Annotated in this window: 46 protein-coding genes and 2 tRNA genes (1 of these 48 running past the window's edge); 27 read left to right on the forward strand and 21 right to left on the reverse strand. The window is 40.2% G+C overall.

Going from position 1 to position 57,671, the window contains the following annotated elements; all coding sequences use genetic code 11:
- From bamA to MS6x_RS05785, 5 genes are all read right to left on the reverse strand, one after another.
- Positions 1 to 2,356 carry the 5' portion of an outer membrane protein assembly factor BamA gene (gene bamA, locus MS6x_RS05765; RefSeq protein ID WP_482605988.1) on the reverse strand. Its footprint begins 296 nt before the window's first position, so 2,356 of the gene's 2,652 nt are visible here — the first part of the coding sequence; it begins with the start codon at positions 2,354 to 2,356; its stop codon lies off the left edge, out of view.
- Entirely contained in the window at positions 2,328 to 3,068 is a 741-nt protein-coding gene (locus MS6x_RS05770; RefSeq protein WP_482605989.1) for an isoprenyl transferase, read from the reverse strand. Before MS6x_RS05770 ends, bamA begins: the two co-directional genes overlap by 29 nt.
- A gap of 8 nt (positions 3,069 to 3,076) precedes the next feature.
- Entirely contained in the window at positions 3,077 to 3,763 is a 687-nt protein-coding gene (gene porG / locus MS6x_RS05775) for a type IX secretion system protein PorG (protein ID WP_482605991.1), read from the reverse strand.
- 115 nt (positions 3,764 to 3,878) lie between these two features.
- Positions 3,879 to 4,760 (reverse strand): NAD kinase, encoded by an 882-nt coding sequence (locus MS6x_RS05780; protein WP_482605993.1) that lies wholly within the window; start codon positions 4,758 to 4,760, stop codon positions 3,879 to 3,881.
- Between the two features lies 1 nt (position 4,761).
- Positions 4,762 to 5,418, reverse strand: a complete 657-nt coding sequence (locus tag MS6x_RS05785; RefSeq protein WP_482605995.1) for a CBS domain-containing protein — start codon at positions 5,416 to 5,418, stop codon at positions 4,762 to 4,764.
- 92 nt (positions 5,419 to 5,510) lie between these two features.
- Between MS6x_RS05785 and MS6x_RS05790 the strand changes: the two genes are divergently transcribed.
- From MS6x_RS05790 to clpX, 6 genes are all read left to right on the forward strand, one after another.
- Entirely contained in the window at positions 5,511 to 6,224 is a 714-nt protein-coding gene (locus MS6x_RS05790) for a pyridoxine 5'-phosphate synthase (protein ID WP_482605997.1), read from the forward strand.
- Positions 6,221 to 6,991 (forward strand): alpha/beta fold hydrolase, encoded by a 771-nt coding sequence (locus MS6x_RS05795; RefSeq protein ID WP_482605998.1) that lies wholly within the window; start codon positions 6,221 to 6,223, stop codon positions 6,989 to 6,991. Before MS6x_RS05790 ends, MS6x_RS05795 begins: the two co-directional genes overlap by 4 nt.
- Positions 6,992 to 7,121: 130 nt before the next feature.
- Positions 7,122 to 7,469 (forward strand): phage holin family protein, encoded by a 348-nt coding sequence (locus tag MS6x_RS05800; RefSeq protein WP_482605999.1) that lies wholly within the window; start codon positions 7,122 to 7,124, stop codon positions 7,467 to 7,469.
- Between the two features lie 100 nt (positions 7,470 to 7,569).
- A complete protein-coding gene (tig, locus tag MS6x_RS05805) occupies positions 7,570 to 8,892 on the forward strand; it encodes a trigger factor (protein ID WP_482606000.1) in 1,323 nt (440 codons plus the stop codon).
- Between the two features lie 167 nt (positions 8,893 to 9,059).
- The gene (gene clpP / locus MS6x_RS05810; protein WP_482606001.1) at positions 9,060 to 9,740 is read left to right on the forward strand and encodes an ATP-dependent Clp endopeptidase proteolytic subunit ClpP; all 681 of its coding nucleotides are present in this window, start codon (positions 9,060 to 9,062) and stop codon (positions 9,738 to 9,740) included.
- Positions 9,741 to 9,826: 86 nt separating this feature from the next.
- Positions 9,827 to 11,062, forward strand: a complete 1,236-nt coding sequence (gene clpX, locus MS6x_RS05815) for an ATP-dependent Clp protease ATP-binding subunit ClpX (protein WP_482606002.1) — start codon at positions 9,827 to 9,829, stop codon at positions 11,060 to 11,062.
- A 151-nt stretch (positions 11,063 to 11,213) separates the two neighbouring features.
- On the opposite strand, the gene MS6x_RS05820 is transcribed toward clpX, so the two are convergent.
- Positions 11,214 to 11,771 carry an alpha/beta fold hydrolase gene (locus MS6x_RS05820; RefSeq protein WP_482606003.1) on the reverse strand — a complete coding sequence of 186 codons (558 nt, stop codon included), beginning with the start codon at positions 11,769 to 11,771 and terminating at the stop codon, positions 11,214 to 11,216.
- A gap of 325 nt (positions 11,772 to 12,096) precedes the next feature.
- Complete coding sequence (locus MS6x_RS05825) at positions 12,097 to 13,611, reverse strand: GH3 auxin-responsive promoter family protein (RefSeq protein WP_482606004.1); 1,515 nt, start codon at positions 13,609 to 13,611, stop codon at positions 12,097 to 12,099.
- A gap of 77 nt (positions 13,612 to 13,688) precedes the next feature.
- Between MS6x_RS05825 and MS6x_RS05830 the strand changes: the two genes are divergently transcribed.
- Positions 13,689 to 14,483 carry a DUF2797 domain-containing protein gene (locus tag MS6x_RS05830; RefSeq protein WP_482606005.1) on the forward strand — a complete coding sequence of 265 codons (795 nt, stop codon included), beginning with the start codon at positions 13,689 to 13,691 and terminating at the stop codon, positions 14,481 to 14,483.
- Positions 14,484 to 14,765: 282 nt separating this feature from the next.
- Here the strand turns inward: MS6x_RS05830 and MS6x_RS05835 are convergent, their stop codons facing one another.
- Genes MS6x_RS05835 through sppA form a run of 3 tightly spaced genes read right to left on the reverse strand, consistent with a single transcriptional unit; the run spans position 14,766 to position 20,024 of the window.
- On the reverse strand, positions 14,766 to 17,510 hold the full coding sequence (locus MS6x_RS05835) for an AsmA family protein (RefSeq protein ID WP_482606006.1): 2,745 nt from the start codon (positions 17,508 to 17,510) through the stop codon (positions 14,766 to 14,768).
- 24 nt (positions 17,511 to 17,534) lie between these two features.
- Entirely contained in the window at positions 17,535 to 18,260 is a 726-nt protein-coding gene (locus MS6x_RS05840) for a queuosine precursor transporter (protein WP_482606008.1), read from the reverse strand.
- Positions 18,261 to 18,263: 3 nt separating this feature from the next.
- Positions 18,264 to 20,024, reverse strand: coding sequence for a signal peptide peptidase SppA (gene sppA, locus MS6x_RS05845; protein ID WP_482606010.1), 1,761 nt, complete (start codon positions 20,022 to 20,024; stop codon positions 18,264 to 18,266).
- 71 nt (positions 20,025 to 20,095) lie between these two features.
- Here sppA and folK point away from each other — a divergent pair, with 71 nt between their 5' ends.
- Positions 20,096 to 21,232, forward strand: coding sequence for a 2-amino-4-hydroxy-6-hydroxymethyldihydropteridine diphosphokinase (gene folK / locus MS6x_RS05850; protein ID WP_482606012.1), 1,137 nt, complete (start codon positions 20,096 to 20,098; stop codon positions 21,230 to 21,232).
- Positions 21,233 to 21,357: 125 nt separating this feature from the next.
- Here folK and MS6x_RS05855 read toward each other — a convergent pair whose 3' ends face one another.
- Positions 21,358 to 21,888 carry an RNA methyltransferase gene (locus MS6x_RS05855; RefSeq protein WP_482606014.1) on the reverse strand — a complete coding sequence of 177 codons (531 nt, stop codon included), beginning with the start codon at positions 21,886 to 21,888 and terminating at the stop codon, positions 21,358 to 21,360.
- 146 nt (positions 21,889 to 22,034) lie between these two features.
- Here MS6x_RS05855 and mutS point away from each other — a divergent pair, with 146 nt between their 5' ends.
- The 6 genes from mutS (at position 22,035) to MS6x_RS05885 (ending at position 27,087) form a co-directional block, all read left to right on the forward strand.
- The gene (gene mutS / locus MS6x_RS05860; RefSeq protein WP_482606015.1) at positions 22,035 to 24,617 is read left to right on the forward strand and encodes a DNA mismatch repair protein MutS; all 2,583 of its coding nucleotides are present in this window, start codon (positions 22,035 to 22,037) and stop codon (positions 24,615 to 24,617) included.
- Between the two features lie 139 nt (positions 24,618 to 24,756).
- Positions 24,757 to 24,831: transfer RNA gene (locus tag MS6x_RS05865), tRNA-Gly, on the forward strand.
- 56 nt (positions 24,832 to 24,887) lie between these two features.
- A tRNA-Leu gene (locus MS6x_RS05870) sits at positions 24,888 to 24,971 on the forward strand.
- A gap of 192 nt (positions 24,972 to 25,163) precedes the next feature.
- A complete protein-coding gene (locus MS6x_RS05875; protein WP_482606017.1) occupies positions 25,164 to 25,523 on the forward strand; it encodes a cytochrome-c peroxidase in 360 nt (119 codons plus the stop codon).
- A gap of 41 nt (positions 25,524 to 25,564) precedes the next feature.
- The gene (locus MS6x_RS05880) at positions 25,565 to 26,344 is read left to right on the forward strand and encodes a cytochrome-c peroxidase (protein WP_482607148.1); all 780 of its coding nucleotides are present in this window, start codon (positions 25,565 to 25,567) and stop codon (positions 26,342 to 26,344) included.
- Positions 26,345 to 26,499: 155 nt separating this feature from the next.
- Positions 26,500 to 27,087 (forward strand): Crp/Fnr family transcriptional regulator, encoded by a 588-nt coding sequence (locus MS6x_RS05885; RefSeq protein WP_482606019.1) that lies wholly within the window; start codon positions 26,500 to 26,502, stop codon positions 27,085 to 27,087.
- A gap of 147 nt (positions 27,088 to 27,234) precedes the next feature.
- Here MS6x_RS05885 and MS6x_RS05890 read toward each other — a convergent pair whose 3' ends face one another.
- Entirely contained in the window at positions 27,235 to 28,104 is an 870-nt protein-coding gene (locus MS6x_RS05890) for a bile acid:sodium symporter family protein (RefSeq protein WP_482606021.1), read from the reverse strand.
- 218 nt (positions 28,105 to 28,322) lie between these two features.
- Between MS6x_RS05890 and MS6x_RS05895 the strand changes: the two genes are divergently transcribed.
- The 11 genes from MS6x_RS05895 (at position 28,323) to MS6x_RS05945 (ending at position 40,403) form a co-directional block, all read left to right on the forward strand.
- The gene (locus MS6x_RS05895; protein ID WP_482606022.1) at positions 28,323 to 30,134 is read left to right on the forward strand and encodes an acyl-CoA dehydrogenase family protein; all 1,812 of its coding nucleotides are present in this window, start codon (positions 28,323 to 28,325) and stop codon (positions 30,132 to 30,134) included.
- An 82-nt stretch (positions 30,135 to 30,216) separates the two neighbouring features.
- On the forward strand, positions 30,217 to 30,987 hold the full coding sequence (locus MS6x_RS05900; protein ID WP_482606024.1) for a glucose 1-dehydrogenase: 771 nt from the start codon (positions 30,217 to 30,219) through the stop codon (positions 30,985 to 30,987).
- A gap of 9 nt (positions 30,988 to 30,996) precedes the next feature.
- Positions 30,997 to 32,214: an acyl-CoA dehydrogenase family protein gene (locus MS6x_RS05905; RefSeq protein WP_482606025.1), complete on the forward strand. Its 1,218-nt coding sequence runs from the start codon at positions 30,997 to 30,999 to the stop codon at positions 32,212 to 32,214.
- Positions 32,215 to 32,216: 2 nt separating this feature from the next.
- The gene (locus tag MS6x_RS05910; protein ID WP_482606027.1) at positions 32,217 to 33,296 is read left to right on the forward strand and encodes a phosphotransferase family protein; all 1,080 of its coding nucleotides are present in this window, start codon (positions 32,217 to 32,219) and stop codon (positions 33,294 to 33,296) included.
- Positions 33,297 to 33,425: 129 nt separating this feature from the next.
- Complete coding sequence (locus tag MS6x_RS05915; RefSeq protein WP_482606028.1) at positions 33,426 to 34,181, forward strand: SDR family NAD(P)-dependent oxidoreductase; 756 nt, start codon at positions 33,426 to 33,428, stop codon at positions 34,179 to 34,181.
- Between the two features lie 7 nt (positions 34,182 to 34,188).
- The gene (locus MS6x_RS05920; protein ID WP_482606029.1) at positions 34,189 to 34,959 is read left to right on the forward strand and encodes an enoyl-CoA hydratase/isomerase family protein; all 771 of its coding nucleotides are present in this window, start codon (positions 34,189 to 34,191) and stop codon (positions 34,957 to 34,959) included.
- A 46-nt stretch (positions 34,960 to 35,005) separates the two neighbouring features.
- Complete coding sequence (locus MS6x_RS05925) at positions 35,006 to 36,004, forward strand: NADP-dependent oxidoreductase (protein WP_482606030.1); 999 nt, start codon at positions 35,006 to 35,008, stop codon at positions 36,002 to 36,004.
- Positions 36,005 to 36,068: 64 nt separating this feature from the next.
- Positions 36,069 to 37,049 carry an NADPH:quinone oxidoreductase family protein gene (locus MS6x_RS05930; protein ID WP_482606032.1) on the forward strand — a complete coding sequence of 327 codons (981 nt, stop codon included), beginning with the start codon at positions 36,069 to 36,071 and terminating at the stop codon, positions 37,047 to 37,049.
- A 43-nt stretch (positions 37,050 to 37,092) separates the two neighbouring features.
- Positions 37,093 to 37,830 (forward strand): SDR family NAD(P)-dependent oxidoreductase, encoded by a 738-nt coding sequence (locus MS6x_RS05935; RefSeq protein WP_482606034.1) that lies wholly within the window; start codon positions 37,093 to 37,095, stop codon positions 37,828 to 37,830.
- A 170-nt stretch (positions 37,831 to 38,000) separates the two neighbouring features.
- Positions 38,001 to 38,465, forward strand: coding sequence for a MaoC family dehydratase (locus MS6x_RS05940; RefSeq protein WP_482606036.1), 465 nt, complete (start codon positions 38,001 to 38,003; stop codon positions 38,463 to 38,465).
- 120 nt (positions 38,466 to 38,585) lie between these two features.
- Positions 38,586 to 40,403 carry an AMP-dependent synthetase/ligase gene (locus tag MS6x_RS05945; RefSeq protein ID WP_482606038.1) on the forward strand — a complete coding sequence of 606 codons (1,818 nt, stop codon included), beginning with the start codon at positions 38,586 to 38,588 and terminating at the stop codon, positions 40,401 to 40,403.
- 81 nt (positions 40,404 to 40,484) lie between these two features.
- Here MS6x_RS05945 and MS6x_RS05950 read toward each other — a convergent pair whose 3' ends face one another.
- The 7 genes from MS6x_RS05950 to MS6x_RS05980 are packed head-to-tail and all read right to left on the reverse strand — an operon-like array spanning position 40,485 to position 51,632.
- Complete coding sequence (locus MS6x_RS05950; RefSeq protein ID WP_482606039.1) at positions 40,485 to 42,272, reverse strand: Ig-like domain-containing protein; 1,788 nt, start codon at positions 42,270 to 42,272, stop codon at positions 40,485 to 40,487.
- Between the two features lie 10 nt (positions 42,273 to 42,282).
- Positions 42,283 to 43,494: a DUF4249 domain-containing protein gene (locus tag MS6x_RS05955; protein WP_482606041.1), complete on the reverse strand. Its 1,212-nt coding sequence runs from the start codon at positions 43,492 to 43,494 to the stop codon at positions 42,283 to 42,285.
- The gene (locus MS6x_RS05960) at positions 43,491 to 44,849 is read right to left on the reverse strand and encodes a DUF4249 domain-containing protein (protein WP_482606043.1); all 1,359 of its coding nucleotides are present in this window, start codon (positions 44,847 to 44,849) and stop codon (positions 43,491 to 43,493) included. Before MS6x_RS05960 ends, MS6x_RS05955 begins: the two co-directional genes overlap by 4 nt.
- Positions 44,846 to 46,162 (reverse strand): DUF4249 family protein, encoded by a 1,317-nt coding sequence (locus MS6x_RS05965; RefSeq protein WP_482606044.1) that lies wholly within the window; start codon positions 46,160 to 46,162, stop codon positions 44,846 to 44,848. Before MS6x_RS05965 ends, MS6x_RS05960 begins: the two co-directional genes overlap by 4 nt.
- Complete coding sequence (locus MS6x_RS05970; RefSeq protein ID WP_482606046.1) at positions 46,159 to 47,466, reverse strand: DUF4249 family protein; 1,308 nt, start codon at positions 47,464 to 47,466, stop codon at positions 46,159 to 46,161. The genes MS6x_RS05965 and MS6x_RS05970 overlap by 4 nt, the downstream gene beginning before the upstream one ends.
- On the reverse strand, positions 47,463 to 48,773 hold the full coding sequence (locus MS6x_RS05975) for a DUF4249 domain-containing protein (protein WP_482606048.1): 1,311 nt from the start codon (positions 48,771 to 48,773) through the stop codon (positions 47,463 to 47,465). The genes MS6x_RS05970 and MS6x_RS05975 overlap by 4 nt, the downstream gene beginning before the upstream one ends.
- Before the next feature lie 3 nt (positions 48,774 to 48,776).
- Positions 48,777 to 51,632 (reverse strand): TonB-dependent receptor, encoded by a 2,856-nt coding sequence (locus MS6x_RS05980; RefSeq protein ID WP_482606049.1) that lies wholly within the window; start codon positions 51,630 to 51,632, stop codon positions 48,777 to 48,779.
- Positions 51,633 to 51,953: 321 nt separating this feature from the next.
- Between MS6x_RS05980 and MS6x_RS05985 the strand changes: the two genes are divergently transcribed.
- Both MS6x_RS05985 and MS6x_RS05990 read left to right on the forward strand, forming a co-directional pair.
- A complete protein-coding gene (locus tag MS6x_RS05985) occupies positions 51,954 to 53,420 on the forward strand; it encodes a tagaturonate reductase (protein WP_482606051.1) in 1,467 nt (488 codons plus the stop codon).
- Entirely contained in the window at positions 53,410 to 55,026 is a 1,617-nt protein-coding gene (locus MS6x_RS05990; RefSeq protein WP_482606053.1) for a UxaA family hydrolase, read from the forward strand. The genes MS6x_RS05985 and MS6x_RS05990 overlap by 11 nt, the downstream gene beginning before the upstream one ends.
- Positions 55,027 to 55,058: 32 nt before the next feature.
- On the opposite strand, the gene MS6x_RS05995 is transcribed toward MS6x_RS05990, so the two are convergent.
- Together MS6x_RS05995 and MS6x_RS06000 are read right to left on the reverse strand one after the other, a co-directional pair.
- On the reverse strand, positions 55,059 to 56,630 hold the full coding sequence (locus MS6x_RS05995; protein ID WP_482606054.1) for a solute:sodium symporter family transporter: 1,572 nt from the start codon (positions 56,628 to 56,630) through the stop codon (positions 55,059 to 55,061).
- Between the two features lie 15 nt (positions 56,631 to 56,645).
- The gene (locus tag MS6x_RS06000; RefSeq protein WP_482606056.1) at positions 56,646 to 57,524 is read right to left on the reverse strand and encodes an inositol oxygenase family protein; all 879 of its coding nucleotides are present in this window, start codon (positions 57,522 to 57,524) and stop codon (positions 56,646 to 56,648) included.
- Positions 57,525 to 57,671: the final 147 nt, after the last annotated feature.

A 57,671-nucleotide genomic window follows, 5' to 3' on the forward strand; every position in this document is an offset into this window, starting at 1 on the left:
CGCCTTCCTGCTGCCCGGTCAATGGATCTATTGCGGTTACGGACTGATTCTCATAACCTCTTAGCTGCACAATATCCCTACCGTCCAACGTAAAATTATTTAGACCATCACCTCCTACAAAAAATCGTTCAAAAGGTACGCTACCGACAGCACTGTTGTAACTCCCTAAAAAGCCGAATTCGGCATTTGTTCTAAGTACTAACGACTTATCTGCGCTACCAACTAAGGTGGTATACCAGTCTCCTTTAAATTTCACCTTGTAATATTCCAATAAGCGAAAACGTTCTTGGTCTATTTGTTCCAATTCCTTACTTTCTGGGGTTATCGCCCCACCTTGCTGCTGAACAATAGGGGCTAGCTCTTCGCTCCTATTCTTCAGTGCCCTAAAATCCTTGTTGCTGAAAAGAGAATAGGGTGGTGTAAATTTAGCCGTAATCTCAAAATTTGAGCCACCTCTTGGAAAAATACGCCCGCCTAATATGGCATTCCGGGACATACCGAAAGTGTAGGCGATGGAATTCGACTGACCATTACCAAAGTTGAACAATCCGGTATTATAATTTCTAAAATCATATAGTTGATAGCTTAAGGAATGAGAAATAGTAAAATAATCATCTGGCCATTGCACCCTTTTGGCCATACCTACCGTAACACCTGTAATGGAAAACTGACGGTCCTTATCTATATCTATTCGCCCATTACCCCCAAACGAAGCCAAAAACTGTTGGGTCCTAGAAAAGCTCATGTTAAACTGAACCGGCTTTTTACCGCCCAACCAAGGCTCTACAAAATTTAAACTGTATACCCTAAATGTTCTACTGGCCTGCATACGTAAGGCAAACGTTTGCCCATCACCCATAGGAACCGGTTTGTACTCCTCGCCCTTGAATAAATTCTTTATTGAAAAGTTACTAAAGGATAGTCCTAAGGTTCCAATGAAACCACCACCGCCATAACCACCTTGCAATTCTATCTGACTGGAACCGGATTCTACCAAACTCCAATCCAGATCTACCGTGCCTTCGTTGGGATTGGCATTCAAAACGTCCGGTGTAATCTGCTCTGCATCAAAAAAGCCAAGCTGTCCCAGTTCTCGAATACTTCTAATGATATCGGATTTATTATATCTTTGACCTGGTCTTGTTCTTAGTTCCCTAAAAATAACATGATCGTTGGTTCTGTCATTACCATTTACCGTTACATGATCCAAAAAGGTCTCCTTCCCTTCTATGATACGTATTTCGAAATTAATGGTATCGTTTGCCGCTGATACCTCCACCGGGTTTATACTAGAGAACAAATACCCATTGTTTTGATAAAGACTAGTTAAATCTGCAGGGTCTGGCTTTGTATTGTCCGCTATACGCTCCCTTAGTAATACGCCATTATATGTTGCGCCTTTTCTTATGCCCAACACTTGAGATAGTGCCCTGTCCGAATAGACCGTATTCCCTACAAAATCTATATCTCCAAAATAATATTTATTACCTTCTTCGACCTTGATATTTAATTGAATATTATTTTCGTCGATTTTGGTCAAGGTATCCGATATGACACGAGCATCCCTAAATCCATTCTCTGCATATGTATCAACCAACAGCACGAGGTCTTTTTCATAGTCTTTTTTGATATACTTGGATTTTTTCCAAAAACGACCCAATCTTTTCTTCTTTGTACTCTTTAAGGCTTTTCTCAATTTTTTATCCGATAATTGTTCATTACCCTCAAAAATGATATCACTGATCTTTACCTTATCTCCCTTATCTATGCTTACGAGCATACTACGGGCATTCACTTGAGATGTATCCACTTTAGTCGCTATAGCTACCTTAGTGTTTAAATATCCCTGTTTCTTATACTTGTTCGCTAGATAATTTTTGGTATTGGAAAGAAGACTTTCAGTAATTTTTTTACCTTTTTTTAAATCGGTATCCTTTATTAATTCAGCTACCTTGCGCTCCTTAACACCAGTAAATTTTACAGAAGTTAGGGTTGGACGCTCGATAATATTGAGTTCTAAAAAAACTTTGTTACCCTCGATATTCGTAATAAAAAAGTCTATGGCGCTAAAAAGCTCCAAACCCCATAATTTATTAATTACGGCACTGATTTCTTCTCCCGGCACTACAATGGGCTGGCCTACACGTAAACCCGTATATGTTTTAACCGTTTGCTCATTGTAACTTTGTAATCCCGTAACCTCTATTCCGCCGAGAATATAGCGTTTACCATCATCATAGGATATCTCCTGAGCTGTGACAAGTATCGAGGTAAAAAATAAAAGGCTGGTAATTAAGTGGTTTAAAGATATGAACCTTGTGATATCCTTAAGTGAGTTGTTCGCTAGTTTTTCCAAATCTTCGTTCTCTATTCTGGTAATTTTTTATAGCTTCAACTAAATGATGCTCATCAAAATCGGGCCAAAATACATTGATAAAATATAACTCGGCATAAGCAATTTGCCATAATAAAAAATTGCTGATCCGGTGTTCTCCACTAGTACGGATAAGCAAGTCTACATCTGGCAAATTGTGCGTGTAAAGATGGTTATTTATAATGGTTTCATCAATATTTTCAGGTGAAATTATATTATTTTTAACTTTGATAGCAATTGACTTTACGGCAGATTGCAGCTCTTCTCTAGATCCATAGCTCAATGCCAAAGTTAGGGTCATCCCTGTATTGCCCTTAGTTTTATCCATCACCTCTTTCAACTCCCTATTCGCCTTGGACGGGAGAGCCGATATGTTTCCAATAGTATTTAAGCGTATATTGTTCTTGTTAAAATTTTTAAGTTCTTTCCGTAACGAAGAAACCAACAAGCGCATCAAAGTTTCAATTTCAAGCTTTGGTCGGTTCCAATTTTCGGTAGAAAACGTGTAGAGCGTTAGGAATTTTATTCCAACTTTCGCACAATTCTCAACTGTGGATTTTACGGTTTTAACTCCATTTTCGTGCCCAAAAACCCTGTGCATACCCTGCTCTTTTGCCCACCTACCGTTACCGTCCATGATTATGGCCAAATGTCCGGGCAAATTATTCTCTTCAATATCTTCTATTTTGCTCATGTATTGTTTTACTCAAAACAATCGGTACAAAGTTTTCTACCAAAGGTATAGGTTAATGTAATCCCTGAAAAAACATACCAATCGTCGCTAAAAATATTTCCAAAACGGAACTCCTCAAAATTAGAACCTTCTGGATTACTGGCATCCAAATTATCCGTGAACGTATATCTGGCTCCAATTTCTGCCCCAAAAATAAGAAACTGATTGATACGATACTTCATACCTAGGGTCATTGGTATGGCAAAGGCTCCATCTTTTTGTGAAATATCCTGTAGCACGCCCCCATTAAAATAATTATAATCATACCTAAAATAAGTAAGACCTGTGTATAAATAAGGTGTGAAAGCAGGCCCCAACTTATGTAGATTATATTCTACAAAATTAACTTCCAAACCAACGCTGGCTTCCAGAACAGAATTATCCACCACATAACCTCTTTGCTGTCTAGCCGAAGTATTTGATTTACTATCATCTGCCGTAAACTCACCATACAGCAATGTTCCTCGCCAAGCGTATCGTTTACTTTTGTTCCACTTAAAAATACCCCCAAATGCAGGGCCGGAAGGCAAAATATAATTTGTCCTACCTACATCACCAATAGTATTGGCACCACCAGCAAAAACACCAACCTCATAGGTCTGGGCACTAAGCATAATGGATAAAGGAAGAAACAATACTAGTAGTACCTGTCTCATGCGATTTTATAATTTGTTATTCGGCATGGTCTACCACTAACACTGTAGTTTATGCCTACTATTACTCTCAGAAGATAAACAGTTTTTGATTGTTTTTATTGTTCAACAAAAAGGATCAATTACGTTTATCCTCCCCCCAGAGTAGTTTATTTCTAAGGGTTTTTAAAAAACTTTCGGAAGTGTATTCTATCATCTTTATCGTAAACGGTGCTTTACGTATGGTAATTTCCTGGCCATTCTCCAACGATGCAATTCTTGAATCTAACGAAACTAAGTGGTTTTCTTCCCTACCGGACACCTTTAACCGTATAACCGTATCATCAGAAATAACTAAAGGCCTCGCGTTTAGGTTATGCGGTGCAATAGGTGTTAACACCAAAGATTTTGCAGTAGGTACGATTACCGGCCCACCGCAACTAAGGGAGTAACCCGTTGAGCCTGTTGGGGTAGAAATAATAAGGCCATCTGCCCAGTAGGACGTTAGATACTCGTTATTCAAATGGGTTTCCACTGTAATCATAGAAGTGGTATCTTTTCTACTTACCGTAATTTCGTTCAAGGCAAAATTCAAATCCCCAAATTCGGCATCCAAGGCCTCGGTGTTTAGCTGCACCAGACTGCGCTCTACAATGACATAATCACCACTAACGAACTCTTTTACCACCTTTCTTACATCCTCTTTTTTAAAGGTAGACAAAAACCCTAGTCGTCCTGTATTAACGCCGACGATAGGTATTCCCAAATCTTTTACAAATGTTGTAGCCCGTAGGATTGTGCCATCACCTCCAAAACTAACGAACATGTCAAAACTAGTGTCCAATCCACCATTTGTGGTGAATGTATTATATTCCCATTGCCCTCCTGAATCCAAATAAAGCTTGTAAAATTCAGCTTCAATAGCCACCATGGCATCTTCCCTTTGAAGTTCTTCCAAGAGCTCCACCAAAAATTCAATTGCATTATCTTGGTAGGTTTGTCCGTAAATAGCAACCTTCATGTTATACGTTTAGGTAAGTATCCAAATAATCCGACCGCTGCCTTAAACCCTCTAAAAACTGATCGTCGCTTGTGCCAAAAAGGATATGATAATTATAGCGCCTAAAGGTTTGCACTACCTCATTAAAGTTTACGGTGCTAATTTTTATGGTGACCTGAACCACATCATTCTGGATATCCGTTATAAAAGCACCGATCATCTTTGCATTATTACTTTCAACAATCTGGGCAATCTCACTAAATGAATAGTCCTTTACACCGGTAGCCACTACCAAAATGTTACCCGGATCTGTAAAAAACGGCGTATCTATAAAAACCGCTACGATATCGGTTAGATCGTAATAACCTAACACCTCTTCCTCTGCTCCAAGCACTGGCAACAAATTAGCTTCGTTCCGTGCAAAGGCCTCTAAAACATCCAACCAATTGGTTTCTTTGCGAGCAAAAAAAGATTCCAAATCATATCTGGCCACGTCAATTTTTGAAGTAGCCTCGATTGTTTCGATATCATTCTCAGAAAAAACCCCTAAAAACCTTCCCTGCTCTGTAATTGCAATATGGGAATAGGTACTTTCCTTGAAAAATTCCAAAACTTTTTCAAAAGTTTCTTCTACCGTAAATACCGGAAGATGAGTTATGATATGTTCTTGTATATGCATAAGCTTGATTATAACGCAAAATAGTAATTAATAATATCAAAAGGCATGCCTAATTTGTATTTTTACGCTCACTTAAAAAGATATCCGACATTATGACAAAACTTAGTGTAAACGTAAATAAAATAGCTACGCTACGAAATTCACGTGGTGGAAATGTACCCAACGTGACAAAGGTAGCAGAAGATATAGAGCGTTTTGGAGCACAAGGAATTACGGTGCACCCCAGGCCAGATGAACGCCATATTAGATACCAAGACACCAGAGACCTGTCAAAAAGAGTAACAACTGAGTTCAATGTAGAAGGAAACCCGAACCCTATATTTGTTGCATTGGTGCTTGAAACCAAGCCAACTCAAGTTACCCTGGTACCAGATGCCGTAGATGCCCTAACCTCAAATGCCGGGTGGGACACTATTAAGCATGCTAATTTTTTAACTGATATAATCGCCACCTTTAAAGCACAAGGTATTCGGACCTCCATCTTTGTTGACCCAGTCATTGCCATGATAGATGGCGCAAAAGCAACCGGAGCGGACCGCATAGAATTGTATACAGAAAGCTATGCACAAGGATTTACAAAAAATAAGGAGAAGGCAATTGCACCTTTTATTTCCGCAGCACATCGTGCAAACGAACTCGGCATCGGTATAAATGCAGGCCATGATCTTAGCCTAGACAACATTCAATACTTTAAAAGGAACATACCTGGTCTTTTAGAAGTCTCCATTGGCCACGCATTGATATGCGAATCACTTTATTTGGGCTTGGAAAATGTTGTTCAAATGTATTTAAACAAGTTAAAATGAATCTATCCCTACATTCTAAAATCCTTGGCAAAGGCATGCCATTATGCATATTACATGGCTTCTTGGGTATGTCGGACAACTGGAAAACCCTAGGAGCAGCCTATGCCGAAAAAGGGTTTAACGTACATCTGATAGACCAGCGAAACCACGGCAAGAGTTTTCATAGCACTGATTTTAATTATGACCTTTTGGCAAACGACCTAAAAGCATACCTAACAACTCACAATATTACCCAAACAATGCTTATTGGACACTCCATGGGGGGTAAAGCTGCTATGCAGTTTGCCTGTAGTTTTCCTGAAATGACCCAAAAATTAGTTGTTGCGGATATAGCACCGAAATTCTACCCACCCCACCATCATCAGATTATTGATGCTTTGCAATCGTTAGACTTCAACACAATCAGCTCAAGATCGCAAGCGGACGCAGCACTTCAAAAAAAACTGACCGATGTTGGCGTTAGACAGTTTCTACTTAAAAATCTGTATTGGACCAAAGAAAAAAAACTTGCGTTCCGGTTCAACCTTGCAGTATTGAGCGAGAAAATGACAGAAGTAGGAGAAAACATCAATAGTACAGATCGTTTTGCAGGTGCCACCTTATTTTTAAGAGGAAGCAAATCGGATTACGTTTTAGATAGTGATATCGATGCGATCAAAATGCATTTTCCTAAAGCTATATTAGATACCGTTTCTAATGCTGGTCATTGGCTACACGCAGAAAATCCCTCAGAATTTTTGAAAAAATCATTAGCTTTTCTATCCTAAGCACCAAATTTTCAGTAGTATAACTCATTTTCGAAATAAATACGGGTCTTTTCTTTGGTTTGATAAATGATTATCTTTAATGACATTTCCGTTTTAACAAAAACAATACGAACCTAAACCAGTACACCTCATGAAACTTATCCTTAGAACACTTTTAAGCGCACTTGCCGTTATACTTTTGGCCAACATTTTACCAAATGTTTATGTAGACTCCTATATAACGGCCATTATCGTGGCGGTAGTACTAAGTTTGCTCAATTTTTTGGTAAAGCCGATACTTGTTATCCTAACACTGCCGGTTACCGTGCTCACTTTGGGACTTTTTCTTCTCATTATCAACGCGATAATTATACTTTTAGCAGACAGCTTGATTGCTGGATTTAGTGTAGGGAATATATGGTGGGCCTTACTTTTTAGCCTTTTACTTTCCTTTTTACAATCCATTTTATTTTCCTTCCTTAAAGAGGACAAGAAATAATGAAGCTAGCATCTGAAATTCAACTGATTGAAAACTTGGCAAATATTCTAAAAAAGAGTAATTTTGCACCCCATTTTATTTAAGATAAAGATACTAAGGAATGAATATTACAAAAGAGCAGATAGACGATTTAAACGCTGTTGTTAAGGTAGCTGTTACAAAAGAGGACTACCAAGACAAAGTGGATACTATCCTTAAGGATTACAAAAAACAAGCAAATATTCCCGGTTTTAGAAAAGGACAGGTTCCTATGGGACTAATCAAAAAACAGTACGGTAAAGCGGTATTGGTAGACGAGGTGAACAAGTTGCTCCAGGACAATCTTAACAAGTACCTTACCGAGGAGAAATTAGATGTACTTGGAAATCCATTACCAAAACAACAAGATAATTTTGACTGGGACAAAGAAGAGTTAGCGTTTGAATTTGAACTAGGACTTGCCCCGGACTTTGAGGTTTCATTAAAAACAAAAAAAGCAATTACCCACTATAAAATCGTTGCCGACAAAAAAATGATCTCCGAGCAGGTAGAGCGCATTCAAAAGCAATATGGGAAATTGACCAACAAGGATGTTGTTGGGAAAAACGATGAAGTTTCTGGCACCTTCGTGAACGAAACTGAAGAAATTAACAACGACACATTGTTGGAGCTCGATAAGCTTAAAAGCAAAAAGGCTATAGAAAGCCTTGTAGGAAAAAAAGTTGGAGATGTCGTTACTTTAAAAACAAAAGGACTTTTAAAAGAGGACAACCTTCTTGCCGGCATGTTAGGGATTAGCCCTGACACATCGGAAAAATTAAACATAGAAGTAAGCTTCACCATTAGTGAAATAAACCAGCGCGAGCCAGCTGCTTTAGATGAAGAACTTTTTGATAAGCTTTTTGGCAAAGACACTGTAAAAACTGAAAAAGAACTTAGAGCGCGTATTGCAGAAGATTCCGAAAAGCAATTTGAGCAACAGGCCGATCAAAAATTATTGAACGACGTAACCGAGTATTTTATCGAAAACACCAAATTTGAACTTCCTGCCGGCTTCTTAACCAAATGGATTCAGGTTACGGGAGAAAAGGAACTTTCCGAAGAAGAGGCTACAGAAGAATATAAAAAATCGGAAAAAGGGTTACGGTACCAACTTATCGAAGGAAAAATAATTAGCGAAAATAACCTTCAAGTCCAGTTTGACGAGCTAAAAGAATTCGCCAAAGGATTCATTAAATCGCAAATGGCCCAATTTGGACAACTAAATCCACAAGAGGAAGAATTGGATAACATAGCCGCGCGAGTTTTAGGTAATCAGGATGAGGTCAAAAGGCTTTCCGAACAGTTGATGAGCCAAAAATTATTGAACGTTTATAAAGAAAAAGCGAACCTTAAAACTAAGGAAGTTACCTATGAAAACTTCGTCAAAGAAGTATACGGATAGCATTCGAATAATAAATTAAGTATCTTTACGGTGCCGGAAATTATTTTTTCGGCACCTTTTTTTGCCTCTTACACTATCAGGAAATAACAGTCCTTAGCCCAATAGAGTGCAAAATGTGACCTATGGAAACCAGTAGTGGTTAGTATTTAGAAAAATCGAATAAAAAAATGGATTACGGAAAAGAGTTCAAAGATTACGCAATAAAACACCAAGGCATCAGCAGTACGTATTATGATAATATCATGAGCAGCATGTACCCTGTTAATATGACGCCCAATATTATTGAAGAAAGGCAAATGAACGTTATTGCAATGGACGTATATTCTAGGCTTATGATGGATCGTATTATCTTTTTAGGTACGGGTATCAATGACCAAGTTGCGAACATTGTTCAAGCCCAACTGCTGTTTTTGGCCAGTGTTGATGCTTCAAAAGACATCCAAATATATATCAATTCCCCGGGCGGAAGCGTATATGCGGGCCTAGGTATCTATGACACGATGCAATTTATAAATCCAGATGTAGCGACTATCTGCACAGGTATGGCAGCCTCTATGGGTGCAGTACTTCTTTGTGCAGGAGAAAAGGGCAAACGCAGTGGGCTACAACATTCGAGAGTAATGATACACCAACCTATGGGCGGGGCACAAGGACAAGCTAGTGATATTGAGATTACAGCAAAAGAAATCCTAACCTTGAAAGACGAGCTTTACGAGATTATCGCAAACCACTCCGGACAATCCGTCAAAAAAGTGCATGACGATAGTGACAGGGATTATTGGATGAAAGCGGACGCCGCACTAAAGTATGGCATGATAGACGAGATATTAGTAAGGGAAAAGAAATAATTTCGACCAACTACCAAATTATAGGGAGATAGTATAAACCAAAAAGGAAGAATATCCGTTATGGTTTTGGTCTGATTACAAACTGTATGGCAAAAGAAAATTTAGAATGTTCGTTTTGTGGAAGAAAAAAACCCGAAACCAATTTATTAATCGCCGGACTTGATGCGCATATTTGCGATAGATGTATTGAGCAGGCACATGGCATTGTGGCCGAAGAGTCAAAACAAACAAAGACCAATGACCTATCTTCGGAACTCGTGCTTAAGAAACCTCTGGAAATCAAGGACTTCCTAGATACTTTTATTATTGGCCAAGAACGCACCAAGAAAGTAATGTCGGTTGCTGTTTACAATCATTACAAAAGATTATTGCAACCTTCTGCCAAGGAAGACGATATAGAAATTCAAAAAAGTAATATTATCATGGTAGGCCAAACCGGAACGGGAAAAACCCTAATGGCCAAAACCATTGCAAAAATGCTTAATGTTCCGTTGGCAATCGTTGATGCAACCGTTTTAACGGAGGCAGGTTATGTAGGCGAGGATGTAGAGAGTATATTAACAAGGTTGTTACAGGCAGCTGACTACAACTTAGAAAAGGCAGAGCGTGGCATCGTCTTCATTGATGAGATAGATAAAATAGCCCGCAAAAGCGACAACCCATCTATTACAAGGGACGTATCCGGTGAAGGTGTACAACAAGGCTTGCTTAAACTACTAGAAGGTACAGTGGTAAACGTACCCCCAAAAGGAGGCCGCAAACACCCCGATCAAAAATTTATAGAAGTAAATACCGAGAATATTCTTTTTATCGCTGGAGGTGCATTTGACGGAATTGAACGCGCCATAGCCAAAAGGCTAAATATGCAAGCCGTTGGTTATAATGCTTCAAAGGTAGACGATAAGTTAGACGATGATAACATGTTACAATACATCATACCCAAAGACTTAAAAGAATTTGGCTTGATTCCTGAAATTATTGGTCGCTTACCTGTGTTGACCCATATGAATCCATTGGATAAGAAAACCTTACGCGCCATTCTTACGGAGCCAAAAAATGCTATCATAAAACAATATGAAAAGCTGTTTACAATGGACGATATTACCTTCACCATTACCGAGCAAGCTTTGGATTATATTGTAGACAAAGCCATAGAATATAAACTTGGAGCAAGAGGGTTACGATCTTTGTGCGAAGCAATTTTTACGGATGCTATGTTCGAAATGCCCAGTAATGATGAAACGGAATTCAAGGTTACCAAACAGTATGCCGAGCAAAAACTTTCGTACGAAACGGTTAAAAAACTAAAAGCAGTTTCTTAACCGAATCCTTAATTTGATTTACCGAGGTTTAAGAGAAAAGGGTCAAATATACAATCTCAACGAGGATTTTATATTTGACCCTTTCTGTATCTGTGCCCTTATTTTTTAGACCTTCAGTTTAAAACTGCCCGAAGAACTATGACAATGAGCGCTAGACAGCCTTTTTGGTTTCGGGAGCTATCTTAGTTACCTTGTTTAACAAATCCAAACAAACCTTTTTAATCACCTTTTCATCGGAATATAAGGTATGACCGTAATTTGGAATCACTTCCATTTCCAATCCTAGCATATCTGCCCAACTATCCTCAGGTTTAAAAGAATCGTTTCCCCCGTACAATAAGGTTACCGGAACCGAAGGTCTATTATTTTCCGTTCGTATCCTTGTTGAGGAAACATTATACAAAGATTTTACGGGAAGTCCCTTTTTGGCTGCGTTCCACACAATAGTACCGCCCGTGCTGAAAGCAAGGTAATGACAAGGTTCTTTCTCTTTTTTTAACAAATGAGCTACTGCCGTCTCTATACCCCCATGTATAAAAGCATTATGTATATTTTCTTCAGAATTAACGGCTAAATCCAAATTAGCCAATTGCTGACTATCATAAAATGTAATATCAAAATACTGTTGCAGATACCCTAGATAAGAAGTTATCCAAAGCCCCTTTCTTGACCCCCACATGTCTGAAACAATTACTAATTTCTCTGCCATAATGAATGTTGTGTTTAGTTTTATCGGTTAAGTATCGTTTGTCTAAAGTCATTCATAAACGGCAAAAACTCATATTTATTTGTTCAGTAGGACAAAAACATCGGTATAAAACTTGATTCATATAAATAACATGCTAAAATAACGCTTATCACTAATTGAATAACGCTTATAAATCGACCAGCAACGTATTAAAAGGTATTAACTACAATAGCGCTAAAATTGAAGATAATTTTGAATAGAAGTAACCTTAAGAAAGTAGTTCTAGCAATAAGAAACGCATATCCCTATTTTTAAATGACATATTGAGTAGAAAAAACCCTCTATACTAACCGTTCATCCTAAGTAGCTCTTCTATATAGTCCCTTTTGTTGGAAAGTCGTGGTATTTTGTGTTGGCCGCCCAACTTATCATTGACCTTAAGCCAATCGTAGAAAAGATTTTCTCGCGCCACATGTACTTTAGGCATTTTTAAGGTAGTATTATTATATCGTTTGGCCTCATAATCGGAATTCAATGATTTCAGGGCGTTATCCAGAAACTCGGTAAAATAAGCTAGGTCTTTGGGAGCCTTCCTGAATTCAATTACCCATTCATGTGCTCCTTTTTCCTTTCCCATCATAAAGATAGGGCCTGCCGTATAATCTTTGATTTCCGCCTCCGCCTTTATACAAACGGTCTTTAGGGCTTCCTCTGCATTTTCTATAATCAGTTCCTCCCCAAAAACATTAATATGATGTTTGGTACGCCCCGTTACCCGTATGCGATATGGACTTTTAGAAGTAAAACGTACCGTATCGCCAATCTTGTAGCGCCATAAGCCAGAATTCGTAGTTATGATGATAGCGTAATTCTTTCCAATTTCCACTTCCCACAAGGGAATCGCTTTTAGGTCCAATGCATCATACTCCTCCATAGGAACAAATTCATAAAAAATACCATAATCCAACATCAACAAAAGGTCATCTGCATTGTTCCTATCTTGGATGGCGAAAAACCCTTCGGAGGCATTGTAGATTTCGTAGTATCTGAAACTTTTTCTAGGAAACAATGCTTTGTATTGTTCTTTATACGGACTAAAACTTACCCCTCCATGAAAGTAGACCTCCAAATTTTCCCAAACCTGAAACAAGTGCTCTTTCCCCGTCTCTTCCAACATATTGTTCAAAAGTACCAACATCCAAGAGGGCACACCTGCCAGACTAGTTACATTCTCCTGTACGCTTTCCTTAATTATAGCGTTTAGCTTTGTTTCCCATTCGCTCATCAAAGACACCTTGTTGCTAGGTGTACTGCTATACTCCGCCCAAAGTGGCATATTATCTATAAGAATTGCAGATAGGTCTCCAAAAAAAGAACCATTATCCTCATACAATTCCTTGCTCCCTCCCAGTCGTAAACTTTTTCCTGTAAATAATTGGGAGTTTTCGTTGTTGTTCAAATAAAGACATAACAAATCTTTTCCAGATTTAAAATGACAATCCTCCAAAGCCTCGGTGCTTACCGGTATGAACTTACTTTTTGCATTGGTCGTACCACTGCTTTTAGCAAACAACTTTACCGATGTTGGCCAGAAAAGATTCTGCTCGCCCTTGCGGGTGCGTTCTATCATTGGTTCCATTTCCTCATAGGATACAATGGGTACCCGACTCCTAAACGTCTCGTAATTATGTATACTCTCAAAATCGTATGTGCGTCCAATTTCGGTATCATCTGCCAGCTCCAAAAGCTGCAAAAGCACTTCTTCTTGTACCTCTTCAGGATATTTAAGGAAAAGTTCTATTTGATGATAGCGCTTTTTAAGCAACCAAGATGCTATGGAATTAAACAGCGGAATGGGCATTTTTAGGTATCTTTATCGGCCTAAAATAGGGTATATATCCATCATTTTCAAATTGAAATAGCAATAAGATTTTACATATGCAGTACGAAGGTGTTTTAAAAAAAATGCAGACAGAAATAGGAAGTCCCATCCAGTACTACCTTATTTTTGAATCCGATTTCCTTAATATCAATCAAATACTGAATAAAGAGCTTTCGATAAGCTTCCTAAAACACCAATGCCTCAATTGCGGTAACGACCGACCTATATTTAGGCAAGGCTTTTGCAAATCCTGTTTTTTTGAGATTCCGTCCGCAGGCGATTGGATCATGCGACCGGAACTAAGCACCGCCCACTTAGACCAGGAAGATCGCGATTTGGATTACGAAAAAAAAGTACAACTACAGCCGCATATCGTTTACTTGGCAAACTCTAGCAATGTAAAAGTAGGTGTTACCAGAAAGACCCAGGTCCCTACAAGATGGATAGACCAAGGTGCACATGAAGCGATAGAAATCGTAGAAGTACCCAACAGGTATCTTGCGGGCATTACCGAGGTGGCCCTAAAAGACTATGTGGGCGACAAAACCAATTGGCGAAAAATGCTCACAAACAATGTAGATGATGAAAACCTGGTAGACTGGCGTACTAAGTTAAAACAGTATATTCCTGACGAAGCAAAACAATATTTTATAGAAAATAATGAGGAAACCCATATGCAGTTTCCAGTACTACAATACCCAGAAAAAGTAAAAAGCCTCAATTTGGACAAGACACCCAACTATCAAGGCATTTTAAAAGGTATTAAAGGGCAGTACCTCATCTTTGAGGATAATACCGTTTTTAATGTTCGAAGTAATGAGGGGTATTATGTAGGGCTTAGTATTAGTTAAAACCCACTCTCTATTTCAAATTCATCTTTATAGATGTACCGATATACTTTTCAGAGAAACTTAGTGTTGTATCTTCGTTGCTGGTACAAGTTTAAACCATAAATTTTGCGAAATGGTTACCGATATCAGTCACACAAAAACCTTTCATGAAAACAAAGCTGTCCTAATTAGCTTTAATCAATTCGCAAATCGTATTCCTACCTACACGGCATAATTCAGATGAGTCAGTATAGTTTAACAATAGGAAAATTATTAAAAAGCCGTTCTAAAATTTTGCTTCAACTAGTTAACAGAATCCTTTTTAGCCGCTGGTTTTTTCTTTTTACCCAACAAACCACCTAGAATATCCTTGGCAGCGTCTTTAACGGCATCTTCCTTTTTAGGAGGGACGGTATCTGCCTTTGCATTTATGCTATCCGTTCTATTAGTACCGCCCAACAGACCACCTAATACGTCTTTAGCTCCCTTTTTTAAGGGGTCTTCTACTTTGGTCGAATCTTGTGAATCTTCTTTAGCGCCGCCCAAAAGACCGCCGATTAGGGATTTTGCTTTATCTGTTCCTTTGGCAATTAGTTTTTGTTTTTCAATTTCTATTAACTGGGAGGTGAGGGTTTTTACTCCAGAAGTTAGGTCGGTACTTACTTGCGGACTGTTATACATTCCTGTAATATTTGCGGTAACGGGTATGGTGAGGGTTTGCAAAGAGGGGTCATCTATTTTGGCCAGCAAAGCATTTATTTCCTTACCTAGGTATTTTGAAGGCACGTTGATAGATGCCTTATAGTTCATTTTTTGGTCAAAGGTGTGATTTCCTGCAACGTTAATAGCAATATCCTTATAGTTAAACGTAAATGGCTTTACGGAAACCAGACCATCCTTAAACGAAAGGCTCGTCTTCAGCTCCTTTAAATCCAAATCGTTTAGGTTTATAAAATCCAACTTACTATCCAAGGCAGAGAGAACGGGTGCGTTTTCTGCATTGACTTTCTGCGTCATTAAATTGGCTAAAACATCACCACTTAAGGATAATAGATCAGGTGTAAAATCATCGGTCAAATTACCGGACAATGAAATATTTGAGTTCAATTTTCCTTGAATAACCTTGGCCACCGGGGCAAGCACCTTAAAAAGCTCCAAGGCCTTAAAGGTTTCGCTTATCTGCAACTGGTCCATTCCCAATTTCATACTAAATGTGGGTATGTCGCTTTTTGTGGAAACCTCTCCATCAAAAGCTATTTTCCCATCGAACAAGGAAGAAGTCATATTACTCAATATTGCCTTTTCGTCCTTTATTCTAAGATTTCCCTTTACATCTTTAAGAACAATATTATCATATATTACATTGTTTGCGCTAGCACTAAATGTAGCATCCAAAAAGGAAGGTATCTTAATTTTTTCTACAGGAGTTATAGGCGCACTTTCTGTACTACTATCCTGTACGGTTTCCGTTTCGGCTACCATAAAATCACGCAAGTCAAAGGTATTGGAGTTTAAGATAAAATTCCCTTCTACCTTTTCATCATTGAACAGATAGCCCAAAAAGTTGTTAATGGTCCCGGTAACGTTGAAGTCTGTCTTACCGGTTGACCCATTAAGTTCGTTCAAACTTACCGTCTTTGGATTAAAGGTAACCGCTGTGGATTTTAATACTACAGGATTTGGAATTTCGTCCGATTTGTATTCAAAATTGGCCAAGACCATTTTCCCTTCGGTCCTGGTTCTTTCGTATTGCTTTTTTTCTAGCATACCCATATCAAAAGCTGTTGTAACATCGGCTTCCAACATTCCCTTTAAACTGAGTCCTGCAGGCACAGGATAGGCTTTTTCTAGATTAGCCAGATTCATTTTACCATCTATATGAGCACTTACCTTTGTATTGCCCATTAATTCTGTTATGTTAGAAGTCAAGTTAAAACGGTCCTGATCAATCATAAAGGAGACCTTTTTAATTGCTACAGATGTATCCTCCGTAATTCCGGTAGTATTATTGATTGCCACATCTAAATTAATGTTGGTAACCGCTTTTGGTAAATCTGGATACTTAAAAGAGGCATTATCCGAGTTGATATTAATATTGAATTTAGGAATATGCACATCATCAACAGTACCTGTAAAATTTCCTCCCAGCACAAAGTTTCCGGTCGTGGTTACACTTTCGATATTTTTGGAATATTCCTCTGGAATAACGGCCAAAAAGTTTTTAAAATCCGAAGAGGGTGTTTTGAAATTGATATCCACCTCCATATCATCGTCATTCAACTTTACAAAACCATCAAAGACCAAGGGTAATTGATTTATGAGCGCCTCGTTCTTTAAAAAGGAGTATTTACTTTCTTTTAAATCGATACCGATAAGCGCATCCAAACGTACTTTATTATTATTCAGGTAATTGGTGCTGTCCATTTCAAAAGATACTAGCGCATCCGTATGCGTATCCAGTTCAGATGTATCTAAAGAAAGATCACCGGTTCCCTTGTGGTTCACATCTGTCAATACCAGACCAATACCTGTTGCCCTATCGTTGTAATAGATACGAGAGTTGGTTATCTCATAGTATTCCATGTTCAGATTAAACCCGGTAGAACCTGTCTCTGAAGCTACTGTTGTTTCTGGAGCATCGCTTTCCAGGGTAATATCGTAATTTGCATTTTCATTGGCATCTATCGTAATGTTTACCAAGGCATTATCTACATTTAAACTGGTTATGGCAATGGGCTCATCTTGCCCCTTGAACAACTGCATAATACCCATAGTCAAGGAGACGTCCTTGGCCGAGAACAAGGTATCCCCTTCGAAAGGCGCCTTGTTCAACAAGCTCACATTTTCCAAACGAACCGCTGCATTGGGAAAACTACGGACCAAACTCAAATCCGCATCAGAAAAATCCAATGTTGCATTTACAGTGTTGTTCACATTATTTTTGATGATATCACCAATTTTGGCCTCCAAGAAAAAGGGGGCTGCCACTACTATTCCAATAATCAACAAAAAAAGTATCCCAACTATTCTAATAATATTTTTCTTCATTTCTTTCTGATAAAATACACATTCTTAATCTGCCACGTTACTAACATCCAAATCTATTTCTTCTCCCAGCTCCAAACCAAATCGCCTTCGCATCATATATACGCACAAATAAAGCAAAGGGGTGTCCAAAAACGCTATAATTATCTTAAAAATAAAGCCACTGATCACCAAGCCCTTAAATTTATCCCAAGGAATCTCCCCAAAAGAACACAAAAGTCCAACAACGGTAAACGTGTCTATCAATTGAGAAGAAAAGGTGGAAAAGTTGTTCCGTAGCCACAGGTATTTTCCCTTGGTCAAGCGTTTCCAGAAATGATATATCTGTATATCAACGAACTGAGCCAACAAATAAGCCATCATAGAGGCAAAGACCGCAACAATAGTGTTACCAAAAACAGAAGTAAACAACTTGTCCTGAACCGGTGACCACGACGTTGCAGGCACCGCATTTGCCGTATACACAATTAACAAAGAAAAGAAAGATGCAAAGATACCTGCCACAACTATTTGGTTGGCTTTTTTCTTTCCAAAAATTTCAGAGATTAAATCCGTTATCAAAAAGGTAACGGGATAGGGCAATATCCCTACGGATATCTCAAAAAGTGAAGCGCCAAAAATAGTAATCTCCCCAAACGGCTGCCAATAAAAAAACTTTTGAAAGATTAGGTTGGAAACTACTAAAGACGTAATGAAAAGCGCACCAAGATATAGATATATCCTACGTGCCACCAAGGTATCCTTGTGCGTCATCCCTTATTTTATATTCAAGATAAAAGGCATTCTGGCCTGCACGCCTTTTCTGTCCAGACCAGCTTTTATGTCCTTTAAAATTAGATAGTTGTCCTCACCGATTTCATCGCTGATTATTTTATACTTCAGTTGCGTACTAGCACCCTCCAAGTCTTCCATAAAACGCTCAAAACCTGATTTATACTTTGGGTATTTTCGAATACCATAGGTATCGATTTCGGCTAATTCGGCGGCAGCGTTGATAGCATCTTCCAACGTTCCCAATTCATCAACGAGACCAATGCGCTTTGCATCTATTCCGCTCCAAACCCTTCCTTGCGCCAAACTATCAGCTTGGGCCATTGAAATACCACGGCCGTGGGAAACTCTATTCAAAAATGTGGTGTAGGTGTCTTCAATGCTTTCTTGAACCTGATTTCGAAATGCAGTACTCATAGGTTCAAATAACGAGTAATCTACTGAATTTGCGTTGGTACCCACCTGCTCGGCATTTATTCCTATATCCGCGGCAAGTTCACTAATATTGGGAACCGTACCAAACACACCTATAGAACCTGTAATGGTGGTAGGTTCCGCAAAAATTTTGTTTGCACCAGCTGCGATATAATAGCCACCGGAAGCCGCAACATTGCCCATAGAAACTACTACTGGTTTTACCTTTTTTGCCAGTTCTACCTCACGCCATATAATATCCGAAGTAAGGGCGCTTCCCCCGGGAGAGTTTACGCGTAGTACAATCGCCTTTACATTTTTATCTTCCCTGGCCTTTATCAATGCCTTGTTGATAATCCCTTGACCAATAATATCTGGACCTCCTTCGCCATATAAAATTTCGCCTTGTGCGAAAATAACCGCAATCTTATCCGTTCCAGAGTTTAATATCTTTTTATTGGAATACCTGGCATAATCGTCTAAATCAATGTAGTTGATATCGGCACCTTCCGAAAGCGAGAGTGCATCTGACAATTTTTTTTCATACTGGTCATAAAAAATAATATCATCCAACAATCCAGATTTCTTGGCATAACTAGAAGATCTGCCTCCCAAGGTATCTGCTATGATATTCAAATCGCTCTCGGAAATCCCCCTACCCACGGCTATATCCGAGACCATGGAACTCCACAAAGACTGTATCAACTCCTGTATTTGGGTTCTGTTGGCATCGCTCATTTCATTTTCCAGGTAGGGCTCTACCGCGCTTTTGTATTTACCATGGCGAATAACCTCCATCCTTACCCCTGTTTTTTCCTGTAAATCTTTATAAAATAAAACTTCTGAAGATAAACCCTTAAAATCCAAAACACCAACAGGATTCATAAAGATAGAGTCTGCTATAGAGGCCAAATAATAATCCTTTTGGGTGTAAAAATCCCCATAGGTATAGATGAACTTCCCCGAAGTCTTAAATTCTTCCAACACCTTTCTTATGGCTTGGGTCTGTGCCAGTCCGGCCAATAAAAAATTATTGTTTAGGCTTATACCCTTAATACGTTCATCATCCTTGGCCACTATAATGGCGTGCACAATTTCATCCAGACCTTGGGGACTTTCAAAAATCCCGGCAAACGGGTTTAAGTCATCACTACCCGTATAGTCGGCTATAGGGCGCTGTAACTGTAGCTCCAGCACCGAATTATCCTTCACCGTTACCGCATCTTCATCGCTACCCAATAAACTTATCAGCACAAAAAACATGACAAAGACCACACCAAAGGCCACTAGGCAACCAATAATGGCCGCAATAAGGTTTCTCAAAAAATTCATTAAATAGCAATTTTTATTACCCCGCAAAGATAACCAAAGTGAATTTGTTTTGTTTATTTTGCCATTATATTATGGTGGTAAAACAAACAGTATACATCTCTATTGGGAGTAATTTAGGCAACAGAAAACTTAATCTGCAAAAAGCAATTTTTTGTATGAACGAATCGCTTGGTGAGATTACCGGCATTTCTCCTATTTATAATTCGCCATCGTGGGGTTTTGAATCTGACGATTTTCTGAATGCGTGCATATGCCTAGAAACAGACAAAACACCAGAAACCTGTCTTGACCTTCTCATGCAGCTAGAGAAAAGCATGGGCAGGGAAGGAAGTATCGGAAAAGGATATAAGAGTAGAATCATTGATTTGGATATACTATACTACGGAAGCCAAATTGTAAAGCAAGACAATCTAACTATACCGCACCCCAGCATGGCAGATCGCAGATTTGTACTAAGACCTTTGGCGGATATTGCACCGCAGTTTTATCATCCTATCCTAAAAAAGGATAGTAGAAACCTGTTGCAGGAATGTCGAGATAAAGGAAAGCTCGAAAAAATAGTTGGTCCACTCCATAAGAGCAGAACAGCACTTTTTACAAGTCTGGAATTTATAACCATCGAGGGAAACATTGGCGCAGGTAAAACTAGTCTGGCAACAAAGATTTCAGAAGATTTTAACGCAAAATTGATACTGGAACGTTTTGCGGAAAATCCTTTTTTGCCAAGTTTTTATGAAGACCAGGCGCGCTATGCTTTTCCTTTAGAAATGTCGTTTCTAGCAGACCGCTACCAGCAATTCTCGGACGATACTAACCAATATGACCTATTCAAAAACTTTATGATCAGTGATTATGATATTTTTAAATCACTTATTTTCGCCAAGGTAACCTTGCAAAAACAGGAATATGAATTGTATCGTAAAATCTTTAATTTTATGTACAAAGAGGTCAGAAAGCCCAAAATATACGTTTATCTGTACCAAACAACGGAACGGTTATTGGAACAAATAAAAAAAAGAGGACGGGAATATGAGCAAGGCATACAGGCAGAATATTTAACGAATATCAACAAAGGTTATATAGACTTTTTAAAGACCTATCCTAAAGATAGCCAGCTGATTATAGATGTTTCTCAGTTGGATTTTGTTGACCAAGAAAAAGACTATGAACACATTTTAACATTGATAGAAAACTTTGCCATTTCATAGTCAGATTAGCATAATTTTAAAAATATTCTTGCATAGTAAAATTGTAATCACGTAATTGTACCTTCCTTAAGTGGAAAACTAACTAACTCAAACTATACCAAAAACCCAACACGTGTTGGGTTTTTTTATGCATTTAACTTAGCCCAAAAGTCCCATACTACTACCCCAACACTAACTGAAATATTTAAAGAATGCTTGGTTCCAAATTGTGGGATTTCCAGTACCGTATCACAGGCAGCAACAACCTTTTGGTCTACACCTTTCACTTCATTACCAAAAATAAGCACGTAAGAATTGTTCATTGTTGGCATAAAATGTTGTAATTGTATGGATCCTTCCGCTTGCTCCACCGCGATTGCGATATTTCCCTCTTTTTTCAGCTCTTCCACAAGCGCTAATGTATCGGATGCATACATCCAAGAAACACTATCCGTTGCGCCCAAGGCAGTTTTATGAATATCCTTATGTGGTGGCTTTGCGGTAATTCCACAGAGGTAAATTTTTTCTATAAGAAAAGCATCGGCCGTTCTAAATACGGAACCTATGTTATTTAGGCTTCTAATATTATCAAGAACAATACTTACTTTGGTTTTTCTTGCCGTCTTGAATTGGGAAACATCCAATCTGTCCAATTCCTCGTTTTTTAGCTTTCTCATTGCAATACTTTTCAACTATAACCCTTAAATATCAACAAAAATAAGAATCCCAAGGAGAATGCTATATATTCGTTAGTATCGAACAAAAATAGGTAGATCTTAAAAAAGTGGCAGGTAAAAACAAGATAAAAAAGGTAACCCCATTAATGAAGCAATACAACACCATCAAGACCAAGTATCCTGATGCCATGTTGTTGTTTCGTGTCGGGGATTTTTACGAAACATTTGGGGCAGACGCGGTAAAAGCTGCGAAAATCCTAGGTATTATTCTTACCAATAGAAACAATGGCGGCGAACGGACAGAACTTGCAGGCTTTCCCCACCATTCCTTGAACACGTATTTACCCAAACTGGTCAAAGCTGGGCAGCGCGTAGCTATTTGCGATCAATTAGAAGATCCAAAACTAACAAAAACTATCGTAAAACGAGGGGTAACGGAATTGGTAACCCCAGGTGTTTCCTTAAATGACGATATTCTTAGCGCAAAGAGTAATAACTTTTTATGTGCTGTACACTTTGGCAGAAAGAAACTAGGCGTATCCTTTGTAGACATCTCCACAGGTGAGTTCTTGACCGCAGAGGGTAATGAAGAGCAAATAGATAAACTACTGCAAAACTTCGCCCCGAACGAGGTACTGATTTCGAAAGCGCATAAAAAAGAGTTCAATGAAGTTTTTGGGGCCCAGTTCCACACCTTCTATTTGGAGGATTGGGTTTTTCAAGAAGACTATGCCTCGGAGAACCTTACCAACCACTTCAAAACCAAAACCTTAAAAGGTTTTGGTGTGGATCATTTGGCCCATGGTATTGTAGCTGCCGGAGTAGTGTTGCACTATCTTTCTGAAACACAACACAGGCAGCTGCAGCACATCAACACCTTGCAACGTATTACAGAGGACGAATATATTTGGATGGATCGCTTCACCATCAGAAATTTAGAGTTGTATCAGTCTACAAATGTTAATGCGGTAACACTTATTGACGTTATAGACAAGACAATTTCGCCAATGGGCGGTAGAATGATCAAGCGATGGTTGGCACTTCCGTTAAAGAGTATTCAAAAAATAAAAGGGAGACATCAAGTGGTAAGCCATTTGATGGAGAATGAACCATTACTTGAAAAATTTCAATCGAACATTTCCCAAATGGGAGATTTGGAACGGCTTATTTCCAAAATATCCACTGGCAAAGTCAACCCTAAAGAGGTTGTTCAGCTCAAAAACTCCATGGAAGCGATCGTTCCAATAAAACAATTGGCCGTCACTTCGGACAATGATGCCCTCGCGCTTATAGGAGACCAATTGCAATCTTGCGATCTTCTGAGAGGAAAAATAAAGGAGATGCTAAACGAAGAAGCTCCGGTAAATATCCTAAAAGGAAGTGTAATCGCAGCCGGATATTCTGAAGAACTAGATGAGTTACGCGGTCTTGCTTCTCAAGGTAAGGGCTACTTGGACAATATGTTGCGCAGGGAAACGGAGGCCACAGGAATTACCTCACTCAAAATAGCATCTAACAACGTTTTTGGTTATTATATTGAAGTACGAAACACACACAGGGACAAAGTACCGGAAGAATGGATTCGCAAACAGACCCTAGTAAATGCAGAACGTTATATCACAGAAGAACTTAAAGAATATGAAGCTAAGATACTAGGTGCAGAAGAACGGATTACCAGCCTAGAACAACAGCTGTTTTCCCAACTGATATTGTGGATGCAGGAGTATATTGCACCCGTACAAAATAACGCTCAACTCATTGCCCATCTCGATTGTCTTTGTGGTTTTACTCAATTAGCAAAAGAAAGCAATTATGTTGCGCCAGAACTCAATGACTCTACGGATATCAACATTGTCAATGGAAGACATCCGGTGATAGAAAAACAATTACCCTTAGGCGAAGTCTATATAGCCAACGATGTGGTTCTAAATAGAAACAACCAACAGATTATAATGATTACCGGACCCAATATGAGTGGTAAATCTGCCATACTAAGGCAAACCGCGCTTATCGTACTGCTGGCACAAATGGGAAGTTTTGTTCCTGCCGAGTCAGCTACCATAGGATATGTAGACAAAATCTTTACACGCGTTGGTGCGAGTGACAATATATCTATGGGAGAATCTACCTTTATGGTAGAAATGAATGAAACCGCCTCTATTTTGAATAACCTATCCGAAAGGAGCTTGGTACTACTGGACGAAATTGGTCGAGGCACGAGTACTTACGATGGCATTTCTATTGCTTGGTCGATATCAGAGTTTTTGCACGAACATCCTGCTAGGGCCAAAACACTTTTCGCCACCCACTACCACGAGCTCAACGAGATGTCATCTACCTTTGACCGTATTAAAAATTACAACGTTTCTGTAAAAGAGCTCAAAGACAATGTGTTGTTTTTAAGAAAGTTAACACCTGGAGGTAGTGAACACAGCTTTGGTATTCATGTTGCCAAAATGGCCGGAATGCCGCAACAAGTAATCCAAAAGGCTAATAAAATCCTAAAAAAATTAGAAAAATCACACTCTAACGAAGAACTTACAGAAAAACTACATTCAGCGCAAGATGAGATGCAATTGAGCTTTTTTAATCTTGACGACCCACTTTTAGAGGAAATAAAAGAAGAAATTCTCCATTTGGACATCAATACGCTTACGCCAGTTGAAGCCCTAATGAAATTAAACGAGATAAAACGACTGCTCACAAAGAACAAGAAGGCAACGAGTTAGGATTTATTATGGATGGCTACCTTTTTAAAAGAGGATTTAGCATCAATTTTTAGAAGAAAATACTTTGGAATTTATAGAAATGTATTAAATTTGCTCCCGCATTCATAGCGAATGATGTTCTTTTAAATAGCTTATACATGCGAAAGTAGCTCAGGGGTAGAGCATCACCTTGCCAAGGTGGAGGTCGAGGGTTCGAATCCCTTTTTTCGCTCCAAAAAACGCTGCTGGTCAGCGTTTTTTTTGTCCATATCTTTTTATAGGATATTAGGAGCTCGAGTGGTGGAATTGGTAGACACGTTGGACTTAAAATCCAATGGACATTAGTCCGTATGGGTTCAAGTCCCATCTCGAGTACGAAGACCCTTGTTAATCGTTTGATTTTCAAGGGTTTTTTTGGTTTCTATGCTTACCTCGTCAATCTTACTTTTACGAATCCAGAGCACCTAAAAATTAGGCAAAGCATTTTGAAGGCAACTAGTTTCAATTCAAGTTGAATACTTGGCTCTATAAATTAAGTATCTTTAAGTATCTAAGACGTACACCTTTATGCGTGCAGCACAAACCATCTTTCTCTATGTCATTTTAGGCTTAGGCCTTATACGCTGCGGCGAAAACATACAAGAAGAAAAAAAGACGCTTGTAAAAGCTAGTAATCCTAAAAAAATAACCGCCCTACCAAAAACCATAAAAGAACCCTTTGACAATCCTTCTTCCAAAGTAAAGGAAACCTTGGGAAAACTACTTTTCTTTGACCCTATTCTGTCAGGGAGCAGAGATGTGGCGTGTGCTACTTGTCATCATCCAAAAAATGGCTATACTGAATTTTTAGACCTCAGCATAGGACCCAATGCTATGGGCTTGGGCAGTAAACGTAAATTCAATGCCCCAACGATATTCCTTTTGTAAAACGCAATGCCCAAACCATAATAAACGCCGCCTTTAACGGAATAGATCAGAACAACCGATACGAACCGGAAACTGCGCCCATGTTCTGGGACGATCGAGTAAAAAGTTTGGAAAAACAAGCCTTGGAACCTATTAAGGCATTTGAGGAAATGCGCGGGCACGGGGTCCCAGAAATCGAAATACTACAAAACGTAATAGACCGATTAAACACTATACCGGAATACCAACGACTCTTTGAGCAGGCCTTTGGCGAAAAAGATGCTATAACAGCGGAAAACCTTGCAAAAGCTATCGCCACATTTGAACGGACCATCATTAGCAACAATTCGCGTTTCGACCAATATATGAGGGGGAAACGGGATGCCATTACTGTGTCAGAAAAAGAGGGTATGGAGTTATTTAAAACCGTGGGTTGTATCAATTGCCATAACGGCCCTATGTTTTCGGACTATAAACTACATGTTCTGGGAACACCAGAAAATAGCAAGTTACCCATTCCTGATGCTGGCGTAGCGGATACTTTTGCCTTCCGTACCCCAACCTTGAGAAACCTACGGTTTACAGCACCATATATGCATAACGGCAATTTACAAAGTCTACGGCGTGTATTAGAATTTTATGAGGATATCTCAAATGCAAAAGTTCGGAATAAAAATGTTCTTGCCGAGCGTTACGACCCTTTTGTTCTAGAGCTTGAACTCAGTGTAAAGGAAATGTCACTGATCATCTCTTTTTTAAACACCTTAAACGATGATAACTTCGACAAGGAGATTCCCAAAGCCGTTCCTAGTGGACTTCCCGTTGGTGGGAATATTCAATGATTGGTATAAGCACATTTTAGTGTTCAAATTACAATAGGTATTAACTCGTAAAACTTGTCTCATTATCCGGAACGAAAACATAACTAGCCCAGAAAAACAGGATATTATCTATCTTTGAAATGATATCATCATAGAAGTTAATTAGCAAGAACACAATGAATCCGGATGTTTTTAAAAACATAAGAAAAAAGGTGTTGTCCTATACCCATGTAGACCATCTACAATTGAAGGATGCCTTGCGTTTTTATGAGGTAATAGTCTTAGGAAAGGGAGAACGATTGATTTCCGAAGGTGATTCCGTAGCCTATTTCTATTATCTAGACAGCGGTTGCATCTCCTATTATAAGATGGAAGAAGGCGAACCTCAAGTGTTGGAGTTTTATACACAAGATGTTTTTTTTACAGACTTAATAGCTTATGTAAAAGGTGTTCCCTCCCAGTGCTACTTGGAAGCTTTGGAGCCTAGTGTTATATTGGCCGTGCGGAAAGATAGGGCAGAAAAATCATTTGAATCATCGCACCAATTGGAGCGCTTTGGCAGATTATCCATGCAAGAAGCCTTCCTTAAAATGTTTCATCGGGTAGACCGAACCAACAATAAAAGTAACGAAGAACGCTATCTAAGAATCCTACACAAACGACCAGATTTATTACAACGTGTACCACAATACCTCATCGCCTCTTATTTAGGCATTACGCCAGTTGGGCTTTCTAAGCTTAGAAAACGTTTAGGGAAAGGGTGATGGAAATTCAAGTTCAAAAACAAATACAAATTTCAAGACTACCACCTAAGTAGGCTATTAGCCATACGTCTTGAGAACTGAACCTTCCAAAACTGTATCCTTGAAACATGAAACCTTTTATTACCTCTAAAAACTACGCTCTAGCCCCTAAAAATCCACCCTCTTTTTTGATTGTTGCGTACTCCAAAATATAAACAGTCCCGCAGTCAAAAACATGATGACCCCGTAAACCGCAGGAGCAATGGCATAGGCGGTATTGTTCAGGAGAATAGTGGCAATAGAAATCCCCAACGTACCGTTTTGGATACCTCCTTCTATAGTAATCGAAATACGTTGTTTTAGGGATAACCTAAAAAGATAGGCCAGACCATAGCCTAGTGCCATGGTAATCAAGTTTAAACTTAGGGAAGCCAACCCCGCTTCTTCAAGGTTCGAAAATAAGGTTGCTCTTTCCTTAATGATAATTGCCAAAAGAACAATAACAAAAAAGATACCCGAAGCACGTTTCACAGGTTTTTGCATCCGCAACGAAAACTTGGGACGTCTGGCGTTTAAAAGCATTCCAAAGGCGACCGGAACAATCACAACTACAAACACTTGTAATATGGTCTGTAGCACATTCAATTGAATCAAGGTCCCCGCTCCTAATACTTTTTGTAAGCCTAAGTTGATAATAAAAGGGATGGTCAGTAACGTAATAAAACTACAGGCCGCTGTCATTGAAACCGAAAGTGCAGTATCTCCGTTTGCCAAGTGGGTAATCAGATTAGACGTGGGACCTCCCGGACAAGCGGCCAAAATTATGATTCCAATAGCAATATCCGCTTTTAAGGTAAATATCCCGATTAAGGTAAAACCCACTATAGGCAATAAAATCAATTGACAAACTAGGCCAATAATAATCGCTTTTGGCTTTAAGAAAACAGCCGCAAAGTCTCTGAGGCTCAACGAAAGCCCCATACCGAACATGATAATGATCAACGAAAAGGCTAAAATAGCATTGGAGATAGTATCCATCGGCAAGTAAGTTTAGTTCTACAGTTATAGGCTAAATATAAGAGATTTTACAGCGTATCGGGGCTAAGTTCTAGCATCTATCGGATATACCTCATCCAAGAACGAATAATACCGTAAAAGCATCTAAGCACAACCCATTCTTGTTTATTATACCAGTTTAATGGATTTCGCCAGAAATTGAATTACCTTGAGGAGGAATATTTTAAACGGACTCCATCATGGCAAATGAATATATAGATTTAGAAACGCTTAAATTTTTACTCTACCGCGTAAACCAACTTCAAGACGTCTTGGAAATGCCTAATTACGAGGAATATGACAAAGATTCTATTGATATGTTACTTAATTCGGCAAAAGAGTTTTCTGATAAGGAATTATTTCCTTTTTACAGAGAGATGGACGAAAACCCCGCCCACTTCAAGGACGGGGAAATCGTTGTGCATCCGCAAGTAAACAAATACATGAAAGCAGCTGGGGAGATGGGCTTTATTGCCGGAGCTTTTCCCTATAAAAATGGCGGACTTCAACTACCATCCATGGTAATGAATGCTTTGGGATATGTACAAGAAGCCGCAAACAATCACCTTCCGGGCTATATAGGACTTACTATAGGTGCCGCCGAACTGATTACCCATTTTGGGAACGAGCACCTAAACGATACGTATGTCCCCAAAATGCTCGAAGGCGCGTGGGGCGGTACCATGTGCTTAACGGAACCACAGGCAGGAAGTTCCTTGTCTGACATCATTACCACGGCTACGCCGGACGGGGATTCCTATAAAATCCACGGACAGAAAATATTTATTTCTGGAGGGGATTACCAAGGGGCCGAAAATATAGTCCACCTCGTTTTAGCGCGAATCAAAGGGGCACCTGCCGGAACCAAAGGAATTTCACTTTTTGTAGTTCCCAAAAATAGACCAAATACCGATGGTAGTTTAAGACCCAATGATGTCCAGACTGTTGCTGATTTCGAAAAAATGGGACAAAAAGGCTATTGCACGACACATCTATTTTTTGGCGATAAAGAAGATTGCCAAGGTTGGTTGGTGGGGGAACCCCACAAAGGGCTTAAGTACATGTTCTTGATGATGAACGGCGCTCGTATTGCAGTTGGCCGTGGTGCAGCTGCCATAGCAACGGCTGCCTACCATACCTCCTTAAATTATACCCATGAACGCGCACAAGGACGCAAATTGGCAAGTACAGGTAAAAAAGATGTCAACCAAGAACAGACCTTAATCATAAATCATCCAGATGTTCGTCGTATGCTGCTATTGCAAAAAGCTGTTTCGGAAGGATCCTTGAGCTTAGTGTTTCTAACCGCCAAATATCATGATTATTCTGTTTCACATACTGATTTGGAACAACGAGAAAAATATAAACTGCTGTTAGAGATTTTAACTCCCGTTGTAAAAACCTACCCCTCTGAAATGGGCAAGATTGCAGTCGATAACGGCGTTCAAGTTTTGGGTGGCTATGGCTTCTGTTCCGATTATATTTTGCAACAATACCTGCGTGACATTCGCATTTTTTCTATTTATGAAGGTACTACCGGGATACAGTCACAAGATTTATTAGGCCGAAAAGTAACCATGGAAAATGGCAAGGCACTGCAACTCTTATCAGAAGAAATCACCAAAAGCATAAAGGCGAGCATGGCGCATGAAACCCTATCGCCATATGCTAAAAAATTGGGCGAAAAACTCGAATTGACCCAAAAGGTTTTACAATCATTAATGGGCTATGCTATGAAAGGGGATTATGAACGCTTTTTGGCCGATGCCACGCCTTTCATGGAATTTTTCTCCAATATACTCGTTGGATGGCTTTGGTTGGATATGGGTCGTGAGGCACAACAGGCTATAGCCAGCGATTCTTTTGAACACAGCAAAGATTTTTATGAAAGTAAAATACATACTATGGAATTTTACTTTACGTATGAATTACCCAAAACAACCGGACTAGCAGAAATTATAATGAACGGAAAAAGCTTGACTATCGGGGCAGATAAAAAAGTCTTTATTTAATATAGATAAGAACTACCTCTCCAAAAAATGGGAGATAAGATAAGCCTTTAGCGTAAAGCGAATAGCACAAAAGCATAAATAAATGAGCATAAAAGAAAGATTTGACCTTATCGGAAAAGTAGCAATCATCACAGGGTCTAGTAAGGGGATAGGAAAATCTATCGCCCAAGGTTTAGCAGAGCATGGTGCAAAAGTGGTTGTCAGTAGCAGAAAACAGGATGCCGTAGATGCAGTTGCCAATGATTTCAAAGAAAAAGGATGGGAAGCCATTGGTATCGCTTGTCATATTGGGGATACATCGCAATGTGAAAATTTGATTTCGCAAACCATGGATACCTATGGCCGTATTGATATTGTGGTCAATAACGCCGCTATCAACCCGTATTATGGTCCTTTGGAAGGCTCTGATGAAGCCGTATTTGACAAAATCATGAACGTGAACGTAAAGGCACCGTGGCTACTTTCCAATTTAGCACAGGCACACATGAAAGAAAAAGGGGGTAGCATCATCAATATTGCCTCCGTAGAAGGCATCCATCCAGGTTTCCGATTGGGGTTGTATAGCATGACCAAAGCTGCCCTAATTATGATGACCAAAAACCAAGCAAAGGAATGGGGCCGTTATGGCATCCGATCCAATGCAGTTTGTCCTGGACTCATCAAAACGAAGTTTAGCGAAAGCCTATGGTCCAATGAAAAACTGGTCGCTGGGTATAACCAAATGGTACCCCTACAGCGTATGGCGGAACCCGATGAAATGGCGGGATTAGTAATGTTGCTGGCATCTGATGCTGGATCTTATATGACCGGAGGCGTTTACGCTGCCGATGGAGGCTATTTAATTTCAGGATAAAACAAGCAAATGGATTTTGAGTATACCCAGAAGTCTTTGGAACTTCAAGAAAAATTAAAAACATTTATAACTGAACAGCTGCTTCCGGTAGAGCATGAGGTCGATGCCTTTAACCTTGACCCAAAAAACGCATGGACTAAATGGCCTGGATTGGAAAATTTAAAGGAGAAGGCCAAAGCGGAAGGCTTATGGAATCTTTTTCTTCCCAACAATTATGGAGATTATAGTGCTGGGCTTACCAATTTGGAATACGCACCCTTAGCAGAAATTATGGGCCGCACCCTGTGGGCCTCGGAAGTTTTTAATTGTAGTCCGCCGGATACTGGAAATATGGAAGTCTTAGCGAAGTACGGAACTCCAGAACAACAAAAAAAATGGCTACAGCCCTTACTAGATGGGAACATCCGTTCGGCTTTTTTAATGACCGAGCCAGATGTAGCCTCCTCCGATGCCACCAACATTGAAACAGGTATCGTTGCCGATGGGAACGATTATGTGATTAACGGAAAAAAATGGTGGTCATCAGGAGCAATGGACCCAGAATGCAAAATCGCCATCGTTATGGGTAAGACGGATTTTGATGCCCCAAGGCATGTACAACAAAGTATGATCCTGGTTCCCATGGACACACCCGGATTAACCATTGTTAGACATCTTCCGGTATTTGGTTATAGCGATTCTCCTGAAGGTCATGCCGAAATTCTATTGGACAATGTACGGGTTCCAAAATCGAATATATTGGTTGGGGAAGGAAAAGGATTTGAAATTGCCCAAGGCCGATTAGGACCTGGCCGGATACACCACTGCATGCGACTTATTGGTATGGCGCAACGGGCCTTGGAATTAATGTCTGAAAGAACGGTAGCCCGCAAACCCTTTGGACGTACACTGGATACCTATAGCAGCATAAGGCAGGACATTGCGAAATCGGTCTGTGAAATTCAGCAAGCACGCCTATTGACGCTCTCCGCAGCGGATAAAATGGATAAGCAAGGTAATAAAGAGGCAAAGGACCTCATCGCCATGATTAAAATTGTGGCACCTAATATGGCCTTGGCCGTCATTGACCGTGCCATTCAGATAATGGGCGGTAAAGGGGTGAGCGATGACGCACCCTTGGCACATTTTTATGCGGCGGCACGGACCCTACGTTTGGCCGATGGTCCAGATGAGGTGCATATGAGTCAACTGGGCAAGAACACCATTAAAAAATACGCGAAGGGGTAATCATGGCAGTAATCCAAACCACAAAACCAGTTAGAAAAGGGGAAGAACTTCCTGAAGAAAAAATAAAACAGTTTCTTTTGGAACAGCATCTGTTGAATTCCATAGATAATGAGTTGAATGTGAGTCAATTTTCAAATGGCTATTCCAATCTAACCTATTTGTTACAGATTGAAGATAAAGAGCTTGTACTCCGCAGACCTCCTTTTTCAGCACCAAAACGGGGTCATGATATGGGTCGCGAATACAAAGTACTAAAGCACTTGAATCCTGTTTTCGAAAAAGCACCAAAGGCAGAGGTTTTTTGCGAGGACACAGCGATTATTGGCGCTCCATTCTATATTATGGAAAAGGTAGATGGCATTATCCTGACCGCCAAAACTGCGTATCAAAAACAGGTTACGCCACAGGCGTTTAAAACGATTGCCAATACTTGGTTAGATACCTTTGTAGCTTTCCATCAAATTGATTACAAGGAGGCAGGCCTTGGCGATTTAGGAAGACCGGAAGGCTATGTGGAACGTCAAGTCCAGAATTGGGGCAAGCAATATCTGGCAGCTGCTACCGATGATGTACCCGTAGCGACAAAAGTGATGACCTGGATGCAAGAACAGCAACCAAAACACTATGACCGCTCCCTTATTCACAACGACTTTAAGTACGACAATGTGATTTTTAAAGATGATAGCTGGTCCGAAATTACCGCCATCTTGGATTGGGAGATGTGTACTTTAGGAGACCCCTTAATGGACTTGGGCACTTCATTAGGCTATTGGATCACCGCGACCGATCCTGATTTAATGAAACAAGGTTTACCCTCCCCTACCGTAATGGAAGGCAATCCCAGCAGGACGGACATTGTACAGGAATATGCGCTGAAAAGTGGAAGAAAAATTGACAACCTCGTTTTTTATTATGTGTACGGACTTTTTAAAATTGCCGTCATCGCCCAACAGATATATTATCGGTACAAACATGGCCATACACAAGACCCTAAATTTGCCCATTTGAACAAAGCATCGGAACTATGTTGTAATACGGCTTGGCAAGCCATTCAAAAAAATAAGATTGACGATTTATATTGAACTAACGAATCCTAAGAAAGACAAAAAGATTTGCGCATTAGAAATACAACCAGAACTTTAAACGGTCGATACTAAATTTACTAAATCAAAGATTACCGTAGGAACGATAATGAATAACACATACGATTCATGAATTTAAAAAATAAAATAGTTATTATCACAGGTGCTGGCAGCGGAATAGGAGCAGCTACGGCAAAACTCTTCGGAACACATGGTGCTATCGTTATCGTTTCGGACATCAATCTGGAAAAAGCTAAAAACACGGTAGGCGAAATAATAGCAGCGGGCGGAAAAGCAGAACCGATTGAAACAGATGTTACCCATTTTGATGCGGTGGAAGCTTTAATTACCGAAACTGTAGCAACCCATGGGCACTTGGATATTATGGTAAATAATGCGGGAATTGGCGGCAAGAAACAACTCAAAACCGCTGAGCATACGCATGACGATTGGCACAATGTAATTGCGGTAAATCAGACCGGTGTTTTTTACTGTATGCAAGTAGCGCTAAAACAGATGACCCTTCAAGGTCATGGTAATATCGTAAATGTAGCATCTCTGGCGGGATTAAAGGCATCCGGGAACAACCTATCTTACAGCGCAAGTAAATACGCAGTGGTGGGAATGACGAAATCAGCGGCCTTAGAGTACGGTAGGAAAAAGATTCGCATCAATGCGGTCTGTCCCGGTTTTACACACTCCGCTTTATTGGACCAATTATTAGCCTCAAGTCCTACTATAGAGGACAAACTAAAACATATGATTCCTATGGGACGTTTTGGCGAAGCACAAGAAATTGCTGAAGCCATTTGTTGGCTAGCTTCCGATAATTCTAAATTCGTTACAGGGCAAACTATCACCTTGGACGGGGGAACATCCTTATAAAAAAAATATGAAAAACCTTATACTAACTAAAAAAGAAGGCTACACCCTAGTTCAAATGAACCGGGGAAAAGTAAATGCAATCAACCAAGAAATGGTAGATGAACTGCGCGAAGTATTTGCCAACTTAGAAAAAGATCCTGAAGTCAAAGGTGCAATACTAACTGGACAGCCACATTTTTTTTCCGCTGGGCTGGACTTAATTGAACTTATACGGTATGATAAAGCACAGATAACGTCATTTTTCAATGATTTTGGCGCTTTGTACTTAGAGCTGGTACAGTTCCCAAAACCCTTTATTTCTGCTATTACAGGGCATTCCCCTGCAGGTGGCTGCGTATTGGCCGTCACGAGTGATAATCGATATATGGCCAAGGGCGACAATTATGTTATCGGGCTAAACGAGGTGGCTGTCAATATTCAAATCAGTCAGAACCTAACTGAAATATATGCCTTTTGGATGGGTGACGGACTTGCTAGTCGCTATATTTTAGAAGGGAAATTACTATCAGGAAAAGAGGCGGTAACAGCAGGCCTAGTAGATGAATTGACACCCTTAGATCATGTAGTTGAACGCGCTGAAAAACAAATGCAAGGCTACTTAAAAGCAGATCAAGAAATTCTAAAAAACACCAAATACAAAATTAGAAAACACCTCTTGGAAAAATTGGATCTACAGGCAGGAAACGCTTTAAAAGAAGCGTCGGAGCTGTGGTGGAAACCAGAGATTAGGGCAAAAATGGAGGCGTATGTCGCTAGCTTTTCCAATAAAAAAAAGTAAAACAACAGATTCTGGTCAGAGCCGGAATTAGAAAAATAACGTAGTCATGAACAAACAACTATTATTCGTCAAAAGGCCTACCGGAGCCGCAGATGCTTCCACATGGGAGTTGGTAAGTAATCCAATCCCCGAAATCGAGGAAGGGCAAATCTTAATCAAACAACATTATGTATCCTTAGATCCGGCCATGCGTGGCTGGATGAACAATTCCAAATCCTATATTGCCCCAATGGAAATTGGCTCCGTGATGCGCGCGGGTTCTGTGGGTGAAATCATTGAATCGAAAAATCCAAAATTCAAAGTCGGTCAGTATGTAGCTGGTACAGGTGGTGTGCAGCAATATGTGGTTTCGGATGGTGAAGGTTATTATCCCGTAGATCCAAAAATGGCACCTTTGCCTACCTACATCGGCACCTTGGGAATGACTGGGATGACGGCCTATTTTGGTATCACCGAAGTAGGAAAAATCAAACCTGGTGATATTGTCCTAGTTTCCGGTGCCGCTGGTGCGGTAGGAAGCGTCGTGGGACAAGTAGCAAAAATAAAAGGCTGTACCGTAGTGGGTATTGCTGGCGGAGCTGATAAGTGTACCTATGTAGTTGATGAATTGGGCTTTGACGCGTGTATTGATTATAAAAATGAAAATGTAGCTACAAAACTAAAAGAACATTGCCCCAAAGGCATCGATGTCTATTTTGACAATGTAGGTGGTGAGATTTTAGACATTGCCTTAACCCGCTTGCGTCGTCACGCCCGTATTGTTATCTGTGGAGCAATTTCGCAGTACAATAACAAAACGGCAATAAAAGGCCCCAGTAATTACCTTTCACTTTTGGTCAACCGAGCCAGTATGCAAGGTATGGTAGTCTTTGATTATGCAGATCGATACCGAGAAGGAGCCATGCAATTGGGCCAATGGATGGCGGAAGGCAAGCTTAAAAGTAGAGAAGCCATTTATGAAGGCATCGAAAATTTTCCAGAGACGTACAATAGATTATTTAGTGGTGATAAAAAAGGGAAATTGGTATTGAAGGTAATCGACTAAAATCTAGACGCTAGCATAAGCAACCAGAGGAAATCACAAAGAAACTGAACTAAATTCAGCATAAATGAAAGCAATTCGATGTAACACTTACGGTCCGCCTTCCACGTTGGTGCTAGAGGAGATAGAAAATTTAAACCCGGGAAAAGGAGAAGTCCTGGTTAGCGTAAAAGCCTGTGGGATAAATTTCCCTGATACCTTGATTATTCAAGGACTATATCAGATTAAGCCACAGTTGCCGTTTACACCTGGTAGTGATGTGGCAGGGGTGGTAAAAGCTGTAGGTGAAGACATAAAACATCTCAATGTAGGGGATGAAGTTTTTGGCTTTGTGGCCCATGGTGCAATGGCCGAGGAAGTTTTGATTCCTGGCAATGCTTGTTTCCCAAAACCAACACAAATGGACTTCCCTATAGCAGCATCTTTTATGATGGGGTATGGCACTTCTTTCCATGCACTTAAGAATCGGGCAAAACTTCAAAAAGGAGAAACCCTTTTGGTCTTAGGTGCTTCAGGTGGCGTTGGATTAGCCGCAGTGGAATTAGGTAAACTTATGGGTGCCCATGTGATTGCCGCTGCTGCTTCAGATGAAAAATTAGAACTATGCAGACAGTATGGTGCAGATGAAACCATCAATTATAACACAGAAGATTTAAAGGCGTCAATAAAAGCATTGACCAAAAACAAAGGGGTCGATGTTATTTATGATCCCGTAGGTGGCGATTATACCGAAAACGCCTTTAGAGGTATGGCTTGGAATGGAAGGTATTTGGTCATTGGATTTGCATCAGGGCATATTCCCAAACTTCCGTTGAACCTACCATTATTGAAAGGCGCTTCGGTTGTAGGTGTTTTTTGGGGTGGTTTTGCCATGGGACAACCCAAGGAAAATATGCAGAATACGATGACTTTAATGCAATGGTATGCAGAGGGGAAATTAAATCCTCATATCGATAAAATATACGAATTAAAAGACGCTCCAAAAGCCCTTGAAGCTATGATGCAAAGAAAGGCAAAGGGTAAATTGGTCATACAAGTGGAAGCTTAAATCAAGAATCAAAAGCAACGAAAGAGCATCTAAAAATTAAACTATGAGATTAAAAGATAAAGTAGCTATCGTAACTGGCGGTGCCAGAGGTATCGGAGAGGCCATTGCAGCACTGTTTGCAAAAGAAGGGGCTAAAGTAATTATTGTTGACCTGTTAGCTCAAGGGCAACAAGTTGCAGAACGCATCATCGCCAATGGAGGTGTCGCTGAATATCATTCCGTTTCTGTAACAGATAAAAGCGCAATTGATGCACTATTAGAAAATGTCAACAAAACCTATGGAAAAATTGATATCCTCATCAATAATGCGGGCATTACCCGTGATCGTACGCTAGAAAAAATGAGTATGGAAGAGTGGGATGCTGTTATTGATGTGAACCTTAAAGGGGTTTTTATCTGCACACAGGCAGTTGCACCCTTTATGAAAGCAAATAACTATGGCCGTATTGTTAGTGCTGCTTCCAACGTTGGCCTCCGCGGTAATTTTGGCCAGACAAATTATGCAGCTACAAAAGCAGGCGTCATTGCCATGTCAAAGACATGGACTATGGAACTAGGTAAATATGGGATTACAGCAAACGCAGTTGCACCTGGCTTTACGTTGACCGACATGGTCGCTGACATTCCAACAGCGCATTTAGATGCAATCAAGGCAAGTATTCCTCTGAAAACCGCGGCAGAACCCATCGATATCGCCTATGGCTATTTATACCTTGCTTCCGATGAAGCGCGATTCGTATCCGGTATCTGTTTAACTATTGATGGTGGAACGGCGAGGTAAATCATTAAACTGAACTTATCTATAAGCGTTGGGTAAAGTTTACTTTTTTATAGCGAATCTTAGTTAGCAGTAACAGTTGGCAGTTGCAGTTGGCAAAAAACACACTTTAACATGTTAAACTGCTTACTCCTATCACAGCATTAAACTCATTCTAAGACTAATAATAAACTATGGCACAAGTACATATTACGGATTTTACCGAATTCAAAACTTTTGTAGGAACGGAACTTCCAGCCGGGGCATGGTTGACCATTACTCAGGAGATGATCAACGATTTCGCCAAAGCCACACAGGATTTTCAATGGGTACATGTCGATTTAGAAAAAATTAAAAAACATTCCCCTTTCAAAAAACCCATCGCCCACGGTTTTCTATCCGTCTCGCTTTTGTCCAAATTATTGACCGATCTTATTACGGTAGATTCTGCCACTATGGGCGTAAATTACGGATTAAACAAAGTCCGTTTTCCGAGTCCAGTTCTGGTAGACAGTAAAATCCGATTGCACACCATCATTTCAAACATCGAAGCGTATGGTGATAATGGATTAAAGATAACATGGAACTGTAGCGTGGAAATCAAAGGAGTAGAAAAACCTGCTTGTGTAGCCGAATTCATTAGTTTAATGTTCGCCTAAATACTAAGAGGAAAAAAAGCAAACTTAGGAAGTACAGCGCTTAAAAGCATTGAAATTATTTGTACATTATACTGTTTTTCATTGACTTATAATCAACAATAATCTAGAACTTACTGCGCTATGACAAGACTCTTTGATCTTTTGCACCACCAGGTCACCAATTTTCCTATTGACAATGCCTTAAATTCTAGGAATATAGATGGCAAGTGGAAATCATATAGTTCCCAAAAAGTATTGGAATCGGCAGAGCTAGCAGCTTCAGGATTACTGCATTTAGGATTTAAACCCGGCGATAAAATTGCTATTTCTTCCTATAAAAATAGGCCAGAATGGGTGATTATGGATTTTGCCATTCAAATGGCCGGAATGATAAGTATTCCACTATATCCAACAATAAGTCCAAACGAATACGAATATATTTTAAATGAAGCCGAGGTCAAAGCAGCGTTTTGTGGTGGATTGGATTTGTTCGATAAACTAGCCCAAGCACAAAAAAATTGTGCTGCACTTTCACATATTTACACCTTTGACCAAGATTCAATAGGTCCATTTTGGGAAACTATTTTAGACCCATCAAAACTACATGAAGTAGAAGAAATAAAGACCGCTATTAAAGCGGACGACTTGGTCACTATTATTTACACCTCTGGAACCACAGGAAACCCGAAAGGGGTGATGTTAACACATAGCAACATCATGCATGTTATTGTCGAAACTTCCAGATTTCTGCCTTTACAGCCGGGAGAGAAAACCCTAAGTTTTTTGCCCTTGTGTCATGTCTATGAACGTGCGGTTTCCTTTGCTTATTGTTACAAAGGGGCTGCAGTTTATTTTTGCGGAACCGATAACCTTAGTGGGCCAGAAGGCGATTTAGCAAGCGTACGTCCTGTTGTATTTTCTACCGTACCTAGATTGTTGGAAAAAGTGTACGAAGCCATTTACAATAAAGGACTTGCTTTAGAAGGCGTAAAGAAAAATCTATTTTTTTGGGCCTTGAACCTCACCGATGATTACGAACTAGATCAACAACTTTCGTTTACCAAAAAATTAAAATGGAAAGTGGCAGATAAACTGATTTTCAGTAAATGGCGCGATGCTTTAGGGGGCAATATACGAATGATCGTTACAGGAGCGGCTCCTTGCCCATCAAAAATACTTAGCGTATTCTGTGCAGCAGGTATTCCCGTTCGAGAGGCTTACGGCCTTACAGAAACTTCCCCCACACTTACCGTAAACAGCATAGAGCCTGGTGGAGCCTTTATTGGCACAGTTGGATATGCCATTCCTGGTGTTTCGCTGAAGATAGATTCTTCAGATGGTAATTATGCCGAGAATGAGGGTGAGATATTGGCGCACGGACCTAATGTAATGCAAGGATATTACAAGAAACCAGAGATAAACGCCACAGTCTTTAAAGAAGTTGATGGTAAAAAATACTTCTGCACAGGAGATATTGGCAAACTGATTAAGGGAAAATCTGGCATTGAATTTTTAAAGATTACAGACCGGAAGAAGGAGCTACTAAAAACATCTGGGGGCAAATATGTTGCTCCAGCTCCCATCGAAAACAAAATGAAAGAAGACTTTCTGATAGAACAAATGATGGTCGTTGGCGACAAGCAAAAGTTTGTTACTGCACTTATTGTTCCTGCTGAAGTCTCCTTAAAGAATTGGTGCGCCCACAAAAAACTAGATTGGACAAGCTTGGATGAAATGATTCAAAATGAAGCCGTTATTTCCAAATATGAAAAAGTGATTGGCCTTTACAACCCCCAATTCAGCCATATAGAACAAGTGAAAAAATTTAAATTGATTAGTTCGTCTTGGTTGCCAGTGCATGAAGATGGCGCAGAAGCCGAACTAACACCAACCCTAAAACTAAAACGTAGGGTTATCCGGGAGAAGTTTAAAAAGGAAATTGAGGAATTATATTTGTAAATGGCGTTATAAAATAGGTCTAAGTCACATCTATACTTACAAACAAATCAGGGTTTAAACTAGCATTATAGTGACTAGGTTTTAATTTGTACTATTACTATCGGTAACACTGAAAGATTTTGTTAAGGTTATAGGTTTGCCATACGATGTAAATCCGTTTAACATAATTTCATATTCACCGGTAACATCCGAAGTATAGAACTCAAATTCATAACTGTTTTTATCGATTATAAGATGTGGCTTCCAAAAAAGAAGACTTCGGTAATCCGGAATCCTTGAAAAGCGTATATCTTCTAAATCATACCGTTGGTTGTAGTAGTTTTTTACGGGTTCTGGTTTTTTAATATTTATTACCGCACTATTTTCATAATTATGCATTTCTAAATAGTTACCATCAAAAGTCTCTACCGAAACGATTCCCTGATAATCGACCCCTCCTAATCGAAACTTATCCCTGATCAAACTTATTTTTTCTATGTTTCTGGCATCATAGGTTCTTATCGTTTCGTGATTTGGTATAAAAACACCATCTATTAAAATGATGGAAGAAAAATCATTAAACTCTTCGTCATAGGTTTCATAGTCTTGAGCCACCTTAACATAGTCATTACCCTTTCCTCCACTTCTATACCCAGCATTGTTCACAATTTCTACTACAGTCTCTTCAAACGTGGGAAAACGAGTATAATCGTCCAATAACAGGGTTTCCGGCGTTCCGCCGTCAAACGGATCAATTGGATCCCCCTGCAAAACAGAATCTGGTTTTACCTGAAAATAATGATTTTCAATTTGGTTGCGGATACTGCGTGCAATAATAGCCTCCTTATCCTTTGCCGAGAAGGTGTACCTGTCAAATGACAGATCGGATATATCCAAGTTTCCAATGTCCCCCTTTTTGATATCGTACTTGGTAGCTTCGTCCTCGACTTGAACCACTGCCGTGGAAACCTTATAATCTTTTCTAAGATAGGAGTAGAAATTTCCATCGTCGTCCGTTCTTGAAAATTTTAATAAAAACTCCTTTCCGGGTATGGATATCACTACCGGCTTATCTGCAACAGGCTCATTATTGGCATCGGTTACTCTTCCAAAGAACAGCTCTCCGCGTTGTTCAGGTAAAAAAAGACTATCGCCTACCTGCTGTTTAATTTGTTTGTCTACATTAAAATAAGCATCGGCATAGCTCTTAGCATCCATAAACAAATTCTTTACTAGATGCGATTTATTTATAACTTTTATCGTGTAGGCACCATTACCTAAATAGCCTTTGTAGTTTTTTAATGAGAGTTTTACTTTTTCCCTTTGGTTATAGTTTGCCTTGTCTATAGAAAATGAAACCGTAGAAGAATCGATCATCCTACTATTTCGGTCTTTCACATTTTCATTAAGGTCTGATGAGGTATTTGTACTGCCTAATAAATTGGATTGGTCTGCCAAATAGGGATTTATAATAACGATATCATCCTTGAATACTTGCGCAACACCATTATTTTTCATCCACTGCGTATAGCCCAGTAGTTTGTAAGTTCCTGATGGAATATCGGTAGAAATAAAGAAATCACCCTGACCTAGCCCACCATCCATCTTTAACTTATGCTCAAAAAGAAATTCCTTTTTATCGTTTACCAAGGCAACATACCCTAGCTTACTAATATTCGTAAGCTTATTGCTTTGGGCATTAAAACAGTAGAGGGCATAATACAAGTATTCTCCTGCAAACACTACAGGCCCGGTGTGGTCCAAGTAGACCTTCTCTTGCGGCAGTTTTTTTAGACTCTCCAACTCGGTAGGTGATTTTACCACATATTGCGACCATCCTATCAACGAATATGCTACAAAAAGCAAACTAAAAATGACTTGTTTCTTCATAATTCTCATATTATTCTATCCAAAAATCGGGTACAACATTACTTCCTAGAGCGGTACAATCACCACATGCTCTACGCGCTGTCAAATAAGGACCTGCAGGCGGCGCAACTTCTCCGTTATTATTCCTTACATAAACAAAAAAACCACTATCTATTGCGTCCTTTAATGGGGATGTTCCTGCTGGTGTTAGCTCTGATGGCGCGCCCAAAAAACTACAACGTATGGCATAAGGCGGCAGATCTTCGTCTGGGAAAAAATCGGCATAGTTAAAGAACAAGCGTTCTTGGCTTGCGTTGGCCACTTCAAAATAACCAAGTACCTTTTCATTCGGATTATCCGTATTCGACATATTTCCTTCTATAAACCCAGGCTGAATTTCTGTAAAAACGCTTTCGCTACCGGCCTGTTCTTCTAAGGTACGGTAAAATGAATAAGCATCGGGAGATTGAACTAGCTGCCTTACCAGAATACTATACCTATGGCTTATAATAAAATCATCTCTGGGAATAAAACGCATCAAATTTTTATTGATCTCGTTACCTGACCTGTTCAAGGCGCTACTTTGAATAATGCGATTACTCAATTGTGTACCGTAACATACCCGTTTCTCTTCCTCCTTGGGTACCAACGCGAAACCATAAGGAGGATTAGGGTCTGTTACCACCATATCAAAAGGCGACCATAGGGGCGCAATAATTTTATAGGTTTCTTCATATTGATAGCGTAAAAATGGTGCTTCGCCCTGCGCAACCCTAGAATCTGCATAAATGGCGATACCCTCAACACCTAAATCATTGGTGGTGCGCTCCGCATATACGTCAGCAATGGAAGCCGTTTCGGGAAGGGAAACCAGTTCAGATGCAAAGGAACTGCCTTGGGCGGTAGTGATATTCAATTGATACGTGGTATTGGGTAGCGCTTGAAAGGTTCGGTCGGAAATATAGCGTCCCGGTTCCAATTCAGAAAATGAAAAGGTAGTGCCGTTACCATCTATTACGTTCACATTAGCATTTTGGGTTACGGGTTGTATGGAGTCATTTGCAAAACTTCGCCCTCTGCCCAAGAGCACTTCCTGCTGTTTTAGTTCACTGGTAAGCGTTGCCTCCACCACCAAAAACGTTTCAATATTCTCACCTGTTGCCACTTCACCTGTAATATCAAAGGGTTCTACACAGCTTGCCAAAACTGATATCAAAACTAGGATGTACAATATTTTTCTCATTCTTCTGTCCAAAATTCAGGTACGATATTACTACCGACTATATTACAATCCCCGCATATCGTCGGTGTTACTTGATAAGGTCCTTCACAAACCCCCGGTTCGTTACTAGCCAACCATTCTACCAAACCTAATTTAATTCTTGGGACAAGTGGCTCGGGACATGGCCCAAATGGATCTGGAGGGCCATCCAGTTCAGGGTCTCCTAATGGCGGACTCAAAAAACGCTCACAAGTGACGGTGCCAAAATAAGGAGGTAGGGGTTCTCCGGGGTAAAAATCCGTATAATTAAAATATAACCTTTGAGTTGCTACGCTGCTCACATCAAAAAAACCAATCACCTTATTTTGAGAAGATTCACTGGTAATATTACCTTCTAGAGGCCCTGGCTGTACCTGACTGAACACCAACTCGCTTTGAGTAAAATTTCTAAGATTTTCATAGAATTGATAGGAAGCAAAGGAGATAGCCATCTGCTTTACTAAAATACTGTATCGATGTGACAAGATTGGATTGTTGCTATTAATAAACCTCAATTGATTTCGGAACAAAGAATTCGTATTGAGTCCGGAAACATCAGCAACCAAAATATCCTGAGAGGGGTCAGTCTTAAAACAAACCCGCTCTTCACGCCTCTTCTCTATCAACCGAACTGCGGGAACGGTAAATCCCAGAAACTCTCCGGTGTCCTCATCTAAAATAGGCGCTCCACCCTCCTCTATAATCTCAAACTCAAAAGGTCTCCAATTTGGCGCAATAATTTTATAGGTTTCCTCAAAAGCATATCTAAAATAGGACGTCTCGTTTGTTGGGTCGGTCGTATCCACAAAAACACCCATGCCATCTACTCCAGTATCGGAAACGATACGTTCGGCATATAGATTGTCTATTTGAGAAGCTCCCACTATCGTCATTTCCATAGAACTATAGCTTGCCCCGTCATTTGTGTTTATACTTAGCGTGTAGCCCATACCACGTTCTGCAAAGAATGTCTCTGGCGCTGTGTAAATACCAGGTTCACTTTCGGTAAATTCTATACGATTTCCAGAGCTATTAGTTACTTCGACACTGGCGTTTTGCTCAGGATCCACATCCAGTCCCCTAGGGGAAATAAAAGGCGTGTTTGGGCTAAACAACACATCCTCTTCAACGTTAACTGTACTATCGCTTTCAATACGTCTAGACCTGCTTAAGAATACGTGTTGGGCAGCACCCTGTTCATCTGTTAAATTCCCTTCGACTACTAAAATACCAGAATTATCGGCAGCCGAATTAACCACCGGACTTACATCAATAGGCTCAATACAGCTTGCTAAAGCCATAGTGCCAACTACTAGTATGTAAGTTCGTTCCCTCATTCTTCTGTCCAAAATTCAGGTACGATATTACTTCCTAATAACGTACAGTCCCCACAAATCTTAAACACAAAGACATGTGGGCCCGGACAAACACCAACGGCCAAACCGTCATTGTTCCTCACAAAGCTAATAAGATTCAAATTAACACGTTCGATAACCGATTGCGGACAACCGCCGGAACCACCACCTTGGCCCGAAAGACAAAAGGAAGCATGTGACTCCGGTGCCGAAATTTCGTTGCAATTGAACACATACGGGGGCAAGGCTTCCTCAGGATAAAAATCGGTATAGTTAAAAAATAGTCTCCTTTTAGATACGGAGACTACATCGAAAAATCCGATAACTGTTCCAACCTTCCCATCATCATCTGCCGAGAGGTTGCCTTCTAAAAAACCGGGCTGTACCTGCGAAAAAACGTTTCCCGTTTGGCTAAAATTCTTCAATTGCTCGTAAAAACCAAAGGATTCAGAGCCGGCTACCATTTGAGTTACCTCTACACTGTAGCGGTGCGAAAGGATGTAGTTATCACGATCAATGAACCGCACCATATAGTCTTGCAAACCACTGCTCGATTTTTTGTTCTGCTGTACCTGAATGATGGTATTGGAAACGGTATTGCCATAGCAGGTCTGTTGCTCCTCCTCCCTATCTATTATTTCTAAATCATATGTTGGAACAGGCAGTGCACATGGGTCGTAATTGCTTAGTTTAAAATCCTTATCACTCCAAAAAGGCGCAACGATTTTATAGGTTTCGTCATAGGAAAAACGAACGTTACTTACACTTCCTGCATCAGGCTCGCTACTCACGAAAATCCCGATACCCTCTTCTCCTGATTCGTTTACCGTTTGATTGGCATAAAGGTCACTGATTTTTGAAGTGCCCTCCAAGACCATTGCCGTTGACGAAAACCCTCTATCGTCTGCCGTGGTCACCTTCAATATGTACTCATTACCTAAACTTGCAGCAAAGGGTTCTGATGAGTCGTAAATCCCGGGACTTGATTCCTTAAAAATAAAGGCATTTCCAGATGCATCCAGAACCGATACCGTGGCATTTTCTTCATACCTCACCAAATCCCGGTTGATGTCCCGAATCGGTGTAAACGGACTAAAAAGAGAATCTATAGCCAAGTCGATCAGGGTATCCATTCGACTTATATTTATTCGCTGATTTTTGAACTCATCTGTAAGGGTGCCCTCTATTATCAGGATATCCAAAGTCCTGTTAGGTGACCCAATGGTTAAATCCACCTCTTCTATACAAGAGATGGCCGAGAACAAAAGCGCTATGGAAAAGACTATTTTTCTCATTCTTCCGTCCAAAATTCAGGTACGATATTACTTCCTAGGGCAGTGCAATCACCGCAAAGTTTAAAGACATACACATAAGGCCCAGGACAAGCACCTACTGCCAAACCATCATTGTTTCTTACATAGGTATACAAGTCTAAGTTTACACCTTCTATAATAGACAAGGGACAAGTGCTCCCTCCGGCCATAGGGTCACAACGTGACGGATGCGATTCGGGAGAGGACTGTTCAAAACATGGAAAAGGATAATCGGGTAATTCTTCGTTCGGATAAAAATCTGTATAATTGAAAAATAAACGCTTTTTAGATTGCGACACTACGTCAAAGAAACCCAAAACGGTTCCTTGGCTACCGTCATCAGCAACCATATTACCCTCTAAAAAACCAGGCTGGATCTGTGTAAAAATATTCCCTGTCTCACTAAAATTATTCAATAAATCATAGAAACCAAAGGACTCTTGACTCGTTACCATTTCGGTAACCTCGATACTGTATCGATGGGATAGAATGAAATCACTTCGGTCAATAAACCGCACCATAAAGCGGTTTAAGCCCGTACTCTCCGGATTTGTTTGCTGCGCCTGTATAATGGTATTGGAACTTTTACTTCCATAACAAACCCGTTGCTCTGTTTCCCGTGGTACTATTTCTAGATCATAGGTTACTACAGGAAGCGCACAGGGGTCGTAATTGCTTAATTTAAAAGCAAGTTCATCCCAAAAGGGAGCAATTATCTTATAGGTTTCATCATACGTATATCTTAAGTTTCTTACATCACCACTCTGAGCCGTATTATCTACAAAAATCCCAATACCTTCCTCGCCAATATCGTTCACTATTTTTTCAGCATATAATTCCACTATTGCCGATGTTCCTTCTATCTGCGTGGGAACAGAAGAAAAACTCCTATTGTCCGTGGTTATGACGTTTAGTTCGTAGGCGACATCCTGTTCGGCACTAAACGGAATTACGGATTCGTAATTTCCAGGACTCGACTCCTCGAAAGCAAATGCATTTCCTTGGTTATCCGTTACCACTATAGTTGCACCCTCTTCGTATCGTACTAAATCCCGTTCAATATCGAATGTTGGCAGGAACGGATTTATTAACGTGTCTACCTCAAGGTCGGTTATCGTATCCATTCTGGTGACGGTGATGCGGTGGTTCTTAAACTCATTTGTTAGCGTACCTTCTATAATTACGATATCCCTAGTTTGTTCAACGGAGCCAATAGCCAAATCTACCTCCTCTATACAAGAGATAGCCGAGAACAAAAGCGCTATTGAAAGGATTATTTTTTTCATTCTTCTATCCAAAATTCTGGTACAACGTTACTTCCGAATACGGTACAATCCACACAGCCGAGGGGCTTCACCAAAAATGGAGCAGCACCACCGATGCCTCCCTCCCTGCTTATGTAATCTTCATAGTCCTCGTTATCGGCATGATAGGCATAAAGACCGGCTAAGATACCATCGATCAAAGGGGATCCGTCGGCACCATCGATCACAAATCCGTTACCATCAGCGGCCGGTGTAATATGGAAACCTTCTGGGTATAATGCAGGTGCTCCTGTAGCGCAATTGGTAAAGTAAGGTGGGAATGCTTCGTTAGGATAATAGTCCTCATAATTAAAAAATAGTCTTTTTTCGCTGTACGAACTCAATTCAAAATACCCAAAAACCATTGCGGCATCAGAGTTTTGTACGGTTATATTCCCTTCAAAGCTTCCGGTCTGTACGTTACTAAAAACATTCTCAATACTTGAGAAATCTTCAAGTAAGTTGAAAAATGAGTTTGCATTGATATCATGGTGGTACTGTTTTACCAAAATACTGTAGCGATGCGAAATCGCAGGGTTATCGCGTCCTACAAACCTTACCTCAAAGTCCTCCAAGATATTGGCGTTAAGTACTGCCGTTGACGCTAGAATAATATTTCTTGACCTGTTGTTTCCAAAACAAACATCTACCCGTTCATCACGGGCGGCAACTGTAACCTCCCAACCATCACCGTCATTAATATCGTAGTCAATTTCGTCCCAATCAAAAGGATTTACATAAGGGGCTACAATCTTGTAAGTCTCCTCATATTCATACCGGTAGTAATTAGGGGAGTTAAACGTATCCGCATTATCAACTAAAATTGCAATACCCTCGGTTTCAAAACCATTTATTCTTTTTTCCGCTCGTAGCCCCTTAATCTCCACTTTGTTCGGTAACACGGCCTTATCCGAGATGTACCTGACTCCATCTACCGTGGTAACCTCCAACGTATATTCTGTGCCTTGGGCCAAAGTAATTGCACCATTGGTATTGTATATACCCGGAGCAGTTTCCGAAAAGTTAATACGGTTGCCCAATTCATCTGAAATATACACCTGCGCCCCTGCTTCAGGTAGCGGCTCTGAATCTTCTAACGAAAAGGTACGCGATAGAAAAACGGCATGTTGCGTGTACTCATCGGAGATTCTGGCATCAATAACCAGTGCTCCCGCCAAAACATCTGTTAAATTTTCTGCCTCAAATTCATCTATACAGCTCGTTGCCCCGCAGAGAATACTACAAGCAAAAGTCCATAAAACTATATTTCTTCTTTTTCTTTTTTGCAATTTTCAAAACTTAAAATTATAGGTAATCGACGGAATAGGAATGGCAAAAATAGAGCTCTGCAAGGCCTTTACCTCTCCGTTTTCGGTCACAAAAAAGACCGAATAGGGATTATTTCTTCCCAATACATTGTAGACCGAAATGGTGATAAAACTATGGGCAAGCTTGTTCTTTTTATGATTACCTTCTATATTGAACCCTAAATCCAACCTGTAGAAATCGGGAATCCTAAACTCGTTTCGGTTACTAAAGGCGACAAAATCGGCATTATTAAATCGAAACGTACCAATGGGATAGGTTACCGGCCTACCTGTTTGATATACAAAATTTGCCGATAGACTGTACCGCTTACTGAACTTGTAATTCGTAATAAGGCTTACATCATGAGGCTTATCAAAGTTGGAAGCGAAAAAATCTCCGTTATTGATGCGCTCCTCGCTGAACTCACTATCAAAACGATATAGGCTTCTGGAATAGGTATAGCTCAACCAACCATTAAGATTACCCCTGTTCTTTTTTAATAGCAATTCTACCCCATACGCCTTGCCATCTCCTTGTAAAACTTCGGTCTCAACATTTTCATTAAGAAACAAGTTGGCTCCTGTTTTAAAATCCAGCACGTTATCCATTCTTTTATAATACCCCTCTAAGCTCAACTCATATTCATTTTCCTTGAAGTTCTTATAGATACCCAAAGAAGCCTGATACCCTTGTTGAGGTTCTATATTAAGATCTGAAAGCTTCCAAGTATCTATAGGAGACACCGTGGTGTTATTGGATAAGGTGTGCAGAAATTGGTAAGAATTATTGAAACTTGCCTTAATGGAAAGATCCGGTTTGAGCAAATAGCGCGCCGACACTCTTGCCTCGGGACCGCCATAGGTTTTTATCACATCGCCGCCGCCATAGCTAATTGTATCTAAAACGGTAGACTCGTTTCGTGGTAATCCATCTTGATACGTACGTTGGGTACCAGAGCCTAGGGCCGCAAAAAAGGCGTACCTGAGTCCCAAATTCAACAACAGTTTTTCTCCTACATTAATTTCGTCCCCAATAAAGAGCGCCCCCTCCAAGGCCTGCTCATCATCTATAAAAACTGGATTTACATTGGATTCGCTTCCCGTTGGCACAATACTACCGGGATTTACAGCATACAGCTTTGCCGCAACACCATAGTCTAAAGTATGTTTATCGTTTAATACGGTCCTAAGTTTATACTTTACTCCGGTCTCCGCAATGGAATAGTCCAAATCAAAATCTATATTGGCCTCTCCGTCAAAATCGATTCCAAACCCATAGCGGCTATTATCCAATACCAGCGCACCATTGGTCTTCTCATTGTAGCGGTGGTCCCAGCGTACCGAAAAGAGTCGGTTGTCATAATTATATAAGGAGTCCGAAGTAATGCTAAATGCATCACGACTGTAATACGCTGTAGCTTTTACTTCATTGTTATCGTCTATTCTGTTGTGATACTTAAGGATGCCATCAAAGAAAGAAGCTTGACTATTGTTTAGGGCCTCGTCATCGAGGGAACGCAAAATCCAATCTGCATAGGCTCCTCTACCTCCCACCACCAATGAGGATTTATTTTTTTGCAAAGGAATCTCCAAAGCTAGGTTTCCGGTAACAGGACCTATGGACCCTTCACCGGAAATCTCCTCCACGTTTCCATTTTTCGTGCGGATATCAAAAACTGAGGACAACCGGCCTCCAAATTCCACAGGCACGGCCCCTTTGTAAATATCCACCCCTTTTGTAGTAAATGGGTTCAAAGCCTGAAAAATTCCAAAAAAGTGCTGTGGATTATAAATGACCGCATCGTCTAAAAGTACCAGATTCTGGTCTGTTTTTCCTCCTCTTACGTTGAGGCCGGTTGCGCCTTCTCCCGCAGATGATATGCCCGGAAGCGCCTTGGCCACTTGCAAAATATCGCGTTCTCCAAGGACCAGAGGAATATTCTTGGATTCCTCGGAATCTATCTGCTCGCTACCAGTAATGGCATCCTCTACATTTTTGGCGGCATCGGCCTCTACAATGACCTCGTCCAATTGCTGCAAGCCCTCTTCCAGTTGAAAATTTAAACTGCCATCACTATACATGATTACTTCCCGCTCGGTAGAGGCAATTCCCATTGCCCTTATACTTAACACATTATAACCAGCTGGAAGTTCCAATTTAAAATTACCTTGGGCATCGGTTACACTTAACAGATTGGTTCCTTTTACTCGAATGGCCAAATCTTCTAAAACCTCTCCAGTTCGGGCATTGAACGCTTTACCACTTAGTACATAGGCCGATTTAAGTTTTGAAACATCTGCCTTGCCTACCTTGGATACCCCATAGTTTCTTTCTGTTTGCCGGACATCTTCATTAAAGAAAGTTGGTGGGGGAGGGTTTCCGGCAGCCCCGACCGTTCCAATACGAACATCGGTGCTATCCTTACCAAAAAAATAAAGGGGCAACTCGTCATAAACCACAGTATTTTCCAACAAGACAATTCGTTTTTCTTCCTCAAGAACGTAATGGTTCAAACTAGTGCCTTCCAAAACTTGGTCCAGCGCCAAAGAAATAGGTTGGTTCTCAAATGAAACGGTAATGGTATCTTTGCCTACCCATTCTTTTAAGAAAAAAAAGTCATAGCTACTTTGCCTCTCCAAATCCAAAAGCACCTCCTCTAAGGAAACCTGGGTATAGGATCCCGATACTGTTTCTGTTTCTGTTTCTTGCGCATTAACGGGCAGTATAAAAATAATTCCTACGAAAAAAAAAAGAAAACCTTTCTTGCTTAGCTTCTTAACCAAAGAAGCCAACAATGGAATTGCTATACTGTGTAATCGGGTATTGGGAAAAAATATCATTTTCGTATGTTCTGGTTGGTTTACTAAAATACGATAGCCGTTCTATTAAAAGTGTTAAATTCACCATCTTATTTTGGTTTTTCTTAACAGTATTTAAGCTGGTTTTATTGGTTTTTCAACTTTTAAGCTGAGAATTTCGCAAACATTAGGGATATTATTCATCGGTTACACATTAACATAATAAACGTTATCCTATCCAAGTAGTGCAATATTCTGGATGAAGTATTGCTTTTCCAAAAGAATTTCTAATTTCAATTTTATACCTTGAACGGTGTATAGCAAATTCAAATAACCTTTTATCTTATCCATCCTTCAAAAAACATGAAGAAGCTAAACTTACAGCACCTAAATCTTAGTAAAAAACCAACCATAAAAATTGTACAGTTTGGGGAGGGAAACTTTCTACGCGCCTTTATAGGACAGGCGATCCAAGAACTGAACAAACAATCGGATTTTAACGGGGGCATTGCGGTCGTACAGCCGATACCGAATGGGACGACTCCCCAATTAAGGGCACAAGACGGCCTCTACACCTTATTTTGCAAGGGAATAAAAAATGGGCAAGCGGTCGAAGAAAAAGAAATCATTACAAACATTACAAAAGCGATAAACCCCTACATCGAATTTGAGAAATACATTGCTCTGGCCAAGGAACCCGAACTACAGTTCGTTATTTCCAATACTACCGAGGCAGGTATTGCTTTTGACCCTAAGGATACCTTACAAATGCAACCTCCAAATTCTTTCCCCGCTAAATTAACGCTGCTGCTGTATAAACGATTTACACATTTTAATGGGGACAAGGAAAAAGGCCTAACTGTAATTCCTTGTGAATTAATCAATTATAACGCCAGCACCTTAAAAGAAATTATTTTAGAATATTGTTCGCTATGGCATTTGGGAAAGGACTTTTCCACCTGGTTAAACGATGCCTGCTCTTTTCATAATAGCTTGGTAGATCGTATTGTAACCGGATATCCTAAAGATGATCTGGATGCCTATACTACGCAACTGGATTATGAAGATAAGTTGATCGTTTCGGCAGAGACCTTTTTTCTTTGGGTTATTGAAGGAGATGCCGAGCTAAAGGAAAATTTACCCTTTCATAAAACCAGCTTGGATGTAAACATTGTGGGCGATATGCAGCCCTACCGAACCCGAAAAGTACGTATTCTAAATGGTGCCCACACGGCCATGGTTCCGTTAAACCTACTCTATGGCAACCAAACGGTAAAGGAAAGTATGGACAATGTTTTTACAGGATCCTTTATCCGATCATTGGTTTTTGAAGAAATTATACCGATCATAGCCATGGACAAAAACGAATTGGAAGGATTTGCTCACGATATATTTGACCGATTCCAGAATCCGTTTATAAAGCATCAATTGGCCAGCATTGCCCTTAATTCCATTTCCAAGTTTAAAGTACGCGTACTTCCCAGTCTTTTGGAATACGCAAAACTGAAAAAGGAGTTGCCATTACACATGGTTTTTTCCTTGGCATGTCTTCTTGTTTTTTATCGTGGAACATGGCGCGAGAAAACCTTACCCGTAAAAGATGATGAAACGGTACTATTGGAATTTTCCAACATCTGGCAATCCAAAGACTACAGCAAAGTTGCCCATGCCGCTTTGTTAAAAACCGACTTTTGGGGACAAAACCTAAGCCTTGTTCCCGGTTTGGAAAAAACCATAGCAACAGCAATACAGCTCATAGAACGGGTGGGCGTAGAAACGGGATGGATACATTTAAAAAACATACAAAAGACCAAAAACCATGTGTTATAAGCTTATACGAATACACCCAAAGGATAACGTAGCTATTGCCTTGGTGGATTTATCCAGAGGTGAGATTTCTACTTTAGAACAAGAAGAAGTTTTAATCGTAACCGATACCAAAGCAAAGCATAAAATAGCGCTAGACGCTTTAGATGTTGGTAGCGAAATTTACATGTACGGTATTTTGGTGGGCAAGACCGTTACAAAAATCAAAAAAGGAGAAGTGCTAACGACCGAAAATGTAAAACATCAAACCCAAGGCGTTACACAAAGAACTCAAGTTGCCACCTGGAGCCCACCGGATTTATCGCAATGGAAAAACAGAACCTTTAATGGCTACCACAGACCGGACGGACAGGTAGGGACACAGAATATTTGGTTGTTCTTCCCTTTGGTATTTTGCGAGAACAGAAATATCGAAGTGCTAAAAGATGTCTTTGAAAAAGAATTGAATATCAAAAACATTAGTTCGCAGCGCCTCTTATTACGACAATTGATCCATGGTAAGACAAGCGACACAATAGATATTGATACGGATAAAAATTCACCGACTTTTGAAAACATTCAAGTAAAATTCATTACCCATCAGGGAGGTTGTGGCGGCATACGCCAAGATTCCGAAAGTCTCGCGCGATTACTTGCGGGCTATGTAAACAACCCCAACGTTGCCGGAGCTACGGTATTGAGCTTAGGCTGCCAGAACTTACAGATCGATATTTTTAGAAATGCGTTACATCATTTAAATCCTAATCTGCAAAAACCGTTGTTGATCTATGAGCAACAGCAAATGGGCACGGTAGACAACCTTTTAAATCAGATCATAAGGCACTCCTATGATGGGATTAAGAAAGCGAACGCTATTCCTAGGCAACCAGCACCTCTCTCCAAGCTTAAAATGGGATTGGAATGTGGCGGATCGGATGGTTTCTCTGGCATATCCGCTAACCCATCCTTAGGATATGCCTCCGACGTCTTAGCTGCTTTGGACGGATCGCCCATTCTTTCAGAATTTCCGGAGCTTTGCGGTGTAGAACAAGAGCTCGTGAACAGATGTGTTTCCGATGCCGATGCAGAACGCTTTATGCGCCTTATGAAGGCTTATGAAGCTTCCGCCGAGGCAGCAGGTTCGGGATTTGATATGAATCCGTCTCCTGGCAATATCAAAGACGGCCTAGTAACAGATGCCATGAAATCCGCTGGTGCCGCAAAAAAAGGAGGTACCTCCCCTATTACAGCTGTTCTGGACTACGGAGAATATGTTACACAGCCGGGACTCAACCTCTTATGCACGCCCGGTAACGACGTGGAAAGTACAACTGCCATGGTAGGTTCGGGCGCCAATGTCGTAATTTTTACCACCGGATTGGGAACACCTACCGGAAATCCTATCGCCCCGGTTATAAAAGTATCCTCCAACCATGAGCTTGCTGAACGAATGCCCGATATTATTGATGTGGATACCGGAGGTGTAATCACCGGAGATAAAACCATTGCGGAAATGGGGGAAATGCTCTTGGAATATATTATTAAAGTGGCCAGTGGGGAAATCATTGCCAAAGCAGATATCTTAGGGCAAGATGATTTTATACCTTGGAAACGGGGGATCTCTTTGTAAGCGATAGCATAGTCAAAACGATATCGCTAAGCTTAAGAAAGCAAAACGTATATAAGCACCGTAGCAACGACCAAAATAATCCCCATTATATTTACGAGAGACCAACTTTTCTCCCCGCTTTGATAGTGAACCTCAACGGGTGCCGCCTTATCCGCATAAACTTTAGAGAAAACGAACATAATGATGAAGTTCAAAACAAATTCTATGCCCCACAAATGAACAAAATGAATATCGACCTTTATAACAAAGGTTGCCAAAATATAAAATGTAAAACCAAAGAAAAGTCCAGCTTTAGCGCCGATTGCATTTATTCGTTTTATAAAAATACCTGCGATTATAACCGATGAGATAGGGATGAAGAAAATACCGTTAAGCTCTTGAAGCAAAAAATAGAGTCCGTCCGGGGCATAGGCCACCAAAGGGGCAACAGTAATTGAAATGACCGCTAAGATGACCGAAACTATTTTTCCATATTTCACCAATTTGGCATCGGATACATTTTTATTAAAGCTCTTCTTATAGATATCATAGCAAAAAACGGTACTGGCAGAATTCAATACACTATTGAATGTACTTAATACCGCTCCCAAAATAACGGCTGCGAAAAATCCGAACATGTACGTGGGCAACACTTTTTTGACCAACATGGGATAAATTAAATCCGGTGTTTCATAGTAGGAATCCTGAAAATAGTAATAGGCGATTAGCCCAGGGAGTACGATGATCAAGGGGACAAAAAGCTTCAAAATACCCGTATAAATTAGTCCTTTTTGCGCCTCTACCAGGTTTTTGGCGCCAAATGCGCGCTGGATAATGGCTTGGTTCATCCCCCAAAAATAAATCTGATTAATCATTAGACCCGTAAACAAAACAGAAAATGGCAGTACCGAATCTGGTTTACCAATAATATCAAACTTATCCGGTGCAAAATTATAGACCGTTGAAAGCCCTGTAAACATATCACCGCTACCTATTTCGTACAGTGCTATGGCAGGTATTAGCAAGCCACCCAGCATGAGCCCAATACCGTTAAGGGTATCGGAATAGGCAACTGCCTTAAGTCCGCCAAAAATGGCATACAAAGACCCTACTACCCCAATGGCCAAAATAGTATAGACCATCGCCTTGGTTCTGGAAACATCGAATAGGGTGGAGAAATCAAAAACACTTTCAATGTTTATAGCTCCGGAATAAAGCACAATGGGCAAAAGCGTTACCACAAAAGAGAGCATCAATAAAAATGCGACTATGGATCGCGTAGTGCCATCGAACCGTTTCTCCAAGAACTCGGGAATGGTTGTGAGTCCCATGCGAATAAAACGCGGTAGAAAAAATATAGCGGCGATGACCAAAGCAATTGCGGAGGTAACCTCCCAAGCAATAACAATAATGCCATTTTTATAGGAACTACCGTTCATACCAATGAGATGCTCAGTAGAAATATTGGTAAGTATCATAGAACCCGCAATGATAGGCCCCGTTAGACTTTTTCCCGCTAAAAAATAACCCTTGGCTGTTTTGAAATTATCTTTCCGCAGTTTGTAAACGGTATACAAAATAACGAAAAAGGTAAAGCCGAAAAAACCAAGATATGTTGCTGTCATTTGAGCGGTCTCCCTTTAAAACTTTAAGGTTGCCGGCAAATATTTGGACACTAAATCCTCATAATAGGGCCGTAAGGCTTTTGAATCTGGTGGAACGGGTGCTTTGGAATACAGATCATAGGGATTGAATTTTCGAACCCAGTCGAACAACTCATGGTCCTTGGCGTTCATCAAATGGTCATAGGCACCCTCCTTGTGTTGGGCATAAAAAGAATGATATCTGATCATGTACAGTGCCTGGTCTGGTAAATGGTCCTTTACGATCTGGTATAGATACTCGTCGTGCCCCCAACTCATCTTTACCTTATCCAGTCCACAATTTTCTTCATAAACGCCAAGTTTGGTTTGGAATGTTGCGTTTTTATAATCTGGATTATCCTTAAAAAACTCTGGATATACTATTTTATCGGAATAGGCACAGCCCACGGGGAATGTATCCCCTACAACGGCCCACTGCGGCTCTCCAAAAAGACACAGCACTTTACCCATATCATGAATGAATCCCGTAAGTACAAACCAATCTGGATGCCCGTCTGCCCTAATAGCCTCAGAGGTCTGCAGTAGATGTTGCAGCTGGTCCAGTTCAATATCCGGATCGCTATCGTCTACCAGGGTATTTAAAAAGTCTACGGCGTCCCAAAGGGACATCTCGCGCCTATCGAACTTCAAAAAATCCTTTTCCTTTTCTACTACAAAGTCATAGGTCTGAAATTGGTGGTTTAAACGGTAAAACTCCCGTACTCCCGCCTCTCTATCCGAGTCTACATAGTTGCGAAACTCTTCTTTCGTTTTCTTGGATTCTTGCGGATTGGGGTATCTGGACAACAAGTCGTTCTCCCAATCGTCTACATCATGCATTGGGGAATTTAAATTGTTCTTGGCAGTATTTTTCATCGATTAAAATTTAAACCGTTACTAGCAATCTAAGATAAGGTTTCGTTGTTAATAATTCCTAGGTCAAAACATTAAATATATCAATATATTTAAGAAAATATACCGACTCATTATTGATTTCATGGATACTGTCGTATAAAATTTAAT

The sequence above is a fragment of the Maribacter sp. MS6 genome (assembly GCF_056839185.1).

What these genes read in the sequence shown, in the direction of transcription:
- MS6x_RS05895 (WP_482606022.1), top strand. Translation starts at nt 28,323, where the DNA reads ATGGCAAATGAATATATAGATTTAGAAACGCTTAAATTTTTACTCTAC.
- MS6x_RS05830 (WP_482606005.1), top strand. Translation starts at nt 13,689, where the DNA reads ATGCAGTACGAAGGTGTTTTAAAAAAAATGCAGACAGAAATAGGAAGT.
- MS6x_RS05980 (WP_482606049.1), bottom strand. Translation starts at nt 51,632, where the DNA reads ATGATATTTTTTCCCAATACCCGATTACACAGTATAGCAATTCCATTG.
- MS6x_RS05780 (WP_482605993.1), bottom strand. Translation starts at nt 4,760, where the DNA reads ATGAAGGTTGCTATTTACGGACAAACCTACCAAGATAATGCAATTGAA.
- MS6x_RS05940 (WP_482606036.1), top strand. Translation starts at nt 38,001, where the DNA reads ATGGCACAAGTACATATTACGGATTTTACCGAATTCAAAACTTTTGTA.
- clpP (WP_482606001.1), top strand. Translation starts at nt 9,060, where the DNA reads ATGGATTACGGAAAAGAGTTCAAAGATTACGCAATAAAACACCAAGGC.
- MS6x_RS05800 (WP_482605999.1), top strand. Translation starts at nt 7,122, where the DNA reads ATGAAACTTATCCTTAGAACACTTTTAAGCGCACTTGCCGTTATACTT.
- MS6x_RS05950 (WP_482606039.1), bottom strand. Translation starts at nt 42,272, where the DNA reads ATGAAGAAACAAGTCATTTTTAGTTTGCTTTTTGTAGCATATTCGTTG.
- MS6x_RS05890 (WP_482606021.1), bottom strand. Translation starts at nt 28,104, where the DNA reads ATGGATACTATCTCCAATGCTATTTTAGCCTTTTCGTTGATCATTATC.
- MS6x_RS05825 (WP_482606004.1), bottom strand. Translation starts at nt 13,611, where the DNA reads ATGCCCATTCCGCTGTTTAATTCCATAGCATCTTGGTTGCTTAAAAAG.
- MS6x_RS05945 (WP_482606038.1), top strand. Translation starts at nt 38,586, where the DNA reads ATGACAAGACTCTTTGATCTTTTGCACCACCAGGTCACCAATTTTCCT.
- MS6x_RS05905 (WP_482606025.1), top strand. Translation starts at nt 30,997, where the DNA reads ATGGATTTTGAGTATACCCAGAAGTCTTTGGAACTTCAAGAAAAATTA.
- MS6x_RS05885 (WP_482606019.1), top strand. Translation starts at nt 26,500, where the DNA reads ATGAATCCGGATGTTTTTAAAAACATAAGAAAAAAGGTGTTGTCCTAT.
- MS6x_RS05925 (WP_482606030.1), top strand. Translation starts at nt 35,006, where the DNA reads ATGAACAAACAACTATTATTCGTCAAAAGGCCTACCGGAGCCGCAGAT.
- MS6x_RS05920 (WP_482606029.1), top strand. Translation starts at nt 34,189, where the DNA reads ATGAAAAACCTTATACTAACTAAAAAAGAAGGCTACACCCTAGTTCAA.
- sppA (WP_482606010.1), bottom strand. Translation starts at nt 20,024, where the DNA reads ATGAATTTTTTGAGAAACCTTATTGCGGCCATTATTGGTTGCCTAGTG.
- MS6x_RS05790 (WP_482605997.1), top strand. Translation starts at nt 5,511, where the DNA reads ATGACAAAACTTAGTGTAAACGTAAATAAAATAGCTACGCTACGAAAT.
- MS6x_RS05855 (WP_482606014.1), bottom strand. Translation starts at nt 21,888, where the DNA reads ATGAGAAAGCTAAAAAACGAGGAATTGGACAGATTGGATGTTTCCCAA.
- MS6x_RS05915 (WP_482606028.1), top strand. Translation starts at nt 33,426, where the DNA reads ATGAATTTAAAAAATAAAATAGTTATTATCACAGGTGCTGGCAGCGGA.
- MS6x_RS05970 (WP_482606046.1), bottom strand. Translation starts at nt 47,466, where the DNA reads ATGAAAAAAATAATCCTTTCAATAGCGCTTTTGTTCTCGGCTATCTCT.
- MS6x_RS05840 (WP_482606008.1), bottom strand. Translation starts at nt 18,260, where the DNA reads ATGACGCACAAGGATACCTTGGTGGCACGTAGGATATATCTATATCTT.
- MS6x_RS05910 (WP_482606027.1), top strand. Translation starts at nt 32,217, where the DNA reads ATGGCAGTAATCCAAACCACAAAACCAGTTAGAAAAGGGGAAGAACTT.
- MS6x_RS05875 (WP_482606017.1), top strand. Translation starts at nt 25,164, where the DNA reads ATGCGTGCAGCACAAACCATCTTTCTCTATGTCATTTTAGGCTTAGGC.
- MS6x_RS05995 (WP_482606054.1), bottom strand. Translation starts at nt 56,630, where the DNA reads ATGACAGCAACATATCTTGGTTTTTTCGGCTTTACCTTTTTCGTTATT.
- MS6x_RS05965 (WP_482606044.1), bottom strand. Translation starts at nt 46,162, where the DNA reads ATGAGAAAAATAGTCTTTTCCATAGCGCTTTTGTTCTCGGCCATCTCT.
- MS6x_RS05960 (WP_482606043.1), bottom strand. Translation starts at nt 44,849, where the DNA reads ATGAGGGAACGAACTTACATACTAGTAGTTGGCACTATGGCTTTAGCA.
- MS6x_RS05990 (WP_482606053.1), top strand. Translation starts at nt 53,410, where the DNA reads ATGTGTTATAAGCTTATACGAATACACCCAAAGGATAACGTAGCTATT.
- porG (WP_482605991.1), bottom strand. Translation starts at nt 3,763, where the DNA reads ATGAGACAGGTACTACTAGTATTGTTTCTTCCTTTATCCATTATGCTT.
- MS6x_RS05835 (WP_482606006.1), bottom strand. Translation starts at nt 17,510, where the DNA reads ATGAAGAAAAATATTATTAGAATAGTTGGGATACTTTTTTTGTTGATT.
- MS6x_RS05795 (WP_482605998.1), top strand. Translation starts at nt 6,221, where the DNA reads ATGAATCTATCCCTACATTCTAAAATCCTTGGCAAAGGCATGCCATTA.
- MS6x_RS05935 (WP_482606034.1), top strand. Translation starts at nt 37,093, where the DNA reads ATGAGATTAAAAGATAAAGTAGCTATCGTAACTGGCGGTGCCAGAGGT.
- MS6x_RS06000 (WP_482606056.1), bottom strand. Translation starts at nt 57,524, where the DNA reads ATGAAAAATACTGCCAAGAACAATTTAAATTCCCCAATGCATGATGTA.
- MS6x_RS05985 (WP_482606051.1), top strand. Translation starts at nt 51,954, where the DNA reads ATGAAGAAGCTAAACTTACAGCACCTAAATCTTAGTAAAAAACCAACC.
- MS6x_RS05820 (WP_482606003.1), bottom strand. Translation starts at nt 11,771, where the DNA reads ATGGCAGAGAAATTAGTAATTGTTTCAGACATGTGGGGGTCAAGAAAG.
- folK (WP_482606012.1), top strand. Translation starts at nt 20,096, where the DNA reads ATGGTGGTAAAACAAACAGTATACATCTCTATTGGGAGTAATTTAGGC.
- mutS (WP_482606015.1), top strand. Translation starts at nt 22,035, where the DNA reads ATGAAGCAATACAACACCATCAAGACCAAGTATCCTGATGCCATGTTG.
- MS6x_RS05770 (WP_482605989.1), bottom strand. Translation starts at nt 3,068, where the DNA reads ATGAGCAAAATAGAAGATATTGAAGAGAATAATTTGCCCGGACATTTG.
- tig (WP_482606000.1), top strand. Translation starts at nt 7,570, where the DNA reads ATGAATATTACAAAAGAGCAGATAGACGATTTAAACGCTGTTGTTAAG.
- MS6x_RS05955 (WP_482606041.1), bottom strand. Translation starts at nt 43,494, where the DNA reads ATGAGAAAAATATTGTACATCCTAGTTTTGATATCAGTTTTGGCAAGC.
- MS6x_RS05785 (WP_482605995.1), bottom strand. Translation starts at nt 5,418, where the DNA reads ATGCATATACAAGAACATATCATAACTCATCTTCCGGTATTTACGGTA.
- clpX (WP_482606002.1), top strand. Translation starts at nt 9,827, where the DNA reads ATGGCAAAAGAAAATTTAGAATGTTCGTTTTGTGGAAGAAAAAAACCC.
- MS6x_RS05930 (WP_482606032.1), top strand. Translation starts at nt 36,069, where the DNA reads ATGAAAGCAATTCGATGTAACACTTACGGTCCGCCTTCCACGTTGGTG.
- MS6x_RS05900 (WP_482606024.1), top strand. Translation starts at nt 30,217, where the DNA reads ATGAGCATAAAAGAAAGATTTGACCTTATCGGAAAAGTAGCAATCATC.